Raw genomic sequence first — 51,090 nt, forward strand, 5'->3', positions numbered from 1 at the left:
CGCGCCAGCGCTGGAAAGGCGCGCTGTCCGCCGGCCCCGCATGGAGTGACAACATCAACCGCAGCTCGGCCAGCCGCACCTGCCTGTTCGGCGTAGGCGACGCCTGCCTCATCGAACGGAAACTGCCCGACGCCCAGCGCGCAGGGGGCCTCGACTACGACGCCAGCCTGGAACGGCGCTGGGTCCTCGACGGGCATCATGGGCTGTACGTGCGCGGTCTCGCCTTCGGTCAGGCATGGCGCGGGCACCGTGCCTACAACGAGCTCAATGCCAATGTGCAGGCAGGTTACAGCTGGCGCAGTGCGCGGCAGACCGTGCTGCTTGCCCCCAGCTATGACGTCCAGGGCCTGGGCAACCATGCGCTGCAGGGCGGCAGTGGCGTGCACGGCGAATGGCAGTACGCCCTGGATGCACGCAGCCTGCTCAAGCTGGAGGCCGACTGGAAGCGCCAGCGGTATCGCCAGCAGGGCCTGGCCAGCAATTATGACGGCGAGCTGGTATCGGTGTATGCCACCTGGTTCCGTGCGCTCAATCCGCGCTGGACGGTCTTCGCCGGGCTGGATGTCACCGGCAGCAGCGCTGCCGACCCGGCCAACGGCTACCGCCAGCGCGGCTTGCGGCTGGGCGCGGCGCGGCAGTGGAGCGGCACCACGGCCACGGTGTTCGTGTCGCTGCGCCGCCGCGACTACGACGCCTGGAGTCCATTGCTGGAGGCGCGCAGGCAGGACGACGAACAGAACCTGATCGCCATCGTGCGCAGCGAGCGGCTGGCGGTGGCCGGGCTGGTGCCCAGCCTGGGCCTGCGCTACGCCCGCATCGACAGCAACGTCGGCTGGCTGTACAGCCACGACCGCAGCCTACTCAGCCTGAAATGGGAGCGGGCGTTCTGAACGCGCCGCTGCAATGCCCGGGTGAACGGGCCGTGGCGGCGATCTTCATCGATCATCACGCGCCCTTGTAGCCCGTTTCGCGCATCCTGCAGGCGTTGCGGCAGAGGTGCGCCGCGTGTATCGAGGAGCGCGGGTCGTGCTGGAAGCGGGCAACAAGCCAGAGGGCCTGAAAGGGCTGCGGGTGCTGGTGGCGGAAGATGAATTCGCCATCGCGATGTTCCTGGTGGACTATCTGGAACTGAAGGGCGCGCAGGTGGTGGGACCGGCCGGTGACCTGCAGGCGCTGGGGCGTCTGGTCGATGAGAACCCCATCGATGTCGCCCTGCTGGACATCAACCTGGGGGGTGAACTGGTCTACCCCTTGGCTGACCGCTTGGCGGACGCCGGCACGCCGTTCATGTTGACCTCCGGCTACGATGACAATCTGCCCAGCCGCTTCGCTGGCGCGCCCCGCTGTACCAAGCCCTATCACATCGAGGCACTGGTGCAGCAGCTGGCACGGCTGGTGGCAGGCCCGCAGGCTGCTGCGGGCATCGCCTGATTGCGCGGCATGTCACGCCGCATCGAGGGTCTCCCGGCCATTGAGCGCCCGGCGGGCATGCCGCCGCCGCTGCAGGCGCATGCGCGCCATGACGGCATGGCCGCCCGTATTGCCCGCCACGACTGGTCAGGCACGCCACTGGGTGCGATCGAGCGATGGCCGCCGCACCTGCGCGCCACTGTCGACCTGATGCTGGCCCACGGCTTCCCGATGATCGTGCTGTGGGGCGAGCAGCTGGTGCAGCTCTACAACGATGGCTATGCCGAGATCCTCGCCGACAAGCATCCGGGCGGGCTTGGCCAGCCCACCCGCGAGTGCTGGCCTGAGGTCTGGCACATCAACGGCCCGATCTACCAGCGGGTGTGGCAGGGCGAGACCATCACCTACGAGGACAAGCTCTATCCGCTGGCGCGGCGGGGGCGGCTGGAGGATGTCTGGTTCACCATCACCTACAGCCCCATCCGCGGTGAGGAAGGGCGCATCAACGGTGTGCTTGTCACCATGTTCGAAACGACCGCCGCGCATGTCGCGCAGGCGGCCCGCGAGCGCGAGGAGCAGAAGCGCCGTGAGAGCGACCGGCGCCTGGCGCTGGCATTCAAGGTGCTGCCGGTGGGCGTCTGCATTGTCGATGCCGAAGGCCGACTGCAACTGTCCAATGACCGGATGCGGACCTATCTGCCCACCGGCAAGGTGCCGTCCACCGATCGTCCCAACCACTACCGCTGGCAGGGATGGCACCCCGACGGCTCGCGCATCGAGCCCCATGATTTCGCCATCGCCCGCGCCCTGCGGGGGGAGACGGTGGTCCCTGGCCTGGAGTTCCAGTTCATCCATGACGACGGGCGCGCCCGCTGGACACGCGTCGCCGCTGCGCCGCTGCGCGATGCAGACGGCGAGGTGACCGGGGTGTTCGCCATTGCGGTGGATATCGACGACCTCAAGCGCGCCACCGAGCGCCAGGCGGTGCTGCTGGCCGAACTGCAGCACCGGGTCCGCAACATCATGTCCACCATCCATGCCCTTGCCTGGCGGACGCGCAGCACGGTGGCCAGCGTGGACGAGTACGCCGAGCGGCTGTGCGGGCGGTTGATGTCGCTGGCGCGCACGCAGAGCCTGCTGACCCGCGGCGGCAATGCCGGGGTCTGCCTGCGCGGGATGATCGAAGAGGAAGTGTCGGCGCAGATGCCGGGCACGGGCCTGTGCGAACTGCACGGTGAGGACGTGCTGCTGCCACCGAAAGCGGCCGAGGTGCTGTCGTTGGCCATCCATGAGCTGGCGAGCAACGCGCTGCGCTACGGCGCGGCCGCGCGCGAGGCGGGGCGGATCGAGGTGTCCTGGCATCTGCAGGTGCAGGACGCCGAACCGTGGCTGGGCCTGCACTGGTGTGAGCGCCATGCCGACGTGGAGGGCTGGGAAATGCCACGCCAGCGCGGCCTGGGCCGGGCGCTGATCGAGCAGCGCGTGCCCTACGAGCTGGCTGGCAGCGGCGAGCTGCACTTTGGCCCACAGGGGCTGGATGCGTGGATCCGCTTCCCGCTGCGCGAACGCGACAGCCTGCTGCAGACCGACGCTCCGGACACCGCGCCCCTGCGGTAAAAGGGGATTTATCCCCAATTTGGCCAAATTGGGTATAGTGTCGCTCATCCACCCCGCCTGGAGCCGTGCCATGACCCTGCCGCTGGATCTGCCTGGCCTCGAGAAGGCCCCGGCCTCGTCGGTGAAGACCCGGGGCTGGCCGAGCCTGATGCGCACCGTGCGCGAAAAGCAGGCGCTGGTCATCACCAACCACAACCACCCGGAAGCGGTGATCGTGGACATCCGCACCTACCAGGAACTGCTGGCCAAGGCCGCCGGCGGTGATGCCGGTGAGCGCAGCGAGGAGCTGCAGCGCCTGCGCAGCGAGTTCGACCAGACCCTGGCCGGGCTGCAGCGCGGGGAAGGGCTGGGCAAGGTGCTGGGCCAGCCGATCCGGCGCGGCCGCAAGGTCACCCTTGGCCGTCCGCTCTGATCGATGGGACGCATCCTGGCGTTGGCCGGTGTCAATGGCGCCGGCAAGAGTTCGCTGCTGGGCACCTGGCTGGACGCCGAAGGGCTGAGCTGGTTCAACCCGGACTCGTTCACCCGCCGCCTGGTCGACGCCGGCTGGCCGCTGCCGGACGCCAATGCCGAGGCCTGGCAGGAAGGCACCCGCCGCCTGCGCCAGGCCATGGTCGATGGCACCGACTTCGCCTTCGAGACCACGCTCGGTGGCAACACCATTCCGCGTCTGCTGCGTGAGGCCTGCGAGCGGCACCAGGTGGCGATCTGGTTCTGTGGGCTGGCCGATGTCGGGCTGCACGTCGCCCGTGTGGCCGCGCGGGTGGCCGCCGGTGGCCACGATATTCCGGTGGAGAAGATCCACGCGCGTTTCGATTCGGCGCGCGCGAACCTGCTGGAGCTGCTGCCGCACCTGGCCGAGCTGCATGTCTACGACAACAGCGCGCCGGCCGATGCCGACGGCTGCGTGGTGCCGCTGCCGGTATTGGCCATGGCTGCAGGCCAGCTGCATTACCCGGTCGCAGTGGCCGACCTGTTGCACACGCCGGGCTGGGCCAAGCCCATCGTGATGCGCGCGATGGAATTGGACACCCCGGGTGATTGATGCCGCACGGGGTGCGGAGTCGAACCCATGCTCGGCTGATCCCCTGGAAGTCAGCCGAGCACGGGCTCGGCTCTACAACGCCGGCTTCGCCTGCTCGGGCTCGGCAACGTCCGGCAGCGGCGGCAAGGTCGGGTCCACCGTCACCGGCACATCGCTCTTCAACAGCGCGGCTGCTTCCTTGTCGCTGCCAACCGCTGGCGGTGAACCGCGCAGCGGCAGGCCGGCGGTTTCCTTCACGAACAGCATGGTTACCAGGCCGATCACCGCCGCGCCCATCAGGTAATAGGCCGGCACCAGCGGGTCGCCGGTACGCTCCACCAGCCACGCGGTCACCAGCGGCGTGGTGCCACCGAACAGCGACACCGACACATTGAAGGCGATCGACAGCGCGCTGTAGCGCACCGGGGTGTAGAACAGCGCCGGCAGCGTGGACGGCATCGAGCTGGTGAAGCACACCAGCGCCAGCCCCAGCAGCATCAGGCCGAGGAAGATCAGCCCGTCGTTGCCGCTACCGACCAGCAGCAGGCACGGAATGGCCAGCACCAGCAGCGCGATGCACGCACCGATGATCATCGGGCGCCGGCCCAGCCGGTCACTGAACAACCCGCCGACGATGTTCAGCGGCATCATCACCAGCATCACGATGATGATCAGCAGCAGGCCCTTGCTCTCGGCATAGCCCATCGTGACGCTGAGGTAGCTGGGCATGTAGGTCAGCAGCATGTAATCGGTCACGTTGAACACCAGCACCAGGCCCATGCACACCAGCAGCTGGCGGCCATGCACCTGGAACAGCGCGCCCAGCCCCGGCCGCTCGTGCTCACGCTTCTCGGCTTCCTCGGCGAAGGCGCGGAACGCCGGGGTTTCCTCCAGCTTCATGCGCATGTACAGGCCGAGCAGGCCCAGCGGGCCGGCCACCAGGAACGGAATGCGCCACCCCCAGTCCAGCATCTGCTCGCTGCTCAGCAGCATGTGCAGCGCGGTGACGGTGCCGGCGCCGGCGATGTAGCCGCCCAGCGTGCCGAACTCCAGCCAGCTGCCCATCAGGCCGCGGTTGCGGTCGGTGGAATACTCGGCGATGAAGGTGGCCGCGCCCCCGTATTCGCCGCCGGTGGAGAAGCCCTGCACCACGCGCGCCAGCAGCAACAGCACCGGTGCCCAGATGCCGATGCGCTCGTAGGCGGGAATCAGGCCGATGGCAAACGTGCCCAGCGCCATCAGGATCATGGTGAACGCCAGCACTTTCTGGCGGCCGTAGCGATCACCCAGGGGGCCGAACACCAGGCCGCCCAGTGGCCGCACCAGGAACGCCACGGTGAAGGTGGCGAACGCAGCGATCACCTGCGCGGTGGGGTTGCTGGAGGGGAAGAACACCTGGCCGATGGTGACGGCCAGATAGCCGTAGACACCGAAGTCGAACCACTCCATGGCATTGCCGAGTGCGGCCGCGCCGACGGCGCGCTTGAGCATGGGCTTGTCGACGACGGTGATCTCATCGACCTTCAGGTGGCGGCGGCGTTTGAACCAGCCGAAATGGGCGTGTGCATCGGGGGTGTCCTGCATGGGGGCTCCCTTGTAGGCAGAAGAGGGGAAATGAGCGGTGAGGTAGGTCCCGGAAATCGGAAACGGCGATGCAGGCGCAGGTGGCGCAGGGGCATCGGTGAGTGGCGTGGGGGCCGGGGAATGTGTGCAGGCACGGCGCCATGCGCACGGCAAAGCACCGCCGCAACGGCGGAAACGCAGCAACGGGATCACAGCGCTCGCACAATCAGCGGCCGGCGGTCACAGCAGCGTGGGGAGTGCAGGCCGAGGGCCTGCGGGCGTCATCCGCCAGGATCCAGCGCGAGGCGGTGGAACGGCAGGGCGGGAGCCATCGTGGCAAGCGAAGCGCCGGTCGGCAGTGCTTCCCACGTAACAGGTGCGCCCGTCACGTAGTGGGTCGTGTCGATCATCCGTTCATCATAGCGGCATCGGCGTGAGCATGCAGCGAAGCGGACTGATCTGCACGCTGTGTTCCATCGCGCCTGTTCATCCGCGCGGCATGCAATGACAAGTGTTGAACGAACTCTGGCCGCAGCGCTCACGCGACGCTGTCTACGGTAGCGCTGGACGCAATCGAGAAGGAGCATTGCATGACCCGTCGCATTCCCGAAGGCACGTTGATCATCGTCGCCGATGGCGGTTCGGCCCGCGTGTTCACCAACGTCGGCAGCGAACATCAGCTGGCGTTGAAGCAGGAAGGTGAGCTGCGCCTGCAGGACATCAGCGAGCAGGGCGTCTCCGGTCAGGGCCCGGCTGGCGCGGTGCCGAAGGACATGTCCATTTCGCAGCTCAACGAGGCGACGTTTGCCAAGCAGGTAGCGGAGCAGTTGAACGAAGATGCGCTCAACAACCGCTATGCACACCTGGTGCTGGTGGCAGACCCGACCACGCTGGGCCGTATCCGCCCGCTGCTGCACAAGGAGGTCCAGGCGCGCCTGCTGGGCGATATCGCCAAGGACCTGACCAACGCCCCGCTGGCGGATATCCAGAAAGCGCTGGCGGCGTAACCGGCATGCCGTTCATGCGTGACTACCCGGCGGCGGAGCCTGCAGGCGCGGACGTGGAAGCTCAGGCGGGCTGGCAGCTGCTGGAGTTCGGTGCACCCTGGTGTGGCCATTGCCAGGCCGCGCAGCCCGCACTCCAGGCGTTTGTGGACGCCCACGATCTGGTGCATTGGAAGATCGAGGATGGCAAGGGAAAGCCGCTGGGGCGTGCGTTCAAGGTAAAACTGTGGCCCACCGTGGTGCTGCTGCATGACGGCCAGGAAGTGGCGCGCGTGGTGAGGCCGGTCGACAGCGCCGACCTCGCCACCTTGCAGGGCGCATTGCCAGATTGAGGGCAGCAATCACTGCGTGCGGTGCGCACGGCGCCGAGCGGGCTCGGCTGCAGGGCGGGCTAGTGATAGGTCACCTTTTCCGCTTCCGCACGCAGCTTCTGCAACAACGACCGGCCATGCTGGCTCAGCATGACCATCGCATTGGCGATCTCTCTGGCGTTGTAGCCCATCGGTGCGGGCGGCTTCGGCTCGGGGCCGTACTGTTCACCGATGAGGATGGCCATGCCTTCTGCACTGTTGAGGGCGTGTTCGATGCGCTGGAAGAGCGACTCCATGGCCGGGCTGAGCGGACGCGTGTGTTTCATGCGGGAACTCCTTGGGTGCGAGGGCCACCGCAAGGGTGGCGGGCGATGCGTGCTTGGAACCCGGAGAGACTGAAGAAGAACTCCGATGGCCAGACGGCCACACGCAGCGCCCGCCCTAGTCATGACAGGCAGATCTTCAGTTTCATTCGGGGGTTCCAATCCCGGCAGCGGGATGTCCGCTGCGGCGCAATCCTGGGCAGATCGAGGCGCTGCGCACCAATTGATGGTTTGTCTCGCTTTGTCCCGTTCGGAAGGCGCGGTCTTTCAGAAGTGCATGTCTGGACATCCATTGCCGTATCGGCACCGATCGGGACGCGGGAGACCGGAAGGCTATGAGGTGATTCGTCGCGCGGCCATGCAATTACGTGCAAAGCATCGTGCCGGTTCCGGCGGCCGCACTGCAGCATGCGACAGGGCAGGGCCGGTGCTAGGATCCGACTACCACCTGAATCGATCCAAATGCCGATGCCCACGCTGGACCGTCGTCTCCTGATCGCTTTCGTCGCGACCGCCATGCTTGCCTCCGGGGCGGTGCTGGCGGCTCCGTCGAAATCCGCCGAACGCGCCTATGGCTCGGTCGACCCGTTCATCGGTACCGGCGGGGAAGGCCATACCTACCCGGGGGCGACGGTGCCGTTCGGCATGGTCCAGCTCAGCCCGGACACGCGCATCCAGCCGCGCGAAAAGGCCTATGGCTGGGCAGCGGGCTACCGTTACGACGACAGCAGCATCGTCGGTTTCTCGCACACGCATTTTTCCGGCACCGGGCATTCGGACCTGGGCGACATCCTGCTGATGCCGTTCACCGGCAACCCCGGGCTGGAGCGCGGCGATCCGGAGAAGCCGCGCAGCGGTTACGCCTCACGGTTCCGTCACGCTGACGAGAAGGCCGAGCCGGGCTACTACGCGGTCACCCTGGACGACTACAAGGTGCGTGCCGAGCTGACCACCAGTGCGCGCGTGGGCGTGCATCGCTATGCCTTCCCCAGAGGCACCGACGCCAAGGTGCTGCTGGACATGCGTACCAGCATGTACGACTACCCTGGCAAGGTGCTGTGGTCGCGGGTGCGGGTGCGCGCCGATGGCACGGTGACCGGCTTCCGCGAGACGCGCGGCTGGGCGCCGGGTCGCCAGCTGTATTTCGCGATGCGCTTTTCGCGCCCGCTGGCTGGCCATGAACTGCATAACACCGAGCAGGACATCGTCTACAAGGGCTTCCCGCCGCCGGGCGAGAAGGACCCGGCGCAGCGCGCACAGATCGAGGGCCGGCAGCTGGTCGGCACCTTCAACTTCGGCAAGCTGGACGCACCGCTGGTGGTGAAGGTAGCCATCTCGCCGGTCAGTGAGGCCGGTGCCATCGCCAACCTCGACGCTGAAGTGGCCGACTTCGACTTCGATCGGGTGCGTGCGCAGGCGAAGCAGGACTGGACGCAGGCACTGTCCGTGCTCGATATCGATGCCCCCGAGCATGCGCGGCGCAGTGCCTATACCGCGCTGTACCACACGATGCTGGGGCCGACGCTGTTCATGGACGCCGATGGCCAGTACCGCGGTTCGGACAACGCGGTGCACAAGGCCGACGGCTTCACGCACTATTCGACGTTCTCGCTGTGGGACACCTACCGCGCGCTGCACCCGTTGCTGACGCTGGTGCAGCCTGAGAAGCGCAACAGCGACTTCGTCAATTCGATGCTGGCCCACCATGAGCACAGTCCGTACGGCATGCTGCCGGTGTGGTCGTTCCATGGCCTGGAAGACTGGTGCATGATCGGCTACCACGCCGTGCCGGTGATCGCCGATGCCTACGTGAAGGGCATTCGTGGCTTCGACGCCGACAAGGCATTGAAGGCGATGGTCGAGACCGCCAACTACGGCCCGTATGACGGTATCGCGCAGTACCGTGAGCTGGGCTATGTGCCGATCGACGAGGAAGGCGAAGCGGCCAGCAAGACGCTGGAGTACGCCTTTGATGACTGGACCATCGCACGCATGGCGCAGGCGATGGGCAAGGCCGATATCGCGGCCACCTTCGACAAACGCGCGGGTAACTGGCGCAACGCGTTCGACAAGGACACCGGCTTCATGCGCGCGCGCAAGCGCGATGGCAGCTTCCGTACGCCGTTCCACCCCAGCGCCAGCGGCTACGGCACCGACTACACCGAGGGCAACGCCTGGCAGTACTCGTGGTACGTGCCGCAGGACGTTGCCGGCCTGGCGGCAGCCCACGGTGGCAGCGACAAGCTGCTCGCGCGCCTGGACGAGGTGTTCAACGCCAAGGTGGATCCATCGATCTTCGAGCACATGGAAGACATCACCGGCCTGATCGGCTGGTATGCGCACGGCAACGAGCCCAGCCACCACGTGGCCTACCTCTATTCGTACGCGGGCCAGCCATGGCGCACCCAGGCGCGGTTGAAGCAGATCATGGACACCCAGTATGCCGACCGCCCCGATGGCCTGGCCGGCAATGATGACGTTGGCCAGATGTCGGCCTGGTATGTGTTCACCGCGCTAGGCTTCTACCCGGTGGCGCCGGGCTCGGGCGAGTACATCCTGGGCCGTCCGTTCCTGCCGAAGACCGCGATGCGTCTTCCGAACGGCAAGACGTTCACCATCGTGGCCGAGGGCCTGGATGACAAACACACCTATGTGGGCAGCGTGAGCCTCAACGGCAAGCCGTTGCAGCGCACCTTCCTGCGCCATGACGAGATCCTGGCTGGCGGCGAACTGCGCTTCAGCATGCAGGCCGAGCCGAACAAGGACTGGCCGGGGCAGGACGCGCAGGCGCCGTATTCGATGAGCCGGTGATGCGCACGTGGTAGGTGCCGACCTTGGCCGGCACGCTTCACGGGTGACCTGGAACCTGCAGAGCCGAGCCCATGCTCGGCTGCTTTTGGCACGGTGCCTGAGCCGAGCATGGGCTCGGCTCTACAAGGGCAATTCGACAAAGGTCAATGGAAACGCAACCCGACGCGCGCGCCACCGAGCGGCGCCGTTTCGATCATCAATATCGCGCCATGCCGCTGCGCGATCTCGGCCACGATCGCCAGCCCCAGCCCGCAGCCATCTCCCTCGCTGCTGGCCCGGTAGAACCGTTCCGTGACGCGCGCGCGCTCGGCTTCGGCGATACCTGTACCGTCATCGTCCACCCACACCTGCACGCCCTCGGCATCCCGCTGTAGTCCCAGGGTGATCACACCGGGCACGGCGCCGTAGCGCAGCGCGTTGTCCAGCAGGTTGCCCAGCGCCTCGCGCAGCAACTGCGGATCACCCTGTACCTTCACGCCGTCGTCGGGTCCGTCGTAACCCAGGTCCACGCCCGCCACCAACGCACGGTCGGCGTAGCGCTCGACCACGCCCCGTGCCAACGCGGCCAGATCCAGCGGCTGCAGCGGCAGTGCGCTGCCCTGTGGATCTTCCGAGCGGCTGAGCATCAGCAGCTGGTTGACCAGGTGCTGCAGCCGTGCCAGCCCGGCCAGCGTGCCGGACAGCGCCAGCTGCTGGGCCTGCGGATCCTGTTGGCGGAGTGAGCTCTCCAGCTCCACCTGCATTGCCGCCAGCGGCGTGCGCAGCTGGTGCGCCGCATTGCTGACGAAGCGCCGTTGCGCGGCCTGCATCGCGTCCAGCCGTTGCAGCAGTGCGTTGTAGGCTTCGACCGCCGGCCACAGTTCGCGTGGGGCTTCCTGCGCGGGCTCCAGTGGCGCCAGCGGGTCAGGACGCGGGCTGGCCAGCCGCCGCGCCACCTGGTTGGCATGGCGTGCAGCCGCGCCGGTACCGGACCAGGCCAGCCACGCGGCCAGCGCCAGGATCGCGGCCTGGAACGGGATGCTGGCCAGCAGCAGCTTGCGCTCCAGCCGGTGCCGCTTGCGCAGCGTCTCGGCCACGCGCAGGCGGATATCGTGGCCCGGCCCAGCGCTGACCACGACCTCGACCATGCGCACCGGCTGCCCACGCAGGCGCGCGTCGTAGTAGACGGCATCGTCGCTGCCGGCAGCGATCGCGGGGCGGGGCAGCGCTTCGGGCAGGTCCCCATACAGGCGCCCGCCCGCAGCGTCGACCACTTCGCCATGCACTTCGTCAGCGGTATCCCAGGTGAACATGCGCGACACCGCGGGCGTGATCTCGATCGAGGCACGCCCGTCCTGCACCTTCACCAGCTCGGACAACGACATTGCCGAGTCCAGCAACCAGCGGTCATAGACCTGGCCGGCATAGAAGCGGGCCAACGCGAATGAACCGATCGCGCTGCACAGCAGCAGCACCAGCAGGGGCAGCCACAGGCGGCGCAGCAGCAGGCCACGCAGGCTGTGCACACGCTCAGTCACCACCGGCTTCCAGCCGATAGCCCAGGCCACGCAGCATGCGGATGCCGACGCCGGCGCGCGCCTGTTCCAGCTTGCGGCGCAGGCGGCTGACATGCACTTCGATCACTGACAGGTTGGCCTCGTGATCCCAGCTGTACAGCGCGTCGAACAGGCGCTGCTTGGTGACGGTGCGGCCAGGATGCTGCATCAGTGCCTCGACCAGCGACAGCTCGCGCGCGGTCAGTTCGATGCGCTGGCCTTCCACCTGCACTTCATTGCGGATGCTGTCGAAGCACAACCGGCCCAACCGCTTCTGCGCCGGTGCGTCGCTGCGGCGACGCGACAGCGCACGCAGGCGGGCTTCCAGCTCACCGAGTGCAAACGGCTTGGCGAGATAGTCGTCGCCACCGCGGTCAAGGCCGAGGATGCGGTCCTCCACGCCATCGCGCGCCGTTAGGATCAGCACCGGCAGTGTGACGCCGTCGTTGCGCAGGCGCGAGAGCAGGTCGAGGCCATCGACGTCGGGCAATGAAAGATCGAGCACCATCACGTCATACGGCGCGCTGGCCAGTGCAGCCGGCGCGTGCAGCCCGCGCGAAAGGTGGTCGCACAGATGGCCGGCACCCTGCAGGGCGCGGATCAGTCCATCGGCCAGGGCGGCGTCGTCTTCGATCAGCAGGATTCGCATTGCAAGCTTCGTGCAAGGTTGGGGCAAGTTTGGCGCAAGTGCGTCACCTTACCGTGACGTGCATGAATTTCTCCCGTCGTCTTGCGGCCCTGCTGGCCGCCCTTTCGTGCGCGCCTGCGGCTTCGGCGCTGTCCTTGCAGGATGCACAGCGTGCAATGGAAGCGCACAACCCGGACCTGCGCGCGGCGGCATTGGAACTGCGTGGGGTGCAGGGCGATGCGCTGACCGCTGCGTTGCGGCCAGCGGCCGAGCTGTCGATCGGCAGCAGCAAGATCAGCCCGAAGCACGGCATCGGCCCGGGGCGCTGGCAGGACAAGCGGGTGGACAGCACGCTGGGCCTGGGCTGGACCTGGGAGCGCGGCGGCAAGCGCGCATTGCGCATCCGCCAGGCGGACGCGCTGCTGGAAGTGGCCGGGCTGGACATGCTCGATACCCGGCGCCGGCAGCAGGTGGCACTGCATGAAGCCTATTTCGGCCTGAAGGGCGCGCAGGAGCGGGCGCAGATTGCCGAGGCCAACCGCCAGAGTTCGGCCGAACAGATGGCGGCGGCCGACAAGCAGGTGGCCACCGGGGCGATGGCGCCGGTGGATCGCGCGCGGATGGCGGTGGACCATCTGGCGGTGGCCGATGCGGCGCGCGAGGCGGCCCTGGATCTGCGTGACGCGCGGCATGCGCTGGGCCTGCTGCTCGGCAGCGATGACAGCCGCGACCTCAGTGCCGATGACCCCTGGCCGGATGCCAGCAGCGTGGCCAGGGTGCGCGCGTTCGATCCGCAGCAGCGTGCCGATCTGCGCGCGGCACGCTCGCGCCTGGCCGCCGCCGACGCTGGCGTGGCCCTGGCACGCAGCGAGCGCCACCGCGACATCCAGCTGGGTGTGGAGGCCGAGCGCGAGCCCACCGATATCAGCGGTGTCACCTGGGGCGTGTCGTTGACCATTCCGCTGGGCGGCCCGTCGCGCGCACGCGGCGCGATCCAGCGTGCCGAGGCCGACCGGGACAGCGCCGCGCTGGAACTGCAGCTGCTGCAGCGCGAAGCACACGCTGAACTGGACCAGCTGCAGGCCAGCGTGCAGTCCGCCGCGCAGCGCCGCAGCGATTACGAGGGGCTGCAGTCCGACGCTGCGCGCAAGGCGGTGGAGGGCATCGAACTGGCCTATCGCCGTGGCGCCGCCAGCCTGACCGATCTGCTCGACGCGCGCCGCAGCTGGCGCGAGTTCGAGGCCGCGCTGATTGATGCGCGTGCCGACCATGCCATTGCCTTGGCGCGCTGGGAAGCGGCCACATCCGTTGCTGAAGGAGAGTCCCGATGAAGTCCACCGTCGCCCATCGCCCGCGGGCGCGACATGCCATGCTGCCGGCCCTGCTGGCGCTGGCCCTGCTGGGCGGCTGCGGTCGCGAACCGGCGTCGTATACCAAGGATGCGCCGCAGGTCAGTGCCGGCCAGATCCTGTTTCCGGCCGGCAGCCGCCAGCTGGATGTGCTGCGCAGCGAGCTGGTGACCGCCGGTGCCAGCGCCAGCCTGCAGCTGCCGGGCCGGGTGGTCTGGGACGAGACCCGCTCCAGCGCGCTGCGCACCCCGCTGGCGGGGCAGGTGGCGCGCATCGAGGCACAACCGGGGCAGAAGGTGAAGGCCGGCCAGGTGATCGCCTGGATCACCTCGCCCGAGTTCGGCCAGGCGCAGGCGGAGGGCGTGCGTGGCCGTGCCGAGCTGCAGCTGGCACGCCGGGAACTGGACCGCACCCGCGAACTGCACGCGGCAGGGGTGGCGTCGGGCCGTGAACTGGACGAGGCCGAGGCCAGCTTCGCCGGCAGCCAGGCCGATCACGCGCGCGCGACCGCCTTCGCCAGGGCGTATGGCAACGGCCAGCACGTCGACCAACGGCTGCCGCTGCGCGCACCCATTGATGGCGTGCTGGTGGAGCGGCGGATGAGCCCGGGCATGGCAGTCAGCCCCGACAGCGAACAGCCGCTGGCGATGATTGGCGATCCTGACCGCCTGTGGTTGCTGCTGGATGTACCGGAGAGCCTGGCCGGACGCTTGAAGGCGGGCATGCAGGTGAGCGTGCCCGGCGCCGATGGGCAGCCGCAGCAGGCGACCCTGCAGCACGTGGATGACTTCGTCGACAGCGAACGCCGCGTGGTGCAGGCGCGCGCCGAACTGGACAACCGTGCGCGCGGTTTCAAGGCGGGCCAGTACGTGCGTGCGCAGGTGGCAGTGCCGGCCGGGGGCGGTGTCTCGCTGCCCGATGCTGCGGTACTGCTCATCGACGGCAAGCAGGTGGTGTTCGTGGAGGAGGCCAAGGGCCGCTTCGCGCGCCGCGCCGTGCGTGCCGAGGAACTGGGCGATGGCCGCCTGTGGGTGCGCGAGGGCCTGGCCCAGGGCGCCAGGGTGGTGGTCGAAGGGGGCCTGTTGCTGCAGCAGCTGGTCGACAGTGCGCCCGCAGCCGCCAGCACCGGGACGGGGCATGCCGCGCCATGATCGATCGCCTGATTGCCTATTGCCTGCGCCAGCCGCTGATGGTGATGCTGGCGCTGCTGCTGTTCATCGGCGCTGGCATTGCCGCGTTCCGCGTGCTGCCGGTGGAAGCCTTTCCGGATGTGTCCGACACCCAGGTGACGGTGGTATCGCTGCACCCGGGCCGGGCCGCGGAGGAGGTGGAGCGCGAGGTGACGATGCCGCTGGAAGTGGCACTGTCCGGCATCCCGCATTCGGTGCGGGTGTTCTCGCATACGCAATTCGGCCTGTCGATGATCATCCTGACCTTCGACGACAAGGCCGACGATTACTTCGCGCGCCAGCAGGTGCTGGAACGCCTGCAGGGCGTGGAGCTGCCCGAAGGGGTGACGCCGGAGCTGGAGGCGATGAGCTCGGCGGTGGGCGAGATCTACCGGTACGTGCTGAAAGGCCCGCACCTGACACCGACCCAGCTGCGCACCGTGCAGGAATGGACGATGGAGCGCAGCCTGCGCACCGTGCCGGGCGTAGCCGATGTGATCAGTTTCGGCGGCTTCGCGCGTACGTTCCAGGTCAAGCCGGACCTGGACAAGCTGCGTGACCGCGGCATCAGCCTGGGTGAGTTCGCCGACGCGCTGGAGAAGGGCAGCTCGAACGCAGGCGGCGGCTACGTGGAACGTGGCCAGCAGCAGTTCCTGATCCGCGGCGTCGGTCTGATGCGCTCGCCGGCCGACATCGGCAACGTGGTCGTGGCGCAGCGCAGTGGCACGCCGATCCTGGTGCGCGACCTGGCCGGCATCGCCGATACCGGCCTGCCCCGGCAGGGCCTGGTCGGCCAGGATGACAACGACGATGCGGTGTTCGGCATGGTGCTGATGCGCAAGGGCGAGAACCCGTCCGACGTGCTCGACGCCCTGCATGCGCGCATCGCCGAGATCGAAGCGAACCAGCTGCCGGCCGGGGTCAGCATCGAGCCGTTCTACGACCGCTCGTGGCTGGTCTCGACCACGCTGAAAACCGTCTTCAGCAACCTGCTGGAAGGCGCGGTGCTGGTGTTCCTGGTGCTGTGGCTGTTCCTGTACAACGCCCGTGCCGCGCTGATCGTGGCGGCGATGATGCCGCTTGCGCTGCTGTCGACCTTCCTTGGCCTGCATCTGTGGGGCGTGCCGGCCAACCTGCTGTCGTTGGGTGCGATGGACTTCGGCATCATCATCGATGGCGCGGTGATCGTGACCGAGCACATCGTCTCGCGATTGTCGAAGCTGCCACCTGCGGCCGACCGTAAGACACGGTTCTCGACCATTCTTTCGGCAGCGTCGGAAGTGGGGCGGCCGACGTTCTTCTCGATGCTGATCATCATCGCCGCGCACATCCCGATCTTCACCCTGCAGCGCCAGGAAGGCCGCATGTTCGCGCCGATGGCGTACTCGGTGACCTCGGCATTGATCGGCGCGCTGATCCTGGCGCTGACCGTGGTGCCGTTGTTCTGCTACTGGTGGCTGCGGCGCGACCGCATGCGCGACGGCAATCCGCTGATGGACCGCCTGACCGGCTGGTACCGGCCGGTCCTGGAGCGCGCACTGGCCCGCCCGCGTGCGGTAGTGCTGACCGCGATTGCGCTGCTGGTCGGCACGCTGGCATTGGGCACGCGGCTGGGTTCGGAGTTCCTGCCCGAGCTGGACGAAGGATCGATCTGGCTGACGGCCACGCTCGACCCGAGCACCAGCCTGGGCGAAGCGCAGCAGCAGTCGCGGCGCATCCGTGAGCTGGTCGGCAGCTTTCCGCAGGTATCGACGGTGGTGGCCAAGCTGGGACGCCCGGAAGACGGCTCCGATGCCAAGGGCGCCAACCAGATCGAGGCGCTGGTGGCGTTGAAGCCGGAGAAGGAATGGCCGAAAGGCGTGGGCAAGCGACAGCTGGTGAGCGACCTGCAGCGCACGCTGGAGCAGCGCATTCCGGGCCCCGAGTTCTCGATTTCGCAGCCCGTGCGCGACAACATCCTGGAGAGCATCTCGCAGATCAAGGGCCAGGTGGTGATCAAGGTCAGCGGCTCGGATCTGGACGTGTTGAACCAGCAGGCGCAGGCGATCCTCGGCCAGGTACGCGGCGTGGAGGGCGTGGAGAGCGCCTTCATCGACCGCGACGGGTCATTGCCGCAGCTGCAGATCGAGATCGACCGCGACCGCGCCGCGCGCTATGGCCTGAACGTACGCGACGTCGACGAAGTGATCGAGACCGCACTGGGCGGGCGCCAGGTCGGCGAGCTGTGGGAGGGTGACCGCAGATTCCCCATCACCCTGCGCCTGGACGATGCCGATCGTGACCTGCAGCGGCTGCGTACGGTGCCGGTTGGCATCGGCGATGGCCACACGGTGACGCTGTCCGACGTGGCCGACTTCCGCATGGCCAGCGGCGCGATCAACATCTCGCGCGAGAACGCCCAACGGGTGAAGGCGGTGAGCATCTTCATCGCCGGCCGCGACATGGGCAGCGTGGTGGCTGACATGCGCAAGCGCGTGGATGCCAGCGTACAGCTGCCGGAAGGCTATCGGCTGGAGTGGTCCGGCGAGTTCGAGAACCAGCAGCGTGCGATGAAGCGGCTGGGCTGGGTGATTCCGCTGTCGGTGCTGATCATCTTCGTGCTGCTGTTCGATGCCTTCAAGGACATCAGCAGCGCCGCGCTGATCCTGGCCAACGTGCCACTGGCGATGATCGGCGGCATCCTGGCCCTGTGGCTGACCGGCATTCCGCTGTCGGTGTCGGCGGCAATCGGCTTCATTGCATTGTTCGGGCAAGCGGTGCTGAACGGCGTGGTGATGCTCAGCCGCTTCGCCCAGTTGCGCGAGCAGGGCATGGACCTGCTGCAGTCGGTGGTGCAGGGTTCGCTGCAGCGCCTGCGCACGGTGCTGATGACCGCACTACTGGCGATGTTCGGCCTGCTGCCGATGGCCACCTCGCACGCGATCGGTGCCGAGACCCAGAAGCCGCTGGCGGTGGTGGTGATCGGTGGTCTGCTGTCGGCGATGCTGCTGACCCTGCTGGTGTTGCCGACGCTGTACTACTGGGTGCATCGCCACCGCGAGGCGCGCATCGCGTGACCTACCTGTAGAGCCGAGCCAACGCTCGGCTGCTTCTGGCCTTTGCGCGCAGAGCAGCCGAGCATGGGCTCGGCTCTACAAGGGCGTCGCGCCATGCGTGGATGCCACCTGTGCGATCTATACCATCCCGCCGTTGGCGCGCAGCACCTGGCCGTTGATCCATCCGCCATCGGCACCTCCCAGGAACCCCACCGCACCGGCGATGTCCTCCGGCGTACCCAGCCGCTCCAGGGGGTTCATCTTCGCCAGCCGCTCGATCAGCTCGGGCGATTTTCCATCCAGGAACAGATCGGTGGCGGTCGGTCCGGGCGCCACGGCGTTCACGGTGATGTTGCGCCCGCGCAGCTCCTTGCTGAGGATTGCGCCCATCGTCTCCACCGCCGCCTTGCTGGCCGCATACACGCTGTAGTTATCCAGCCGGATGCCGACCACGCTGGTGGACAGGGTGATCAGCCGGCCACCGTCGCGCACCCGTCGCGCGCTTTCGCGCAGCACGTTGAAGGCGCCCCTGAGGTTGATGCCGATCACCCGCTCGAACAGGGCGTCGTCGGTATCGGCCAGTGGTGCCAGCTGCAGCACCCCGGCGCTGTTGACCACCACGTCGATGCCGCCGAAACGGGCTTCGATGGCGTCGAAGAGCTGGCGCACCGCCTGCGGATCGGACACATCGGCCTGCAGCGCGATGGCCTGCGCGCCGGCGGCGTTCAGTTCGGCCGCCAAGGCTTCGGCGTCGTCGCGGCGGCCCGCATAGTTGATCGCGACCGCGTGGCCATTGGCGGCGAGCCGACGCGAGATGGCGGCACCGATGCCACGGGATCCGCCGGTGACCAGGGCGACAGAGCGGGCGGGGGAGAGGGTCATGGTGACTTCCACGGGGACACGCCGAAGTGGCGCAGCGCCATCTTCGCGAAATCGCGCTTTCGGATAATCCTGCATAATCCGCCAACATCATCCGGATAGCCGAACAATGGACCGCTTCACGGCCATGCGCGCCTTCGTCCGTATCGTCGAGCGCCGCAGCTTCACCCGGGCCTCCGAGGACCTGAGCCTGCCGCGGGCCACGGTGACCGACGCGATCAAGGCGCTGGAACAGCGGCTGGGCGTGCGCCTGCTGCACCGGACCACGCGGCTGGTGGTGCCGACGCTGGAAGGCGAGGCCTTCTATGGCCGTTGCCTGCGCCTGATCGCCGACATGGACGACGCCGAGGCCGCCTTCCGTGACGCGCCGCCGCGCGGCCCCTTGCGCATTGAGGTGCATGGCACGCTGGGCCGGCACCTGCTGTTTCCCCACCTGCCGGATTTCCTGCAGCGCTACCCGGAGATCGAACTGGAGGTCAGCGAAGGCGACCGCTATGTCGATCTGCTGCGCGAAGGTGTGGATGCGGCGCTGCGGGTGGGCACGCTGGCCGACAGCGATCTGGCGGCGCGCCGGTTGGCGATGCTGCGCGAGGTCACGGTGGCCGCGCCGGGCTACCTGCAGGCCAAGGGCGTGCCAGGCAGCATCGAGTCCCTGCTGGGCGGCCATGAAATGGTGGGCTATCGCTCCAGCGCCACCGGCCAGCTGATTCCGCTGGAGTTCCAGCAGGGCGGGCAGGTGCGCTACGTGCCGCTGCCGGTGCGGGTGCGTGTGTCCGGTGCGGATGCGTTCCTCGGCGCCGCGCTGGCGGGCCTGGGCATCATCCAGGCTCCGCGCTACCGGATGGACCCGTATATCGCGCGCGGGCAGCTGGTGGAGCTGTTGCCGGACGCGCCACCGACCCCAAGCCCGTTGAGCCTGGTCTACCCGCGCAACCGCACGCCGTCCCCACGCTTGCGGGTGTTCATCGACTGGGTGGCCGGGGTGTTCGAGCAGACCGGAGGTGCCGGCCAGCGGCCGGCACTACCGGAGCGGCACGCGAAGCTGTCCGACCGCACGCGGTAGTGCCGGCCGCTGGCCGACAGCTGCAATGCGCTTCATGCACCGGGGGTGCCGGCCGGCGGCCGGCACTACCGGGCTGCGGCGCTCGGCAGCACCAACTCGAACACGGTGCCGGTGTCATCGGACGCAACACTCACGCTGCCGCCATGCGCCTGTGCAATCGCGCGGGTGATCGCCAGGCCCAGCCCCGCACCTTCGTGTCGGCCACGCTCGCCGCGGTAGAACCGATCGAACAGGCGCGGCAGCGCTTCGGCGGAAATCGGCGTGCCGACGTTGTGCACGCTGACCCTGCACACGCCATCGGCCTCGGCCAGCCGTACCCGCACCTCGCTGCCGGCAGCGGCGTGCTTCAACGCGTTGGACAGCAGGTTGGCAATCGCCCGGTGCAGCATCAAGCGGTTGCCTTCCACGCTCGCCACACCTTCGCGGCGCAGGGTCAACTGCCGGTCCTCGGCCAGCAGCTCGTAGAACTCGAGCAGCGAATCCACCACCCCATCCAGCGCCACCGGCTCGCGCGAAGGCAGCGCGCCCGGTGCTTCGGCCTGCGCCAGGTACAGCAGGTCGCCCACGGTCTGTGCCAGCTGCTGCAGTTCCTCGGCACACGACGCCAGCGTCTCGCGGTAGGCCTCGTTGCTGCGCGGGTGCGCCAGCACCACCTGCACCTGGGTGAGCATATTGGTGATGGGCGTGCGCAGCTCGTGGGCGAGATCACCGGAGAATTCGGTCAGCCGCGCGAAGTCCTGCTGCAGGCGTGCCAGCATGCCGTTGAGGGTCTGCGCCAGCTGCTCCAGTTCGGTCGGTGCACTGCGCGCGCTCAGGCGGCGCTGCAGCCGGCCAGCGGTGATCTGCCTTGCCTCATCGGCCAGCGTGCGCAGCGGCCGCAGCGTGCGCCGCACCACGTAGCCGCCGAGCAGGCTGCTGGCCACCGCGGCGCCGATGATGGCGATTGCCAGCAGGTGGCGGAAGCGCTCCAGGAAGTCGGCGTGACGGTTGTCATCAATGGCCAGCAGGGTCACCAGCTGGCTGCCGTCGGCCAGCGTCTGGCGCAGGTGCAGGGCATGCATGCAGCGACCATCGGTGAGGATCCAGTCGTGCCGCCGTGGCGCGGCGTCGATGGGCTGGCTGCGTGCATGCTCGCGCAGCAGTGCCGGCGCAGTGGAGAACAGTACGGTTCCGCTCCCATCAACAATGTGGAAGGCGATATCCGGATGATGGCCGAGCGCCTCTGCCAACCGCGGTCCGCGCGCGGCGGCAGGCCCATTGTCAGCGAGGTCGCGGATCAACGCGATCTTGTTTTCCAGTTCGATGAAGTCCTGGGCAACAAGATCATGGCGGGCGCTGACATAGATCGCCACGCCCAATGCGGCCAGCACCAGCGTGGCCACGATGGCGAACAGCAGTGTCAGCCGTACCGCGATGGAACGACGCAGGCTCATCCGCTGTGCACGGCACCGCCGTCCGGCGCCTCCAGCACATAGCCCATGCCGCGCACGGTGACGATCAGCTTGGCATCGAAGTCATCGTCGATCTTCGCGCGCAGGCGGCGGATCGCCACGTCGATCACGTTGGTGTCGCTGTCGAAGTTCATGTCCCACACCTGCGAGGCGATCAGCGAGCGTGGCAGCACTTCGCCCTGGCGACGCGCCAGCAGCTCCAGCAGGGTGTATTCCTTCTGGCTGAGGGCGATGCGCTGGCCGCCGCGTTCGACCCGGCGGCGCAGGGTATCCACCACCAGGTCGGCGATGATGATGCGCTCGGCCTGCGGCTGTGCCTGGCCGCGACGCAGCAGGGTGCGTACCCGCGCCAGCAGCTCGGCGAAGGCGAACGGCTTGGCCAGGTAGTCATCGGCGCCCAGTTCCAGGCCCTGCACGCGGTCGGCGATGCTGCTGCGCGCGGTCAGGAACAGCACCGGTGTCTGCCACCCTCCGTCGCGCAACCGCGACAGCACGTTCCAGCCATCCAGGCCGGGCAGCATCACATCGAGAATGATCAGTTGGTACTCGCCGCTGCCGGCCAGGTGCAGCCCGTCGACGCCGTTGCAGGCGAGATCGACCACGTAGCCGGCCTCGATCAGGCCCTGGCGCAGGTAGTTGCCGGTCTTGGGTTCGTCTTCGACGATCAGCAGTTTCATGATGCGCCCATCATCGCAGCTTGCACGTGGGCTGGCTGCGCAGGCTCACGCCAACGGGTCCAGCGTACCAAGCACCGCCACGCAGGCCAGCACCAGCACGGCCAGCACCGACTCGCAGGCCAGGCTGTGGCGCAGGGAACGCAGCGGCCGCGGTTGCCAGCCGTCGCGGATGGAGGTGGCCAAGGCCGGTACCAATCGCCAGCGATGCAGCGCCGCCAACCCCAGCATGCCGACCACCAGGGCCAGCTTGAGCAGCAGCCAGCGCCCATGCTCGGTACCGGTCAGGGTCTGCACGGAACCGCCGAGATCGACATAGGTATAGGTGCCGGTCATTGCCAGCAGGGCGACGATGACCGTGCCCGGCAGGGCGAAGCTGTGCGCGGCCCGCCACAACTCGTAGGTGCGCTCGCGCAGGCGCAGGCCCTGTGGACGCAGCGCCAACTGCAGGATGGCGGCGATCGCGCCGACCCAGGCACCGGCGGCCAGCAGGTGCACGATGCCGGCCAGCAGCCGCAAGGTGCCGCCGAACCCATCGCCCGCAGCGGCGTGGCCGTTCCAGGACAGGCTGGCCAACGCCGTGGCAGACAAAGCGAGCAGGGCCACGCGGCGCAGGCCCGGCAGCGGCGTGGCGAATGCCAGCAGGGGCAGCATCGCCAGCACCGCCACGGTACGCAGCAGGCCGGCTTTACCCACCGGCGTACCGGTGAGGAACCAGTGCGCCGTTGCAGGGTCGATGTCGGCCGGCGCGATGCCGAGCACACCGGTCAAGCGGGTGATGGCATCGGTGACCACCACGGCCAACGCGATCAGGGCGAGCGCCAGCGAGACGCCGCGCGGCAGCCCCGGACGGACGAACAGCATCCGCCCGAACAGCAGCATCAGCACCAGGTACAGTGCCAGCCGCAGCGCATACGGCGAGAGCTCGGCCACGATGGCAGCCTTATTTCACGGTGAAACGGTACGTGCCAGTGATCGGGTGGCTGTCCTGGCCCACCGCGCGCCACTGCAGTGCGTAGCTGCCTGCCGGCAAGGGCTTGGCGAAGCGTGCGCGCAGGGTGTGGCCATCTTCGGAGAGCTCCTGCGCAGTGGTGGGCATGGCCATCTTCATGCGGCCATGGTCCATGCTCAGTTCGATGCGGGTGGCACGCGGCATCACCTTCTCGCTGAACTGCAGCTCGATCTGGCTGGCCGGCGCCACGGTCGCGTCGGCGGCCGGCGTCGAGCGCACCAGGCTGGGATGGGCCAGGGCCAGGGGCGCAACCGCGAGGCCGGAGACGAGGACAACAAGGGCGGTGGAGCGGAGCAGGGGACGGGCCATGCGTGGGACACCTGTGGAAGACATGGGCCACAGGGTGGAGGGCAGCGCCTTTCGCTGCCCTGACCCCTGCATTACCGATCTGTAATGTTCCGTCCGCCGGCCGCTGGCCGGCATCACAGCGCTGCCAGCGGCCCTTGCATGCGATGGAAACTGCCATCGGTGGCGGTGAACCAGGCCAGCGAATGCCCGCCCGCGAAGTCATCGACATGCACGACCGTAGCGCCATCGGCTTCCTGCCACGAAATGGCATAGACCCCGTCGCTGATCCGCTGCCACTCACAGGCGGCTTCGCCCTGCGCACCGGCATAGGCGCCAGAGACGATGGCGTACTGCACGTGGCGGCCATCGGCGCTGTAGACATTGTCGGCGGCCAGGCCGTCATAGCTGACGCGGAAGCGGCGGCCGGCGAACACGGGAAGGTCAGCGGCGGTGTTCATCGGATTGCCACCGGGTTGATGTTGACCTGGGTCGAACCGACGTACAGCGGCTGGCCGAGCACGAACAGGAATTCCCAGGCCTTGTCGCGCACCAGGGCACGGCTGTCGATCAGCTCCAGGTTGTAGATGCCACGCTTAGCCAGCATGTACTGGTTGATCGGGAACTCCTCGGCACCATTCGGGTTCGGGTAGACCTCCGAGGCCCAGGTGTCGCCACCGAAGGCGACGATGCCCTGGTCGGCCAGCCACTTCGCCGCCTCCATGCCGATACCCGGTTCCACTTCCAGGAACTGTTTGTCGTCCTTGCCGATCAGTTCCAGCCAGCCGGTGTTGAACAGCACCACGTCGCCCTTGCGCAGGCGCAGCCCCTGCTTCTTCAGCACGGCCTGGATGTCGGCCACGGTGAACTCGGTGCCGCCGGGCACGATCGCCTTGCCGTAGTACGTGGTCATGTCCAGCACGACGCCACGGGTGACCATCGGCGGCACCTTCTCGACGCCGAGCTTGCGCACCCCGTCCACGGTGACGAAGTCGGCGGCCTTGTTGCCGTTGTAGTAGACGTTGTCGATGCCGATATGGCCGATGCCGTTGAGCTGGGTGCCAACGCCGGTCCAGGCGTTCACCAGTTCATCGTTGAAGGTGAACTTGTTGGGGCCCAGCGACTTGCCAGCCTGCTGGCCGACCTGCACGTTGTACAGGCGGAAGCTGCGGTGGCGGAACGCGGGCAGGTTCTTGTCCACCGGCACCGCCAGCGGATAGGTCTTGCCGGTCCTGACCAGCGTGACCGCGTGCTTGACCACGTCGGCGGTGAGCAGGTTGGCCGCGCCAATCTCGTCGTTGGCGCCGTAGGCAGAGGGGTACCAGTCCTCGGCGGTGGCCTGGAAGGACAGCGGCAGGGTGGCCAGCGCTAGCGCGGCCAGGGTCTTCATCTTCATGGCAAAGCTCCGGTAACTGTCAGGCCGTCGCGGGGGCGGCAAGCGGGGCATGCGGCGCAGCGGCGCCGGCATGGGCCGGGAAGTGCGGCAGCACGTACTCGGCGATTTCGTGGAAGGTTTCGGCCAACGGCCGTTCGTTGCGGCGGAACTGCAGGCCGATGTGGTCGACACCGGCCGCCTGCATGGCGTGCAGTTCGGCCAGCAGGGCGTTGCGGCCGCCGCGCAGGCCGAAGCGCCAGCGCTGCAGAGGAGCATCGGCATCGGCCACCAGGTCCAGGTGGATGAAGCTGGCATAGGGCTTGTTGCCGGCCACGGCGCGCCAGGCCGCCACGCGTTGTACATGGTCCTGCGGCGTGCCCGGGTAGGCCAGGCAGCCATCCATGTGCTGGCCGATCCACGCCGGTTGCTGCTGGGCCAGGCCTGCCACGAACAGCGGCAGGGCCGGGCCATCCGCGGGCAGCACGTCCAGGCCCTGCGGCAGGTGCGCGGCGGCGCCTTCGCGCAGCAGTGCGATCTGCTCGCGGAAGCGGCTGCCACGGCTGTCGAAGTCGCGGCCGAACAGCGGGTACTCCACCGGGCGGTCGCCACTGGCCACGCCCAGCAGCAGGCGGTCACCGCTCAGCCGCTGCACGCTGCGTGCCGACTTCAGGGTCAGCAACGGCTCGCGGATCGGCAGCACCACCGCGCCGGTACCCAGCAGGATGTGCTCGGTGATGCCGGCCAGGTAGCCGAGGTAACTGAACACCTCGAACACCTGTGCGGCATCGCCGAAGGCCGGGTCGTACACCGGCACGTCGCGTACCCACAGCGCACGGAAGCCAAGGCGGTCGGCCAACCGTGCCAGCTCCGCATGGCGCTGCAGGTCCGGTTCGCCGGGCAGGCGTCGCGCGGCGCGTCGTGCCTGTTCGCCCAGCGGCGTCCAGTCATTGTCCAGCGGTGCTTCGATGCCGATGCTGAAACCACCGGCCTGCAGCCGCGTCAACGCACTGCCCATGGCGAGGCTCCTCAGTCCCAGGCCGGGGCCAGGCCGGGCGGATCGACTTCGCGGCCGTTGCGGTCAAGCGCGGCGATCGCGGCCATGTCATCGGCATCCAGGTGCAGGTCCTGGGCAAGCAGGTTGCTGGCCAGGTTCTCGCGCTTGGTCGAGGACGGGATGACCGAGTAACCCCGCTGCAGCGCCCACGCCAGCGCGACCTGGGCGACGGTGGCCTGGTGCTTGTCGGCGATGGCGGCCAGCACCGGGTCCTTCAGCACCTTGCCGTAGGCCAGGGTCATGTAGGAGGTGACGGTGATGCCTTGTTCCTGCAGGAAGGCAGTCAGTGCCGGGTTCTGCAGGTAGGGGCTCAGTTCGATCTGGTTGGTGGCGATCTCGCCGGCGCCGACCACCTCGATGGCCTGCCGGGTCAGTTCGATGTTGAAGTTGGACACACCGATCTGACGGGTCAGGCCCAGCGATTTGGCTTCGGCCAGCGCGGTCATGTACTCGCGCAGTTCAACGCCATTGCCCGGCGCCGGCCAGTGGATCAGCAGCAGGTCGACGTACCCGGTGCGCAGCTTGGCCAGGCTGTCGCGCAGGCTCGGGATCAGCTTGTCGGCGGCGTAGTTGTCCACCCAGATCTTGGTTGTCAGGAACAGCTCGTCGCGCGGGACGCCGGATTCGGCGATGGCCTGGCCGACCTCGGCTTCGTTGCCGTAGATCTGCGCGGTATCGATCGCACGGTAGCCGACGTCGAGGGCGTTGCGCACCGAATCGATGACGGTCTGGCCGGTCAGGCGGAAGGTGCCGACGCCAAAGGAAGGAACGCTCATGATGGACTCCAGGGACTTCGTTGAGAGCCGGTGGGCTCGGGACAGGGCGAAGTGTGGGCGCTTTACATTTGTTGATTAAGCCGTGTATACGGGAAACGCTTTTGCGCCGAGGTAAAAAATGAAAACCACCCTGGATGAGCTGAAGGCCTTCGTGGCCGTGGTCGACAGCGGTTCGATCACTGCCGCGGCCGAAGAGCTGGAGCTGACCATCTCCGCCACCAGCCGCACCCTGGCGCGGCTGGAGGACAAGCTGCAGACCACGCTGCTGCGGCGGACCACGCGGCGGCTGGAGCTGACCGAGGAGGGAGCCGCATTCCTGGAGTACGCGCGCACGATCCTGGCCACGGTGGACGAGGCCGAGGAACAGATGGCCGCGCGGCGGCTGCAGCCGGTCGGGCGCCTGCGCGTAGACGCCGCCACGCCGTTCATGCTGCACGTCATCGTGCCGTTGCTGGAGGGCTTCCGCGAGCGCTACCCGCAGGTGGAGCTGGAGCTGAATTCCAATGAAGGCATCACCGACCTGATCGAGAAGCGCACCGACGTAGCGTTCCGCATTGGCGTGCTGCGCGATTCCACCCTGCATGCGCGGCCGATCGGCCACAGCCGCATCCGCGTGGTGGCCAGCCCCGAGTACCTGCGCCGGCATGGCACGCCCACGCGGGTGGAGCAGCTGCGCGAGCACGACCTGCTTGGCTTCACCCAGCCCAGTTCGTTGAACGAATGGCCGCTGCAGGATGCCGATGGCGGCCCTTTCGTGATTGAGCCGGCGATTGCTTCGTCCAGTGGCGAGACACTGCGGCAGATGGCGGTGGCCGGGCTGGGCATCGCCTGCCTGTCCGACTTCCTGACCCGCCAGGACCGGCGTGACGGCCGCCTGGTGCAGTTGTTCGCCAAGCAGACGCAGGAGGTGCGCCAGCCGATCAACGCGGTGTACTACCGCAACACCGCGCTGGCCGCGCGCATCACCTGTTTCGTCGACCACGTGACGCAGACGCTCGGCCAGCGTCCGTTTGACGTGAATGGGGGGGTAGCGCCGGCCGCTGGCCGGCTACCGGGTCCCAGGGGCTGCCGGCCAGCGGCCGGCACTACCGGCGGTTGTGCAGCGCGCGCCGGTTGCCGATGTGCGCGCATGCCAGCAGCACGCCACCACCAGCTGTCGCCACGCCATGCCAGAGCAGTGATTCCTTCAGCGGCAGGTATAGCGAGGCCGGCAACAGCAGGAGGGCGCCGACGCAGGCCAGCCTTGCAGGTCGCCAGCGCCCATGCCGGTGAACCCCGGCCAAGGTGCTCGCCAAGGCCAGCGACGAGGCCAGCAGCGCAAACAGCCATTCCCAGCGCGACATCATCAGCAGAAACGTCATCGCGCCATGGCCGGGGTGCTGGAACGAGCGCAGCGCCATCATCGCTGCCGGCACGAAGGCCAACAGCAGGGGCAGGGCGATGCAATGGGCGGCGCAGGCCAGGGACAGCCAGGCCCCGGCTAGATCGAAGCGGGGGTGCCAGCGTGCCGAAGCTGGCGGCTGGGCCAGGGCCCTTGCAGGCGTCGTGGGGATGTGGTCCATAATGTTACATAGTAACAATTGGAGCCTCTCCCATGAAGCGTTCTGCTGCTCTTTTCCTGCTGCTGGCTGCCAGCGCTGCACAGGCCCATGATGTCCGCCAGCTCGGTGCGCACGTACACGGCCAGGCCACCGTTGATCTTGCGCTTGACCAGCAGACGCTGGAATTCGCCCTGCAGGCGCCCGGCATCGGCATCCTTGATTTCGAGCGGCCGTCGGCCAATGCAACCGAGCAGGCCGCGCTGGCGCGTGCGATTGCGCTGCTGCAAAGCGGCAGCTGGGTCACCTTGCCCACCGCCGCGGGCTGCCGCCTTATCGCGAACGATGCCAGGGCCGAGGGCTTCGATGCGATGGCTGCCGCGCCGCCGCCCGGTCAGCATCGCCACGCAGGGTTCAGCGCAACGCTGCGGTACCAGTGCACCAAGCCTGCCGGGTTGCGGGCCATCGTCGTGCGCCTGCCCGCAGTATTCCCGGGCCTGCACGAAGTGATCGTCAACAGCACCACCGCCCATGGCCAGAACCGCAGCGTGTTGACTGCGGACAATCTGCGCGTGGTGCTGGCACCGTGAGCATGCGACCGGTGATCGTGCTGGATGGCGTGCAGTTCGGCTATGGCCGGCGGCTGGTGCTGGACGTGCCGCGGCTATGGATCGAGCAGGGCAGCAGCGTGCTGCTGCGCGGAATCAGTGGCGGTGGCAAGAGCACGCTGCTGGGCCTGCTGGCGGGCGTGCTGCTGCCCGGCAACGGCCGCATCCAGGTCGCCGGCCACGCGCTGCAGGCGATGCGTGGTGCCGCGCGGGATCGCTTCCGCGCCGACCACCTGGGCGTGATCTTCCAGCAGTTCAACCTGCTGCCGTTTCTCAGCGTGCGCGACAACATCGCACTGGGCCTGCGCTTCTCGCGCCTGCGCAGTGCGCGCATCAGCGGGCCGTTGAATGCCGAGATCGCGCGACTGCTGCAGGCCCTGCAGCTGGACCCCGGGCTGATGCAGCGCCGCGCCGGCACGCTCAGCGTCGGCCAGCAACAACGCGTGGCGGCGGCACGCGCGCTGATCGGCCGCCCGGCGTTGCTGCTGGCTGATGAGCCGACCTCGGCGCTCGACCGCGACGCGGCGACCGCGTTCCTGAAGCTGATGTCGGCGCAATGCGAGGCGGCCGGCACCACGGTGCTGGTGGTCAGCCATGACGACAGCCTGCAGCCGTTGTTCGACCGCACGATTGCCCTGTCTCAGATCAACCAGGCAGGTGCCGGCCATGCTTGAGCTTGCCTGGGCCAGCCTGCGCAGCCGCGCGTTGAGCGTGGGCCTGACCGTGCTGGTCATCACCCTCAGCGTGGTGCTGTTGCTGGGTGTCGAGCGTGTGCGCACGCAGGCGCACGAAGGCTTCGCCAGCACGGTGTCGGGCACGGACCTGATTGTCGGTGCGCGTTCGGGGCCGGTGAACCTGCTGCTGTACGCGGTGTTCCATATCGGTGACCCCACCAACAACGTGTCCTGGCAGTCCTACCAGGCGCTGTCCGCAATACCGCAGGTGAAGTGGGCGGTGCCGCTGTCGCTGGGCGATTCCTGGCGCGGCTACCGGGTAGTGGGTACCACTGGCGGCTACTTTGAACACTATCGCTATGGTTCCGGTCATGCGCTTGCCTTTGCACAGGGGCGGCCCTTTGATGATCTGTATGACGCGGTGATCGGCGCGGAGGTGGCACGCGCGCAGAAGGTCGGCCTCGGCGACGAGATCGTGCTGGCGCACGGCACCGGCGCGGTCACGCTGGCCACGCATGCCGACAAGCCGTTCCGGGTCTCCGGCATCCTGCAGCGCAGCGGCACGCCGGTGGATTCGTCGCTGCTGGTCTCGCTGCCGGCGATCGAGGCCATCCACGTCGACTGGCGCTCGGGTGTGCAGCTGCGCAGCCAGAGCGTCAGTGCCGAGCAGGCGCGCCACCTCGATCTGACCCCGACCAGCATCACCGCTTTCATGCTCGGCCTTAACTCGCGCATCGCCACCTTTTCGGTGCAGCGCAGGATCAACGAGTATCCCGAAGAGGCGATGCTGGCGATCCTGCCCGGGGTGACGCTGCAGCAGCTGTGGCAGTCGCTGGGCACGGCCGAGCGCGCCCTGCAGCTGATCAGCGCGTTGGTGGTGTTGCTGGGCATGGTCTCGCTGGTGGCGTTGCTGGTCTCGACGCTGCAGCAGCGGCGGCGCGAGATGGCGATCCTGCGTGCGACCGGCGCGCGGCCGGGTTACATCGCCGGCCTGCTGGTAGTGGAAGCGGTGGCGACCAGTGCCGTGGCCTGCGTGCTGGCGTTGGCGCTGCTGGTGGCCGCCAGCATGGCCGGACGCGGCTGGGCCCTGGCCACCTTCGGCCTGTCCATCACCCATGTCTGGCCGGATGGCCGCGAGCTGGCCTGGGTGGCGGGTGTGTTGGCGATCAGCGCGGTGGCCGGGCTGGTGCCGGCGTTGCTGGCCTACCGGCGCACCTTGGCCGATGGCCTGTCGCCGGGAGGCTGAGCATGCGCTGGATGCTGTCATTGCCGATGGTACTGGCGCTGGCAGCCTGCGAGCGGCCGGTGGATACCGGTGTGCAGGCGTTGCCACCTCCGCCGGTTGTCGACCACGCTGGCGCTGCGGATGCGGCGGAGCAGGAACTGGACTGGTTGCAGATGATGCCCAAGGACGAGCTGGCCGCGCTGGAGCGCGGAGAGGGCCCGGAGGTGGAGCACAACGGCAACCGGCGCATGCCGCAATTCGGCACGTTCCGTACCGTGGATACGGTGCTGCAGCGTCCGGTGCGCCTGCCCGGCTACGTGGTGCCGCTGGCCACTGCGCAGGATGGGCGCCTGACCGAATTCCTGTTCGTGCCGTACTACGGCGCCTGCATCCACGTACCACCGCCGCCACCGAACCAGATCGTGCACGTGGTGCTGCCGCGCCCGATCGCCATGCCGGACATGTACTCGCCGTTCTTCCTGGCCGGCACCCTGCGTGACGAGCGGCTGGATGATGATCTGGCCGGTTCCGCCTACACCATGCGCGATGCCCAGCTGAGGCCCTATGAACCGTAGCGCTGTGTTGCTGCTTGGATGCGTCTGGTTGGCAGGCTGCACGTCACCGGGCGGTGATGCCGTGGTGGCCACGCCGCGCGACAAGCCGTTGCCCTCCGCCGCGCCCGAAACGCCTATCGACCGCTGGGACGCGCTGCGGCCGGACGAAGTGACCTACCAGCGCCCGCCCCCGCAGATCGGCTTGTCACGCAATGGCATGGACGGGGTGGGCGGCCTGATCGACGACACCGGCTCGGGCACGCCACCGGGGCAGGAAATCGACCATTCCAGCCCGGATCGCGCCAAGCAGTTCGGCTCTTCGCGCGTGGTCGACGCTGTCGACGGTCGCGCGGTGGATCTGGATGGCTACGTGGTACCGCTGGGCACCAATGATGCCGGCCTGGTCGATGAGCTGCTGTTCGTGCCGTTCTACGGTGCGTGCATCCACGTGCCGCCGCCGCCACCGAACCAGATCATCCATGTGACCCTGGCCACGCCGATCACGCTGGGCGATCTTTGGGACCCGTACCGGTTGGCCGGCCGCCTGCAGGTGAAGCGCTTCGATGCGGACATTGCCAGCGCGTCCTACGATGCCGCAGCGGCCACGCTGACGGCGATCCGCAACTGATGCGCCGGTGCTGGATCCTGGCTGCCGCGGCGCTGCTGGGCGCAATCGTGCTCCTGGCGTGGTGGCAGCGGCAGCGCGCAGCCATCGCGCCGCCGGCGGTCGCGTTCCCGGCGCCGGCGTCCGACGCCAGCCAGCGCATCGAACAGCGTTTGGGTGACGACCACGCGTTCCGCAACGACGTGCTGTTCCTGCTTGCGGCAACAGTGCGCGACCGCTGCCAGCCAGCGCAGGCGGGGCTGCTGGCGCGCATGGCCAATCGTGCATCGCTGCCGGTGCTGGCGGGAGTCAGCGCGGTGACCCAGCAGGATCCATCGCTGGACCGGCCGATCTACCAGTACATCCAGCATCGCGCCGATGCGACGCGGTGCGGGCAGCCGCTGCAGATGCCGTTGGGCGCTGGGCGCAGCATGGCGTTGGACATCGAACAGTACGCGCGCACCTTCCCGGACAGCTACTTCGACCCGCAGCGCAGTAGTGAACCCCGGGATTTTGGTGGACGGTCGTTGCAGCAGCGCGCTGGCAACGCCTGCAACAGCGTGGTGTATTCGGTGCTGCCGCTGGGTGGCACCGACTGGCGGTGCAGCAGCCTGCGCGCGAATGCCCGCGCGCGGGTGCGCGGCCTGTGCGAGGACGAGCTGCGGCGCCAGCACGGGGCAACGGGCGGGGAGCTGGACATGGCCGTGGGGCAGGGCATGCAGGCGGCGGTGGTAGCGGCGATTGCTGCGCTGCCGGAAGACTGCCGGTGATGATCCCGGACACCAGCCAAGACCGGGCATGAGGGGCACGGCAACATGAACATTGCCCGGACCGCAATCTGAGCCGCTGTCGCCGTCTTCATAAATATACAGGACATCCTGTATAGTTATCGCCGTAATCCACCCCCACCAGGTTCTCCCATGGCTTCGTCCCAGCCCTTGGCCGGTGCTCCGGCCCTGTCGCGTGCCCGTCGCTGGGCACTGTTGTTCACCGTCGCCGCCGGCCTGCTGCTGGTCACGCTCGACAACTCCGTGCTCTACACCGCCCTGCCCACGCTGACCGAAGAACTCTCGGCCAGTGCCGGCCAGGCGCTGTGGATCATCAACGCCTATCCGCTTGTGATGGCCGGCCTGCTGCTGGGTGCGGGCACGCTGGGCGACCGCATCGGCCACCGCCGCATGTTCCTGATCGGCCTGGTGGTGTTCGGCGTGGCATCGTTGGCAGCGGCGTTCGCCGACACCGCAGGGCTGCTGATTGCCGCGCGCGCCTTCCTGGCGGTCGGCGCGGCCGCGATGATGCCGGCCACGCTGGCGCTGATCGGCCTGAGCTTCCACGAAGCGCGCGAACGCAACATCGCCATCGCGATCTGGGGTTCGGTGGCGATCGTCGGTGCGGCGCTTGGCCCGATCATCGGTGGCTGGCTGCTGCAGCATTTCTGGTGGGGTTCGGTGTTCCTGATCAACGTGCCGGTGGTCGTGGTCGCGTTCGTGGCCACGCTGCTGCTGGCACCGGAAGGCCAGCGCGACCCCTCGCGACCGTGGGACCTGGTTTCGTCGCTGCTGGCTCTGGCTGCACTGTCCGGCCTGGTGCTGGCGATCAAGTCGCTGATCGCTACGCCGCCGTCGTATGCGCTGGGTGCAGGCGCGCTGCTGCTGGCCGCCATCAGTGGTGCGGCGTTCGCGCGCCGCCAGCAGCAGCTGCCGTACCCGCTGCTGGACTTTGCAATCTTCCGCAATCCGGCGTTCCTGGCCGGCACGTTGTCGGCGGTGTTCACCCTGTTTGCGATGGCCGGCCTGCAGCTGGTCACCACCCAGCGCTTCCAGCTGGTGGCGGGCTTTTCGCCGCTGCAGGCGGGCCTGCTGGTGTCGGTGGCCGCGCTGGGCAGCCTGCCCAGTGCGCTGCTGGGCGGCAGCATCCTGCACCGGGTGGGCCTGCGCCCGCTGATCTGTGGCGGCCTGGCCACAGGTGCGCTGGGTGTCGGCGTGGTGGCATTCGGCTTCCCGCACGGCCTCGGCTGGGTGGTCGCCGGCATGGCGATCACCGGCTTCGGCATGGGTTCGGCCATCTCGGTGGCGTCCACCGCCATCCTCAACAACGTACCGGCGCACCGTGCGGGCATGGCCTCGTCGGTGGAAGAGGTGTCCTACGAGTTCGGTGGCCTGCTGGCGGTGGCGATGCTGGGCAGCTTGAGCGCGGCGGTGTATGGCGCATTCCTGCCGGTCTCGGCCGACATGCCCGCGCTTGCACGGGAAGGCTTCACCCAGGCGCTGCACGTGGCACGTGAAAGCGGGCAGGGCGAGTGGTTCGCACTGGCCACGGCCGCGTATGACCGCGGCTACCAGATCGTGCTGCTGGTGATCACGGTGGTGCTGGCGCTGGGCGCTTCGATCATCGCGCGCCTGCTGCGCGGGCGCGTCGGCAGCCGCGTGGGTGCGGCCGATCGCGTAAAATGACGCGATGAGAACCAGCAAGCGCGACCGCATCCTCGACGCCGCCGTCAACGTGATCAATCGTGATGGCGTGCGCGCAGTGACCTTCGAGTCGGTGGCGGCCGAGGCCAAGCTGACCCGCGGCGGCCTGCTGTACCACTTCCCCTCGCGCGAGGCGCTGCTGCGCGGCATCGACGAGCACCTGGTGCAGGCCTGGGAGACGTCGATGGAAACGCTGCTGGGCAAGCGTGCAGACGAAGCCTCGGCGCTGGAGCGTTACCAGACCTTCGTGCGCGTCTCGGCGCAGAGCGCTACCCGTGCCGAGCTGATGTTCATGCTCGAATCGGCCGACCCGGACGCCGATGAGCGCCCGTGGGGGCCGGCGGTACGGCGTTGGGCGCCGTTGCCACCGTCGGCCGGGCAGAGCGACCCGGCCGCGCTCGACAATTTCGTGGCACGGCTGGCCGCCGACGGCCTGTGGATCTACGAGGCGATGTACGAAGGGCAGCTGGATGAAAGCGTGCGCGCCCAGGTGGCCGAACGGATCGCCGGGCTGCTGGCGAAGCCCGATGGAACGTCCAGCTGAGCGGGCAGCCGGCGCGCCGACATCGCCCGTGGCAGAGCCGACCGCTGGTCGGCTGCCGTTCGGTCAGGCAACGGAAATGCCGCTTCGATCGTCCGTGGTAGAGCCGACCGCTGGTCGGCTGCTCTTCGGTCAGATCACGAAAATGCCGCATCGGTAGAGTCGATCGTTAGTCGACTGCCCTTCGGTCGGACAACGAAAATCCCGCGCGTCGCGCGATAGTCGACCAGCGGTCGACTCTACCCCCTCGCCTTTACCCAGCCTGCGCGGCGCCCGCGGCCAGCCACGCCCTCGGCGAAGCCCCCAGCCGCTTGCGGAACGCCTTCGACAACGATGCGGTATCGGCAAACCCCACCTCGATCGCCACCTGCTTGACCGCCACGCCGGCCCGCAGCTGCGCGCAGGCCAGGCTCAGCCGCCAGTCCAGCAGGTAGCTGGCTGGCGTTGCCTGCATCACGTCCTTGAACACGGCCGCGAACGCGCTGCGCGACATGCCGGCGGTCGCGGCCATGCGCGGCAGCGTCCATTCGTCCTGCGGTGCCTGGTGCATCGCCACCAGCGTGCGTGCCAGCCGCGCATCGGACAGCCCCCGCATCAACCCGTGGCTGACGCCGGCTGCATCCGGGTGGTCGACCACCCAGCGCAGGATCTGGATCAGCGCCACCTCGAACAGGCGGTTGGTCAGCAGCCGTGACCCGCAGCGCTGGCGATCGGCTTCGGCGAACAGCAGCTGCAGGGTGTCATCCAGTTCGGTGATCGCGGCCAGCGGCACCACCATCACCGGTGGCAGCGACTGCACGATCGGATTGCGCGCGCCACCATCGAAATCCAGCGTGGCACAGGTGAAATCCGGGCCGTCCAGCGGAGCGTTGAAGAACACATGGTGCAGCGGCTGCGGATACAGCAGGAGGCTGGGTGTATCGATCTTCAACCGGGGCAGCGCGCTATCGCCCCCGGGATGACGGACCTCCATTTCACCCTGGCGCAGGATGTGCAGGAAGGCACGACCGGGCTGCGGCTCGAAGACGTGGCGCCCGCACAGCGGACCACTGTGGAACAGCGCGGCCTGCACCCGGAAGCGTTCCAGCAGAGAGGAGAGGCGGTCGGGTGCGGAAGTGTCGGCGGACACGTTCATGGATGAATGGACAACATGTGTGGTTTATTGCGTCTGATTCGTCCATGGATTCTACCTAGGATGAGCGGGTCGTCCAATCCCGGGCGCTTTCCCAAGGAGATCCACCATGTCCCGTGTCCCCCTGATCGATGCCGCCAACACCACCGCCGACCGCCAGGCCCTGCTGGGCCAGGTCCACGCCGCCTTCGGCGCCACCCCGGCCATGTTCCGTGCCGTAGCCAACTCGCCGGCTGCCCTGCAGAGCATGTGGGGTTCGTTCGGCGCGCTGGGCGGCGGTCGCCTGTCGCCGCTGCTGGGCGAGCAGATCGCCGTGGCCATCGCCAACCGCAACGCCTGCGAGTACTGCCTGGCCGCGCACACGGCATTGGGCCGCAAGGCCGGCGCCAGCGGTGAGCAGATGGCTGCCGCGCAGATCGGCCAGTCCAGCGACCCGGCCACTGCGGCGGCGCTCGACTTCGCGTTGAAGGTGGTCGAGCAGCGTGCGCAGATCGCCGACGGCGACGTGCAGGCGCTGCGCGCGGCCGGCTTCGATGATGAGCAGGTCGTCGAGATCCTCGCGCATGTGGCGCTCAACCTGTTCACCAACTACGTCAACGTGGCGTTCGACGTGCCGGTGGACTTCCCGAAGGTCGCGCTGCGCTGAGGTGTACCGGGCCGGGGGAACGCAGTGCTCCCGGCCATCCTCAGCGGGCGTGGCCGTCGTGCGCCTGCAGCCGCTCCGGATGGGTATACACATTGAACCCGCTTTCCCGCGCGAACCCGACCAGGCACAGGCCGGCGCTGCGGGCCAGATCGATCGCCAGCGCGGTCGGCGCGGACACTGCCGCCAGCACGCTGGCGCCGGCGCGCACTGCCTTGCTCACCATCTCGTAGCTGGCCCGGCTGGAAATCACCAGCAGGCCGCCTTCGATGGCGTGTTCGTTGTGGTGCAGGGCGCCGATCAGCTTGTCCAGTGCATTGTGGCGGCCGACGTCCTCGCGTACCCAGCCGATGCGCCCACTGGCGTCGGCCCAGGCCGCGGCATGGATCGAGCCGCTTGCCGCATTCATCGGCTGGTGCTGCGCCAGGCTGGCCAACGCCCGCTGCAGGGCGGTGGCGGAATAGCTGCGGCGTTCGCGGATCTGCGGCAGTGGGCGCAGCACTTCTTCCAGCTGGCGCGTGCCGCACAGGCCACAGCCACCACGGCCGGGCAGCAGGCGCCCCTTGTCGGGGTCGAGGTTTGCGCCGGGCGCAGCCTCGTCCACGGTCATCTGCAGCTCGATGCCTTCCAGCTGTGGGTGGATATCGATCGACAGCAGCTGCGAGGGCGCGCTGATCAGGCCTTCGCTGAGCGAAAATCCGAGTGCGAAGTCCTCCAGATCACAGGGTGTGGCCATCATCACGGCAAAGGCGGCATCGTTGTAGCGCAGCGCCACCGGCACTTCCTCGGCCACCACGTCGACCTGCTGCTGTTGCGTGCCGCCGCGCCAGCGCTGCAACGGGCGTTGGGCGGTGCCGGCAGGCGGGGTGTGCGGCGGGATCGAATCAGGCATGCAGCGCGTCCGGACAAGGGAGAAACGCGGGCGGGCCACCGCCGGCGGTTTCGAGGATAGCGCAGTGGTTGCGCGCAGACGCGGCTGTAACCGTTGCCATGGCAGGTTGTGCTGAAATCAGCCGGTGCCCTCTGGCGAAGCGCCGTGGGCCGTGCTTGACTGTGCGGCTGGTCGTGCCACTGAATGCACCGCCGGGCCGCGTTGTGCCGTTCGTTGTTGCGTTCCTTCCGCCAGGTTCCCGAACATGTCCGAGCAGAAACCGCCGCGTTACAAGCCCTACAACCAGCCCGCCGGAGGCTGGGGTGCCGCCGGCGCCACGGCCAAGGTGCTGCTGCAGCAGAGTGTGATCGGCAAGGGATCGAAGGCATTGCTGGCGATGAACCAGCCCGGTGGCTTCAAGTGCCCCAGCTGCGCGTTCCCCGATGCCGACGAACGCAAGAAGCTGGAGTTCTGCGAGAACGGCGCGAAGGCACTGGCCTGGGAAGCCACCCAGTTCCGCGCCGGCCGCGAACTGTTCGCCCGGTACACCGTGACCGAACTGATGGCGCAGACCGACTACTGGCTGGAGATGCAGGGCCGGCTGACCGAGCCGATGCGCTACGACGCAGCCACCGACCACTACGTGCCGTGCAGCTGGGACGATGCCTTCGCGCTGATCGGCCGCCACCTGCAGGCGCTGGACAGCCCGCACCAGGCCGAGTTCTACACCTCCGGCCGCACGCCCAATGAAGCCGCGTTCCTGTATTCGATCTTCGTGCGCGAGTTCGGCACCAATAATTTCCCGGACTGCTCGAACATGTGCCACGAGCCGACCAGCCGTGGCCTGCCGCCGGCCATCGGGGTGGGCAAGGGCACCATCGTGCTGCAGGATTTCGAGCATGCCGAGGCGATCTTCGTGATCGGCCAGAACACCGGTACCAATTCACCGCGGATGATGAGCAACCTGGTCGAGGCGCGTAAACGCGGCATCCCGATCGTGGCGGTCAATCCGATGCCCGAGCGTGCGCTGATCCGCTTCGCCGAGCCGCAGGACGTGGTGCAGATGGCCACGTTCGGTTCGACCGAGATCACCAGCGAGTTCGTGCATATCCGCATCGGCGGCGACCTGGCCCTGATCAAGGGCATGATGAAGGTGATGTTCGAGCGTGAGGCACAGGGCGAGCGCGTGCTCGACCATGATTTCCTGTCGGAACACACGGTGGGCCTGGAGGCGCTGCGCGAAGACGTGATGGCGCAGGACTGGGACCAGATCGTGCAGGTGTCCGGCATTTCGCAGGCGCAGATCCGCCGCTGTGCGGAGATCTACATCCGTTCCAAGGCCACCGTGATCTGCTACGGCATGGGGCTGACCCAGCACCAGTACGGCTCGCGCCTGCTGCAGCAGGTCGCCAACCTGCTGTTGCTGCGTGGCAACTTCGGCAAGCCCGGCGCCGGCATCGGACCGATCCGTGGGCATTCCAATGTGCAGGGCGACCGCACCGTCGGCATCGACGAGAAGCCCAAGCCGGCCTATCTGGACCGCGTGCAGCAGGTGTTCGGCTTCGACCCGCCGCGCGAGCATGGCCACCATGTGGTCGAATCCATCGAGGCGATGCTGGACGGCAGCGCCAAGGTGTTCATCGGCCTGGGTGGCAACTTCATCCATGCCGTGCCCGATACCCCGCGTGCGTATGAGGCAATGCGTGGCCTGGAGCTCACCGTGGGCATTGCCACCAAGCTCAACCGCGGGCACCTGGTCCATGGCCGCGATGCACTGATCCTGCCGGTGGTGGCGCGCTCGGAGCGCATCGTTACGCCGGCCGGCGAGCAGTTCGTCACCATCGAAGACGCGATGTCGAATGTCACCGCGTCGCGCGGGGTACTGGAGCCGGTCAGTGCCGAGGTGTTGCCCGAGGTCGAGATCGTCTGCCGGATGGCACTGGCCACGCTGCCCGACAGCAGGGTTGACTGGGCCGGCTGCATGCACGACTACGCGCCCATCCGCGAGCTGATTGCCGCGGTGTATCCGGAGATCTACACCGGCTTCAACGAGCGCATCCAGCAGCCACACGGTTTCCATCTGGACATTCCGCCGCGCCGCCGGGTGTGGCCCACGCCCAATGGCAAGGCCAACATCCTGGTGATGCCCGGCCTGGACGTGGACGATCCGGTGCACGATCCGGACATGCTGCGGTTGGCCACGGTACGCTCGCATGATCAGTACAACACCACCATCTACAGCTACAACGATCGCTATCGCGGCGTGTACAACGATCGCATGGTGCTGTTCATGAATATCGAGGACCGGCTGGCGCGCGGGCTGGAGAAGGAAGCGCTGGTCAGCCTGGAGACGATCAGCGGCGATGGCGTGCAGCGCCGCATCGAGGGCCTGACGGTGCTGGACTACCCGATGCCGCGCGGCGCGCTGGCCGGTTACTACCCGGAACTGAACCCGTTGCTGCCGCTGGACTACTACGACCGGATCAGCGGCACACCCGCAGCGAAGTCGATCCCGGTGCGGATGCGGGCGATGGCGGCGGCGATTGCGTGACGCGCATCGGCTATCATCGGCGGGTGAACCTGCCTGGCCTGCTGCTGCGATGGATGCTGCTCGTTGCCCTGGTGCTGAATGCACCGGCGCTGGCGCTTGGCTCGTCTTCGTACGGCGGGTCGGCCAACCAGGATCACTGCGCTGCACCGCACGCGGCTGCGCTGGCGGCAGCCGGCTGCTGCGATGATGCGGCCCGGGCGGCCTGCCAGAGCGGTGAGTGCGAATGCCCGCCAGCCTGCCTTGGCATGCTGGCCACGTTGAGTGGAACGCCCGCCTCGCCGTGGCGTGAGGCGCCTGTAGCTGCCCGTTCCCAGCAACGCGCATCGCCGCCGATGCCGGACCCGTTGCGTCCCCCGATCGTGTGATGTCCTGCAGGCGCTCAAGCGCCTGCCATGACTGTTCGGCTCTTTCTCGCCTCTGCCTGCGCCTTCGATGCGCGGGCGGCGGGCCGCGTTGCCCGCCTCAGCAAAGGAATCACTCAATGAACCGTTCTCTCTCCCTCGGCCTGCTGCTGGGCACCGTGCTGGCCACCACCGCCTGTGCACGTGCCGCCGAAGAGTCCGCCGCCGCACCGGTCGCCAGCAAGGCTCCGGTGGCACCGATCCAGGCCAGCCCGGCCAAGGTCGATCCGGCCCTGCCGGTGGCCATCGTGCACAAGACCGCCAGCTGTGGCTGTTGCGGTATCTGGGTCGACCATCTGAAGGCCGCGGGCTTCCAGGTGGACGTGCGCGATACCGATGACATGAATCCGATCAAGGTCCGCCTGGGCGTGCCGGTCGGCAAGGCCTCCTGCCATACCGCCGAGATCGGCGGTTATGTGGTCGAAGGCCACATCCCGGCCGAGGACATCAAGCGCCTGCTGGCCGAACGCCCGGCCGCACGCGGGCTGGTGCTGCCCGGCATGCCGGCCGGTTCGCCGGGCATGGAAATGCCGGATGGTTACGTGCAGTCGTACACCGTCGAGCTGGTGCGGACCGACGGCAGCACCGAGCCGTTTGCCCAGCACGGGCAGGGTGGCTGATGGAAGGCGGGTGCCGGTCGTCCTGACCGGCACCCTTCGACGCGTCTTGTGTAGGGCTGAGCCTATGCTCGGCTGTGTTTGGCCGGCAAGCCGAGCATGGGCTCGGCTCTACAGGATCAGCGTGCCGTGGCTGTTTCCTTGGCCAGCTGTGCGTCGAACTTCTTCTCGGCCGCATCCGCGTAGGCCTTGCAGGTCAGGGCGTTGGCTCCGGCCTCTGCACCCGCGGCATAGTTCCAGTTGCTGGCGCCCGGATGCGGCGTCAGCAGCAGGTCGCAGGGCAGGCCGCGCACCGTAGCGAAGCTGCGCCGGTAGTCCTCGACCAGGCGTGGATAACGGGCGTTGCCCTGCAGCTGGTAGCCCGGCGCACTCAGGCTGTCGGCGTAGGCGATGCGCACCGGCTGGCCATCGCGGGTATCGGTCCAGGTCCAGGCGGTGCTGCCTGGGGTGTGCCCCGGCATGAAGTGCGCGGTGAACGCGATGCCGCCTACGGTGACCCCTTCGCCATCCATGATGATGCGGTCGGCGCTGGCCGGCGGAAAGGTGATGCTGTCGCCAAAGTGCAGGTCGTTGCTGCCACCGCGCGCCAGCAGCACGGCCGATTCGGCGTTGGCCGCTACGCTGGCGCCGGTACGGCGCTTCAGCTCCGCCACCGGGCCGGCATGGTCGGCATGCGCATGGCTGAGCAGGATCAGCCGTAGATCCTGTGCTGCCACCCCGCGTGCCTTCATGTTGTCCAGCAGGTGACCGGCCATCTGCGGCATGCCGCCGTCGAGCAGTACCGCACCGTCGGCGGTCTGCACCAGCAGCGCGGTCAGGTCCTCGGTGCCGATCTGCCAGGTGTGGTCGGCAATCTGCAGCGGTGCCATCGGCTGCAGCCACGAGGCGTCCACGGTGTAGGCCTGCAGCTGCGGCAGCGGTGCGTCGGCGGCAGTCACATCAAAGGCAAGTGTGGCAGTCAGGGCAAGGGTCGTCAGGCAAAGGCGCATGGCGGAGAGGTGTCTGGGCAGGGTCGGATGAAACTACCACGCGGGCCGCGCGGACCGTTTCGCGAATAATTCATGGCTGCGATAAGGTGCGCCGCAGCCTGCCCAGGGATTGTTCGCTGGCCATGGATTGTGAATCCACCTCCACGGGCTGGAGCGCAGAATCGGCCGGGGCTAGCCTGCTACCAGGCTCAAGGAGGTGGACCATGCACGTGCTCATGGTGATGCTGGGTGGCGTACTGCTGCTGGGGGTATTCGTGCTGTTTGGCCATCTCTGGAGCACGGGCACCTCGCAGCTGCCCACGGCACTGATCGCCTTCATCGCCACCTGGCTGCTGGTGGCCGTGGCCAACATGTGGGTAGGGGTCAGCAAGGCCGGCTACGCGGTACGCGAGGAGCTGCCGATCCTGTTGCTGGTATTCGCCGTGCCGGCGCTGCTGGCCGGTTTCCTGTACTGGCGCCTGGCGCGCTGAAGGAGTTCCATGAGTACCCGACTGCGCCTGCCCGCGCTGCGCCACCGCGATGGCCATCATGCCCGCGTGACCTACGAAGAACTGTTCTTCGACCTGGTCTACGTGTTCGCGGTCACCCAGCTCAGCCACCATCTGCTGCACCACCTGGATCTGGCCGGCGTGCTGCAGACCCTGGTGCTGTGGTTCGCGGTCTGGCTCGGCTGGCAGTACGCGTGCTGGGTCAGCAACTGGTTCGACCCGGAGGCGCCGCGCATCCGGGGCCTGATGTTCGCCACCATGCTGCTGGCGTTGTTGATGTCCTCGTCCATTCCCGAGGCGTTCGCCGATCGTGCGTGGATCTTCGCCGGGGCGTACGCCACGATGCAGGTCGGACGCACCGCGTTCGTGCTGCTGGAAGTCGGCCGCAACCATACGTTGGCGCCGAACTTCCGCCGCATGCTGGCCTGGGTCAGCGTGTCGGCCTGCTTCTGGCTGGCCGGCGCGGCGGCCGAGGGCCACCTGCGGCTGGCACTGTGGGCGATGGCGGCGGCCTGCGAATACATCTCGCCGATGTTCGGCTTCGCGTTCCCGGGCATGGGCCGGTCGCACACCCGCGACTGGACCATCGAGGGCGGTCACCTGGCCGAACGCTGCCAGCTGTTCGTCATCGTCGCACTGGGCGAGACGTTGCTGGCCACCGGGGGCGTGCTAAGCGATGTCGAGCACTGGAGCCTGCAGGTGATCTCGGCGGTGCTGGCCACCTTCGCTGGCACGATTGCCATGTGGTGGCTGTACTTCGGCATCTCCAGCCGCGATGCCACAGAGGCCATCACCCACGCCGAAGACCCGGGCCGGATGGGCGCCAATTTCCATTACGTGCATGCCCTGCTGATCGCCGGCATCATCGCCACCGCGGTGGGCAACGATCTGGTCATGGACCATCCGGCGGCGGCCGTCACCACGGTGTACGCCACGGTGATGGTGGCGGGCCCGCTGATCTATCTGCTGGGCAGTGCCCTGTACAAGCACGTGGTCTATGGGCGCGCGCCGCGCTCGCACCTGCTGGGCGCCGCCGCACTACTGATGCTGGGCCTGGTGTTGCCCTGGATGCACCTGCTGGCCGCCGGATGGCTGACCAGCCTGGTGCTGCTGGGCGTGGGGTTGCTGGATGCGCGGCTGAAGCGGCGCACCCGGCCGTTGCCAGGCTAGAACCCGCCGCCGGTCTTGAAGTCACCGCCGCCGCTGATACCACCGCCGCTGTGGAAGCTGCTGCCGCTGGAACTGGAGCTGGAGCTGGAGCTCGAACTGGAGCTCGAACCCGAGCCGGAACTGCTGGAACCGCCCGAAAGCAGGTCGAACAGGCCGCCAGAGGAGCGGGTGGTGCTTCGGCTGCTGGTGGTGCTGAAGAAGGATGCGGCGACGGTGGCCGGCGCGACGGCCCGGTAGCTCGGCGCCTCGTAGGCCTGGCGCTCGATGTCTGCTGCCGCCTGGTAGCTCCTCCGCGCCGCCTGCAGGCTGTCCAGGCGCTTTTTCAGCACGGCCATTTCGCGGGTGTGCTCGCCTACCATCCCATCGATCTCGCCCAGGCGCAGGCGACTGCGATGGATGCGCTCGAGCACGGCATCGTCCTCGCCGGAGGCGGTGGCGGCCACGCGCCGGTACAGGTCGTCCATGCTCTTGGCCGACAGCGTGCGCGCCAGCGCGGTGAGCAGGGCGCTGCCTTCGGCATCGGTCCAACTGCGGAAGCCGTCGATCTGTGCCTGCTTGGCATCCACGGTCTGACGATGCAGCTGCTCGGCCAGCAGCGCCTGCGCTACTGCGCCCTGTGCCGTCTGCAGCTGCTGGCGCAGCGGGTCGCCACCGGCGCGGGCGAGGGCGGCATCGCGGGCCTGCTGTACCGGTTGGCGGGCCGCCTCCACGTCGTCGCGGGCGCGTCGGGCATGTTCCTGCAGATAGGGCGGAAGCTCGACCAGCGTGGCGTACTCGCGACGGGCACGGTCAAAGCCGCACAGTTCGGCCAGCCAGCCGTCGACGGTGCGCACCAGTGGCCAGCCGCGGTAGGCCGTGCTGCCGTAGCTGCGCCGGTGCAGGTACATGAAGATCGGGTCGGCCTGATAGGCGCCGGCCTTGGCGTCATGCTCCGATTGGGCAGAGGAAGCCATGCGCTCGACCGTGTCGGCGCGTGCCACGGCCAGCTGCAGGTCGTCCTGCAGCACCCTGTAGGTGGGTTCCGCTTCCAGCGTGGTGTCCACCTGGTCCTGCAGGGCCTGCCAGCGTTCGCCGGCGGCGTCGCGTGCGGCAACGGCCTCCTGCGACCGCTGCTGCAAGGACTGCTCGATGTCCAGCAGCGCCTGCAGTTCGTCGTCCAGTACCGCCGCTTTGCGGTCACGGCGCTGCAGATCGGCGCTGGACTGCTGCAGCAGGTCCCGGGCCAGCATCGGCGGCGCATCGGTGGCGGCCTCGGCCTGCAGGCGCGCCAGGGCGTTGAAGTCGTCGCGGACCCGCCCGTGCAGCGCTTCCTGTTCCTTGATCAGCTCCCGGCACTGGTCGCCACGCGCGGCCAGTTGTGCCTGCACCTGGCCGATATCGGTTTCGACATCGGCAATCGCGTCGTTCAGGTCTCTCATGTCAGTTCCTTACCCATGACCATTGGGTGATGTAGCCACCGGTGGCGGGCATGCGGAACCGCGGCGACAGGCTGCCGCGCGGCTTGCTGCCGATCTGGTCGTCTTCGATGATGCCGTTGTCCTGCTTGTCGGCGGCAACCCGGTTGTAGGTGGCCTCGGGCACGCGTACGGCAAACACCGAGACCCGTTCCTCCTTGCCGGTTTCCTCGTTGCGGATCGGCAGTTCGGCAGCATTGCCGGCCTCGTCCAGCGCTTCGGTCACCAGATAGTAGTTGCGGCCACCATTGGCCTTCTCGTTGTAGCGCCAGACGCCGGTGCGTTCATCGTCACGGTTGACGATGCGGTAGACCAGGGTCTGCGACAGCAGCCCCACCAGCTGGCTGACCTTGTCCAGGGCCGGCCCGGCTTCGGCCAGCGTCTCGACCCGGATCAGGCGGGCGGCCTGCTCCAGCGCACGTTCGAAGCGCTTGCGGTCTTCGCCGGCGACACCGGTGGCGAGGCCGTCGGCCTTGAGCTGGGCCAACCGCTCGTTGAGCGCGGCCAGCGTGTCGGCGCTGCCGATCAGCTCCTTCAGGGTCGCTACCGCCTGGCCGGCCGCGGCGATGTCGCCCGCGCGCAGTGCCACGTCGCCGCCGGTGTAGGCGCGTGCGCGCGCCTGCTCTGCATCCGGCGCGAGGCGTGCCGCCTTTGCGGCGGCGTTGGTGGTATCCAGCAGCTCGCTGGCCTCGATCGCCTGGCCGAGAATGTTCACCCGCTCGGTCAGCGGCGGCAGGGTTTCCCTGGCATTCGCCAGCAGCTGCGCGGCGGCCTGCCGATGCTGCTCAACCTGCGCGGCCGCCTGCTCGCCGGTGGCACTGCCACCACTGCTGAGCCGGGTGAGCTTGTCCTTGCGCACAAGGGTCGGCTGTGCGGCCAGTGCGGCGGGAACCCCGGCGAAGCGCCGCTGTGCTTCGGCCAGCGCGGCCTGTGCGCCTTCGGCCAGTGGCTGCAGGCGCCCACCGCTGGCCGTGGCACGTGGCAGCAGCCCCTGCAGGGCCTGTTCCTGTGCTGCCAGCAGGGCGCGCGCTGCAGCAGCCTCCTGTTGCTGCGCGGCCACCTTGTCGTTCAGCACCTGCACGTTCTTCTGCACGTTGCTCTCGTGCACGAACGCTCCGAAGCTGCGCGCCATGACCAGCAGCATGCCGAGCACCAGCAGCAGGAAGGCCGCCAGCAGCGCCCACTTCAACAGGCGGGCCCGATCGATCCAGCGCCGCGCCAGCCACGCCTTCCAGCCACGCGGCGCGGTGTAGAGGTAGCGCTGCTCGCGCTGGGCCTGGATGCCGGCCTCGAGGATCTCGTCGGAGACCTCGATACCCTGCGAGCGGTACAGCTCAAGCAGGCGCTGCTTCAGCGTCGCCTTGTCGTGGCCGCTGTCGGCCAGCGCCTTCATTTCGGCATTGCGGTAGCGCAGCTGGTCGACCACATCCATGGTCAGCAGCGCAGCCTGCAGCTCGGCAGGGGCCATCGTCGCACTCACCTCAGCGCGGCTCCGGGCTCGGCGGCGCCTGCAGCAGGGCGGCGAAGCGCTGCTTGCCCTGTTCGACATACTCGGCGATCTCGGCCGAGTCGCGGGTCGCCTGGCCGCGCAGCTGCTCGATCTCCTGCAGCGAGGTCTCCTGGAAGCGCACCACCGCATCGACCAGCTTGCGCACCGAATCGACGCCGATGGTGGCGCCGTAGCCGGCCTTCAGGCCCTCGTGCAGCACGTCATCGCCGATGTTGGCCACCGCTTCCAGGCCCTTGGAGGTGCCCTCGGTCATCGCATTGAGCGCCTGCGTGGACTCGTGCAGGCCCATCTGCGTGGTGAAGGCCAGGTTCAAGGCGGTGAAGCTAGTTTCATTGGTGGAGAAGAACACCACCGAGCGCTCGTTGACGCGGCGCTTGATCTCGTGCGACTGGTGCACGCGCAGCATGATCGCCTCGGAGGTGGCGTAATTCACCTGCAGGTTCTCGGCCAGGTCCTTGGCCAGCTGGTAGCGCGACTCCTCGGCCTGGTTGTTGCGCAGGGCCTCATCGCGGGCCATGACCAGGCGGCCGGTGTCGGCGGCATCGGCGGCCGGATCGGCCGACTCCACGCGCTGCTGCGCCTGCTTCAGCGCCTCGCGGGCATCGGCCAGCGCCTGCTCCTGCAGCTTCAACAGCTCATGGGCCTGGATCTCGGCATCCTTGATCGACAGGCGGAAGTCGCCGTACATCTCCAGCACGCGCGACTCGCGCTGCAGCTGCTCGGCCGAATCGCGGCTGACTTCCAGGAATGTGCGGCGGATCTTCTCGAACCGGCTCGGGATGTCGCCGCGGGTGACCTTCATCCACAGGTTCTGCAGGCGCTCGCCCATGTCGATCCTGCCGTCGCGCACCTGTTCGACCATGGTGCTGGCATCGTCACGAATGCTGTCGAAGGCGCGGATGATCTCGGTATAGCGGTCGGACACCTTGGCCGAGCTGATTTCGTCACGCATCACGGCATTGAAATGCCCGGACTGCTGCAGCACGCGGGCAATGGCCACCACGCGGCCCTGGTCAAGGGTGGACAGCTGCGAGACCAGCGCGATGGCCGGTGCGTTGTTGTCCTGGGGAGCGGCCAGGCCCAGGCTGCGCAGCGTGGCCATGGCGCGGTCGAGGTACTTGATCGGCGCGGTAGCGGCCGGCGTGGCAAGGAGGGCGTTCTCGGACATTTCGACGGCTCCGGTCAGGGCAGGCAATGAGGAACCTGCCGCGCGGAACGGGCAGGTTGCTGCGAAACGAAGGGGAAGGGGAGCGGCAGCCGTGCGGCGCACGACAGGCGGGCCCGGTCAAGGGCCGACGGCCCGGTATGGGCGAGGGTGGTGTCCTGTTCAAGCATGGCGCATTCCCTGCAGATCGCCCCCCTGGCGATTCCGTCCCATTGTAGCGGCGGTGATGGGCAGGTGAAGCCCCACCGATGGCAGGGTGGAGTAGCGTTGGCGCACGCTCATCGGTTGCGGCAAGCGAGGGCTTCGTGCAGAACGTACCGCAATGGTTGCTCTGGGCGGGACTGTCCGCCGTGTTCGCAGCGCTGACTGCGCTGTTCGCCAAGGTCGGCGTCAAGGGCGTCGACCCGGACCTGGCCATGGCCATCCGTACCCTGGTGGTGGCGGCGGTGATCCTGCCGCTGGTGATGGTCACCGGCAAATGGTCCAATCCATTGCTGCTGCCGGGGCGCACCCAGCTGTTCCTGGTGCTGTCGGCGCTGGCCACCGGTGCGTCGTGGCTGTTCTACTTCCGCGCACTACAGAGCGGTGAGCTGGCCAAGGTGGCCGTGGTGGACAAGTTCAGCGTGGTGCTGGTGATCGTGCTGGCCTATCTTCTGCTGGGCGAGCGGCCCAGCCTGCGGGAGTGGAGCGGCATCGGCCTGGTGCTGGCCGGGGTGATCGTGCTGGCCACGAAGAAGTAGCAGCGTTGAACCGACCAGAGGGGAGAGCAGGATGAAGGGCGAAGCACACGGTACGTTTGAAGTGGATCTGCGGCCGATCGGTGGCAATGACGGCCCGATTGCGGTGATGTCGATCAACAAGACCTTCGCCGGCGACCTGCACGGCAGCAGCGTCGGCCAGATGCTGGCCTTCCGCACGCCGGTGCAGGGCTCGGCCGGCTACGTGGCGATGGAGCGGGTAACGGCCACGCTGGCCGGGCGCCAGGGTGGGTTCACCCTGCAGCACAACGGGTTGATGACCCGTGGCACGCCGCAGCTGAGCGTGGTGGTGGTGCCCGATTCGGGCAGTGAAGGACTGCTCGGCCTGAGCGGCACGCTGGAGATCACCATCAGCGAGGGCCGCCATGACTACCGGCTGGTCTACAGCCTGCCGGAAGAACCCTAGCGGAGTTCCGCTGCCATCGCCGCTAGCCTGGCGACGGTGTTGAGATTGCGCGCCGTGCCCTGTGCCGAGCCGGGAATGCGCAGGCGCGAGTCGGCCATGCCGGCGCCGTAGTGGATGAAGATCTCGCGCGTGCCGAGTGCAAGCTGTTCGTCGCGCCGGCCGGTCACGCCATCAAGCGGGTCGGCAGGCAGGCTGCCGTCGAGGAACAGGGCGACCACACGGTTGCCGGCGGCATCCGGAAACGGATTGCGTGCCACCACGCCTGCGATCTCGCTGGCCGAACGCACCAGTACGCCCACCGGCTTGCCGGCATATTCCTGGAGCCGCTGGCCGAGGGCCTGGCGCACGCCCGTTTCGTCGAGCGAGCTGCGCAACACCACATTGCCGCTGGCGATGTACGTGCGGACATCGGCGAAGCCTGCGTCCTCGCACATCGCCACCAGTTCGCGCATCGGCAGCCTGCCGGTGCCGCCGACGTTGACTGCGCGCAGCAAGGCGACGTGGACGTTCATGGCGTCCCCGCCTGCAGGCGGTCGTACATGCGCACCAGATCGACCAGGGTGCGCGCGCCCATCTTGCGCATCACCTGTGCGCGGCGCACCTTCACCGTGATCTCGCTGACGCCGAGGTCGCCGGCGATCTGCTTGTTGAGGCGGCCACGCACCACGCCATCGACCACCTCGCGCTCACCCGCGTTGAGCGTGTTCCAGCGCTGCTGCAGGGCATCGAGCGCCTCGCCCTCGCGGCGGCGCTGGCGGTCGATCTCGATGCCCTTGTGGATCGCATCCAGCAGTTCCTGGTCGCGAAAGGGCTTGGTCAGGAATTCGATGGCACCCTCCTTGATCGCGTTGACACCCATCGCGATGTCGCCGTGGCCGGTGATGAACACCACGGGGAGCTGCAGGCCATGGCTGCCCATCGTGTGATGGAATTCAAGACCGCTCTGGCCGGGCATGCGCACGTCCAGCACCAGGCACGCCGGCGCGTCTCCCAGGTCGTGCTCGAGGAAGGCCTGGGTGGAGGCGAAGGCCCGCACCTGCAGGCCCATCGAGGCCAGCAGGTCTTCCAGCGCCGCGCGCACCGACGGATCGTCGTCGACCACATAGACAATGGGCGCCGGATCGGCGATGGGTGCAGTGGGCTTACGCATGGTGGACATCCGTGGCGACGGGCAGGTCGAAGACGAAGCAGGCACCGCCGCCTGCCGGTCGTTCGGCGCGGATCTGGCCGTCGTTGGCCTCGATCATCGAGCGGCTCAGGCTGAGGCCCAGCCCCAACCCGTGTGACTTGGTGGTCCAGAACGCGTCGAACACGCGCTCGGGATGCTCGGCGGGCAGGCCGACGCCACGATCGCGTACGCTGAGGCTGACCCGTTGGCCATCACGACGGGTCAGCAGCGACAGGCGCCGGTCGGCGGCGGGCACCGCTTCCATTGCATCCACCGCATTGAGGATCAGGTTGCCGATCACGTGCTGCACCTGCACGCGATCGGCCTGCACCGGCGGCAGGTCGGCGTCCAGCAGCAGGGCCACGGCCACGCCATGCCGGTCCAGCTCGCTGCGCGACAACGCCAGCATTTCCTCCACCGCCTGGTTCAGGTCGAAGGCGAGTCGTTCCGGTGCCGCGCCCTGGGTCAGGCCGCGGATGCGGGCGATCACGTCACCGGCGCGGTGCGCGTCCGCCAGGATGCGGGCTACGGTCTGGCGGGCCTTGTCCACGTTCGGTGGGTCCTGCGCCAGCCAGCGCTGGCAGGCTTCGGCGCTGCTGGCGATGGCCGCCAGCGGCTGGTTCACTTCATGGGCGATGGAGGTGGTGAGTTCGCCCACGGTGGAGGCGCGCGCTACCCGCAGCAGGCGACCCTGCGCTTCCTGCACGGCGGCCTTGGCCGCTTCCATGTTCAGGGCGAGGTAGGTGGTGATGCCGATCACCAGCATGCCGATCACCGAATTGACCAGGCCGATGCGGTAGGTGCCGAAGCGGGTCAGGAAGAAACTCAGCCCGGTCAGCGCGATGCAGGCGATGGCCAGGGAGATCAGCCCGCGCGCACCCAGCACGCGCGATGCCGCGAGGATGACCGCTGCGTAGAAGCAGGCAGCAGCAACCGCGTAATCGGTGACGGTGTCGATCAGGAAGATCGCGGCCATCACGACGATCAGGGCCAGCAGCACCAGCGGGCGGCGGGGCGACAGCGATGGCATCGGGACGGCTCCCTGGCGTGGGCGGAAAGGATAGCAAAGCCGCTTTTGGATGGATGCCGACCCTGGTCGGCAGGCTCTTGTGCTGTGGGTGCCGACCGTTGGTCGGCACAAGCCAGAACGATGTCTGGTAGTGCCCGCCCCGGGCCGGCCACATCCCCGGGTTTCCCGCTCACA

General features: G+C 68.0%; 50 protein-coding genes and 1 pseudogene (1 of these 51 running past the window's edge). 28 read left to right on the forward strand and 23 right to left on the reverse strand.

The window, feature by feature from the left end:
• From VG561_RS11125 to VG561_RS11145, 5 genes are all read left to right on the forward strand, one after another.
• Positions 1-890, forward strand: partial view of a porin family protein gene (locus VG561_RS11125; RefSeq protein WP_262093846.1) — the 3' portion only. It extends 565 nt beyond the left edge of the window; the window shows 890 of its 1,455 coding nt (coding positions 566-1,455); its start codon lies beyond the left edge, outside the window; its stop codon occupies positions 888-890.
• Positions 891-1,026: 136 nt separating this feature from the next.
• Positions 1,027-1,431, forward strand: a complete 405-nt coding sequence (locus VG561_RS11130; protein WP_014647345.1) for a response regulator — start codon at positions 1,027-1,029, stop codon at positions 1,429-1,431.
• A 9-nt stretch (positions 1,432-1,440) separates the two neighbouring features.
• On the forward strand, positions 1,441-3,027 hold the full coding sequence (locus VG561_RS11135; RefSeq protein ID WP_164077810.1) for a PAS domain-containing protein: 1,587 nt from the start codon (positions 1,441-1,443) through the stop codon (positions 3,025-3,027).
• Positions 3,028-3,097: 70 nt separating this feature from the next.
• Positions 3,098-3,439, forward strand: coding sequence for a type II toxin-antitoxin system prevent-host-death family antitoxin (locus VG561_RS11140; RefSeq protein WP_014647343.1), 342 nt, complete (start codon positions 3,098-3,100; stop codon positions 3,437-3,439).
• Between the two features lie 3 nt (positions 3,440-3,442).
• The gene (locus tag VG561_RS11145; RefSeq protein WP_262093847.1) at positions 3,443-4,072 is read left to right on the forward strand and encodes a hypothetical protein; all 630 of its coding nucleotides are present in this window, start codon (positions 3,443-3,445) and stop codon (positions 4,070-4,072) included.
• Positions 4,073-4,144: 72 nt separating this feature from the next.
• Here the strand turns inward: VG561_RS11145 and proP are convergent, their stop codons facing one another.
• Positions 4,145-5,635 (reverse strand): glycine betaine/L-proline transporter ProP, encoded by a 1,491-nt coding sequence (gene proP / locus VG561_RS11150; protein ID WP_046430926.1) that lies wholly within the window; start codon positions 5,633-5,635, stop codon positions 4,145-4,147.
• A gap of 569 nt (positions 5,636-6,204) precedes the next feature.
• On the opposite strand from proP, the gene VG561_RS11155 reads away from it, so the two are divergent.
• Together VG561_RS11155 and VG561_RS11160 are read left to right on the forward strand one after the other, a co-directional pair.
• A complete protein-coding gene (locus tag VG561_RS11155) occupies positions 6,205-6,621 on the forward strand; it encodes a host attachment family protein (protein WP_014037377.1) in 417 nt (138 codons plus the stop codon).
• Positions 6,622-6,626: 5 nt separating this feature from the next.
• Positions 6,627-6,950: a thioredoxin family protein gene (locus VG561_RS11160; protein ID WP_049407275.1), complete on the forward strand. Its 324-nt coding sequence runs from the start codon at positions 6,627-6,629 to the stop codon at positions 6,948-6,950.
• A 59-nt stretch (positions 6,951-7,009) separates the two neighbouring features.
• Here VG561_RS11160 and VG561_RS11165 read toward each other — a convergent pair whose 3' ends face one another.
• Positions 7,010-7,255, reverse strand: coding sequence for a hypothetical protein (locus VG561_RS11165; protein ID WP_014647337.1), 246 nt, complete (start codon positions 7,253-7,255; stop codon positions 7,010-7,012).
• A gap of 459 nt (positions 7,256-7,714) precedes the next feature.
• Here VG561_RS11165 and VG561_RS11170 point away from each other — a divergent pair, with 459 nt between their 5' ends.
• Complete coding sequence (locus VG561_RS11170) at positions 7,715-10,063, forward strand: GH92 family glycosyl hydrolase (protein WP_262093850.1); 2,349 nt, start codon at positions 7,715-7,717, stop codon at positions 10,061-10,063.
• Positions 10,064-10,206: 143 nt separating this feature from the next.
• On the opposite strand, the gene VG561_RS11175 is transcribed toward VG561_RS11170, so the two are convergent.
• Both VG561_RS11175 and VG561_RS11180 read right to left on the reverse strand, forming a co-directional pair.
• Positions 10,207-11,580, reverse strand: a complete 1,374-nt coding sequence (locus VG561_RS11175) for a sensor histidine kinase (protein WP_262093851.1) — start codon at positions 11,578-11,580, stop codon at positions 10,207-10,209.
• Positions 11,573-12,247 (reverse strand): response regulator, encoded by a 675-nt coding sequence (locus tag VG561_RS11180; protein ID WP_032962610.1) that lies wholly within the window; start codon positions 12,245-12,247, stop codon positions 11,573-11,575. Before VG561_RS11180 ends, VG561_RS11175 begins: the two co-directional genes overlap by 8 nt.
• Before the next feature lie 62 nt (positions 12,248-12,309).
• On the opposite strand from VG561_RS11180, the gene VG561_RS11185 reads away from it, so the two are divergent.
• From VG561_RS11185 to VG561_RS11195, 3 genes are read left to right on the forward strand one after another with little or no spacing between them, the layout of a single operon-like run.
• Positions 12,310-13,557 carry a TolC family protein gene (locus tag VG561_RS11185; protein WP_053495411.1) on the forward strand — a complete coding sequence of 416 codons (1,248 nt, stop codon included), beginning with the start codon at positions 12,310-12,312 and terminating at the stop codon, positions 13,555-13,557.
• Positions 13,554-14,726 (forward strand): efflux RND transporter periplasmic adaptor subunit, encoded by a 1,173-nt coding sequence (locus VG561_RS11190; RefSeq protein WP_423179586.1) that lies wholly within the window; start codon positions 13,554-13,556, stop codon positions 14,724-14,726. Before VG561_RS11185 ends, VG561_RS11190 begins: the two co-directional genes overlap by 4 nt.
• Entirely contained in the window at positions 14,723-17,800 is a 3,078-nt protein-coding gene (locus VG561_RS11195) for an efflux RND transporter permease subunit (RefSeq protein WP_423179587.1), read from the forward strand. Before VG561_RS11190 ends, VG561_RS11195 begins: the two co-directional genes overlap by 4 nt.
• A 117-nt stretch (positions 17,801-17,917) precedes the next feature.
• On the opposite strand, the gene VG561_RS11200 is transcribed toward VG561_RS11195, so the two are convergent.
• On the reverse strand, positions 17,918-18,661 hold the full coding sequence (locus VG561_RS11200; protein WP_423179588.1) for an SDR family oxidoreductase: 744 nt from the start codon (positions 18,659-18,661) through the stop codon (positions 17,918-17,920).
• A gap of 106 nt (positions 18,662-18,767) precedes the next feature.
• Here VG561_RS11200 and VG561_RS11205 point away from each other — a divergent pair, with 106 nt between their 5' ends.
• Entirely contained in the window at positions 18,768-19,721 is a 954-nt protein-coding gene (locus tag VG561_RS11205; protein ID WP_423179589.1) for a LysR family transcriptional regulator, read from the forward strand.
• Positions 19,722-19,786: 65 nt separating this feature from the next.
• Here the strand turns inward: VG561_RS11205 and VG561_RS11210 are convergent, their stop codons facing one another.
• The 8 genes from VG561_RS11210 to dkgB form a co-directional block, all read right to left on the reverse strand.
• On the reverse strand, positions 19,787-21,154 hold the full coding sequence (locus VG561_RS11210) for a heavy metal sensor histidine kinase (RefSeq protein WP_423179590.1): 1,368 nt from the start codon (positions 21,152-21,154) through the stop codon (positions 19,787-19,789).
• Positions 21,151-21,849, reverse strand: a complete 699-nt coding sequence (locus VG561_RS11215) for a heavy metal response regulator transcription factor (RefSeq protein WP_423179591.1) — start codon at positions 21,847-21,849, stop codon at positions 21,151-21,153. The genes VG561_RS11210 and VG561_RS11215 overlap by 4 nt, the downstream gene beginning before the upstream one ends.
• Before the next feature lie 45 nt (positions 21,850-21,894).
• Positions 21,895-22,779, reverse strand: a complete 885-nt coding sequence (gene copD, locus VG561_RS11220) for a copper homeostasis membrane protein CopD (protein ID WP_423179592.1) — start codon at positions 22,777-22,779, stop codon at positions 21,895-21,897.
• 10 nt (positions 22,780-22,789) lie between these two features.
• Positions 22,790-23,167 carry a copper homeostasis periplasmic binding protein CopC gene (gene copC, locus VG561_RS11225; RefSeq protein ID WP_032962626.1) on the reverse strand — a complete coding sequence of 126 codons (378 nt, stop codon included), beginning with the start codon at positions 23,165-23,167 and terminating at the stop codon, positions 22,790-22,792.
• A 113-nt stretch (positions 23,168-23,280) separates the two neighbouring features.
• Positions 23,281-23,604: a MoaF-related domain-containing protein gene (locus VG561_RS11230; RefSeq protein WP_169411111.1), complete on the reverse strand. Its 324-nt coding sequence runs from the start codon at positions 23,602-23,604 to the stop codon at positions 23,281-23,283.
• Positions 23,601-24,539, reverse strand: a complete 939-nt coding sequence (locus VG561_RS11235; RefSeq protein ID WP_142234817.1) for a cyclase family protein — start codon at positions 24,537-24,539, stop codon at positions 23,601-23,603. Before VG561_RS11235 ends, VG561_RS11230 begins: the two co-directional genes overlap by 4 nt.
• Positions 24,540-24,558: 19 nt before the next feature.
• A complete protein-coding gene (locus VG561_RS11240) occupies positions 24,559-25,533 on the reverse strand; it encodes a TIGR03571 family LLM class oxidoreductase (protein ID WP_423179593.1) in 975 nt (324 codons plus the stop codon).
• Positions 25,534-25,544: 11 nt separating this feature from the next.
• The gene (gene dkgB, locus VG561_RS11245; RefSeq protein ID WP_164077987.1) at positions 25,545-26,348 is read right to left on the reverse strand and encodes a 2,5-didehydrogluconate reductase DkgB; all 804 of its coding nucleotides are present in this window, start codon (positions 26,346-26,348) and stop codon (positions 25,545-25,547) included.
• Positions 26,349-26,466: 118 nt separating this feature from the next.
• On the opposite strand from dkgB, the pseudogene VG561_RS11250 reads away from it, so the two are divergent.
• Positions 26,467-27,363, forward strand: a pseudogene (locus tag VG561_RS11250) (LysR substrate-binding domain-containing protein); the annotation flags it as partial.
• Between the two features lie 70 nt (positions 27,364-27,433).
• Here the strand turns inward: VG561_RS11250 and VG561_RS11255 are convergent.
• The gene (locus VG561_RS11255) at positions 27,434-27,910 is read right to left on the reverse strand and encodes a MerC domain-containing protein (RefSeq protein ID WP_046430880.1); all 477 of its coding nucleotides are present in this window, start codon (positions 27,908-27,910) and stop codon (positions 27,434-27,436) included.
• Positions 27,911-27,942: 32 nt separating this feature from the next.
• Here VG561_RS11255 and VG561_RS11260 point away from each other — a divergent pair, with 32 nt between their 5' ends.
• The 8 genes from VG561_RS11260 to VG561_RS11295 all read left to right on the forward strand — a co-directional run bounded on the left by VG561_RS11260 (position 27,943) and on the right by VG561_RS11295 (position 34,566).
• Positions 27,943-28,476 (forward strand): ZrgA family zinc uptake protein, encoded by a 534-nt coding sequence (locus VG561_RS11260; RefSeq protein ID WP_046430878.1) that lies wholly within the window; start codon positions 27,943-27,945, stop codon positions 28,474-28,476.
• Complete coding sequence (locus VG561_RS11265) at positions 28,473-29,168, forward strand: ABC transporter ATP-binding protein (RefSeq protein WP_423179594.1); 696 nt, start codon at positions 28,473-28,475, stop codon at positions 29,166-29,168. Before VG561_RS11260 ends, VG561_RS11265 begins: the two co-directional genes overlap by 4 nt.
• Entirely contained in the window at positions 29,161-30,414 is a 1,254-nt protein-coding gene (locus tag VG561_RS11270; protein WP_262093865.1) for an ABC transporter permease, read from the forward strand. Before VG561_RS11265 ends, VG561_RS11270 begins: the two co-directional genes overlap by 8 nt.
• Before the next feature lie 2 nt (positions 30,415-30,416).
• On the forward strand, positions 30,417-30,968 hold the full coding sequence (locus VG561_RS11275) for a DUF3299 domain-containing protein (RefSeq protein WP_164077886.1): 552 nt from the start codon (positions 30,417-30,419) through the stop codon (positions 30,966-30,968).
• Entirely contained in the window at positions 30,958-31,575 is a 618-nt protein-coding gene (locus VG561_RS11280; protein WP_262093866.1) for a DUF3299 domain-containing protein, read from the forward strand. Before VG561_RS11275 ends, VG561_RS11280 begins: the two co-directional genes overlap by 11 nt.
• On the forward strand, positions 31,575-32,321 hold the full coding sequence (locus VG561_RS11285) for a hypothetical protein (protein ID WP_262093867.1): 747 nt from the start codon (positions 31,575-31,577) through the stop codon (positions 32,319-32,321). The genes VG561_RS11280 and VG561_RS11285 overlap by 1 nt, the downstream gene beginning before the upstream one ends.
• Before the next feature lie 150 nt (positions 32,322-32,471).
• On the forward strand, positions 32,472-34,004 hold the full coding sequence (locus tag VG561_RS11290; RefSeq protein ID WP_197574995.1) for an MFS transporter: 1,533 nt from the start codon (positions 32,472-32,474) through the stop codon (positions 34,002-34,004).
• Between the two features lie 4 nt (positions 34,005-34,008).
• Entirely contained in the window at positions 34,009-34,566 is a 558-nt protein-coding gene (locus tag VG561_RS11295; protein ID WP_049420776.1) for a TetR/AcrR family transcriptional regulator, read from the forward strand.
• A gap of 250 nt (positions 34,567-34,816) precedes the next feature.
• Here the strand turns inward: VG561_RS11295 and VG561_RS11300 are convergent, their stop codons facing one another.
• On the reverse strand, positions 34,817-35,698 hold the full coding sequence (locus VG561_RS11300) for an AraC family transcriptional regulator (RefSeq protein WP_423179595.1): 882 nt from the start codon (positions 35,696-35,698) through the stop codon (positions 34,817-34,819).
• Positions 35,699-35,804: 106 nt separating this feature from the next.
• Here VG561_RS11300 and VG561_RS11305 point away from each other — a divergent pair, with 106 nt between their 5' ends.
• The gene (locus VG561_RS11305; protein ID WP_046430864.1) at positions 35,805-36,341 is read left to right on the forward strand and encodes a carboxymuconolactone decarboxylase family protein; all 537 of its coding nucleotides are present in this window, start codon (positions 35,805-35,807) and stop codon (positions 36,339-36,341) included.
• Positions 36,342-36,381: 40 nt separating this feature from the next.
• On the opposite strand, the gene fdhD is transcribed toward VG561_RS11305, so the two are convergent.
• Entirely contained in the window at positions 36,382-37,230 is an 849-nt protein-coding gene (fdhD, locus tag VG561_RS11310) for a formate dehydrogenase accessory sulfurtransferase FdhD (RefSeq protein ID WP_032962653.1), read from the reverse strand.
• 244 nt (positions 37,231-37,474) lie between these two features.
• Between fdhD and VG561_RS11315 the strand changes: the two genes are divergently transcribed.
• Together VG561_RS11315 and VG561_RS11320 are read left to right on the forward strand one after the other, a co-directional pair.
• Entirely contained in the window at positions 37,475-39,760 is a 2,286-nt protein-coding gene (locus VG561_RS11315) for an FdhF/YdeP family oxidoreductase (RefSeq protein ID WP_014647307.1), read from the forward strand.
• Between the two features lie 481 nt (positions 39,761-40,241).
• Complete coding sequence (locus tag VG561_RS11320; protein ID WP_014647305.1) at positions 40,242-40,781, forward strand: DUF411 domain-containing protein; 540 nt, start codon at positions 40,242-40,244, stop codon at positions 40,779-40,781.
• A gap of 116 nt (positions 40,782-40,897) precedes the next feature.
• Here the strand turns inward: VG561_RS11320 and blaL1 are convergent, their stop codons facing one another.
• Positions 40,898-41,767: a L1 family subclass B3 metallo-beta-lactamase gene (gene blaL1 / locus VG561_RS11325; RefSeq protein ID WP_134808923.1), complete on the reverse strand. Its 870-nt coding sequence runs from the start codon at positions 41,765-41,767 to the stop codon at positions 40,898-40,900.
• A 203-nt stretch (positions 41,768-41,970) separates the two neighbouring features.
• Here blaL1 and VG561_RS11330 point away from each other — a divergent pair, with 203 nt between their 5' ends.
• Both VG561_RS11330 and VG561_RS11335 read left to right on the forward strand, forming a co-directional pair.
• A complete protein-coding gene (locus tag VG561_RS11330) occupies positions 41,971-42,237 on the forward strand; it encodes a hypothetical protein (RefSeq protein WP_014647303.1) in 267 nt (88 codons plus the stop codon).
• A gap of 9 nt (positions 42,238-42,246) precedes the next feature.
• Positions 42,247-43,425 (forward strand): low temperature requirement protein A, encoded by a 1,179-nt coding sequence (locus tag VG561_RS11335; RefSeq protein ID WP_046430856.1) that lies wholly within the window; start codon positions 42,247-42,249, stop codon positions 43,423-43,425.
• Here VG561_RS11335 and VG561_RS11340 read toward each other — a convergent pair.
• Genes VG561_RS11340 through VG561_RS11350 form a run of 3 tightly spaced genes read right to left on the reverse strand, consistent with a single transcriptional unit; the run spans position 43,422 to position 47,557 of the window.
• A complete protein-coding gene (locus tag VG561_RS11340) occupies positions 43,422-44,843 on the reverse strand; it encodes a hypothetical protein (RefSeq protein ID WP_262093870.1) in 1,422 nt (473 codons plus the stop codon). The two genes, VG561_RS11335 and VG561_RS11340, sit on opposite strands and share 4 nt — an antisense overlap.
• Position 44,844: 1 nt before the next feature.
• On the reverse strand, positions 44,845-46,347 hold the full coding sequence (locus VG561_RS11345) for a DUF6384 family protein (RefSeq protein ID WP_423179596.1): 1,503 nt from the start codon (positions 46,345-46,347) through the stop codon (positions 44,845-44,847).
• Positions 46,348-46,360: 13 nt separating this feature from the next.
• On the reverse strand, positions 46,361-47,557 hold the full coding sequence (locus VG561_RS11350; protein ID WP_423179597.1) for a cell surface protein: 1,197 nt from the start codon (positions 47,555-47,557) through the stop codon (positions 46,361-46,363).
• A gap of 302 nt (positions 47,558-47,859) precedes the next feature.
• Here VG561_RS11350 and VG561_RS11355 point away from each other — a divergent pair, with 302 nt between their 5' ends.
• Positions 47,860-48,294, forward strand: coding sequence for an EamA family transporter (locus VG561_RS11355; RefSeq protein ID WP_075076981.1), 435 nt, complete (start codon positions 47,860-47,862; stop codon positions 48,292-48,294).
• Between the two features lie 31 nt (positions 48,295-48,325).
• On the forward strand, positions 48,326-48,718 hold the full coding sequence (locus VG561_RS11360; RefSeq protein ID WP_262093874.1) for a DUF3224 domain-containing protein: 393 nt from the start codon (positions 48,326-48,328) through the stop codon (positions 48,716-48,718).
• Here VG561_RS11360 and VG561_RS11365 read toward each other — a convergent pair.
• From VG561_RS11365 to VG561_RS11375, 3 genes are read right to left on the reverse strand one after another with little or no spacing between them, the layout of a single operon-like run.
• Entirely contained in the window at positions 48,715-49,230 is a 516-nt protein-coding gene (locus VG561_RS11365) for a DUF1697 domain-containing protein (RefSeq protein WP_197604667.1), read from the reverse strand. The genes VG561_RS11360 and VG561_RS11365 overlap by 4 nt on opposite strands.
• A complete protein-coding gene (locus VG561_RS11370) occupies positions 49,227-49,868 on the reverse strand; it encodes a response regulator transcription factor (RefSeq protein ID WP_423179598.1) in 642 nt (213 codons plus the stop codon). Before VG561_RS11370 ends, VG561_RS11365 begins: the two co-directional genes overlap by 4 nt.
• Positions 49,861-50,916: a sensor histidine kinase gene (locus tag VG561_RS11375; protein ID WP_423179599.1), complete on the reverse strand. Its 1,056-nt coding sequence runs from the start codon at positions 50,914-50,916 to the stop codon at positions 49,861-49,863. The genes VG561_RS11370 and VG561_RS11375 overlap by 8 nt, the downstream gene beginning before the upstream one ends.
• Positions 50,917-51,090 lie beyond the last annotated feature (174 nt).

It is taken from the genome of Stenotrophomonas sp. CASM110, from assembly GCF_049384345.1.
In the GTDB taxonomy this organism is placed as follows: domain Bacteria; phylum Pseudomonadota; class Gammaproteobacteria; order Xanthomonadales; family Xanthomonadaceae; genus Stenotrophomonas; species Stenotrophomonas muris.

Bases quoted from the DNA above. Each gene is read 5' to 3' on its own strand.
- VG561_RS11195 (WP_423179587.1), top strand. From the start codon at position 14,723: ATGATCGATCGCCTGATTGCCTATTGCCTGCGCCAGCCGCTGATGGTG.
- VG561_RS11260 (WP_046430878.1), top strand. From the start codon at position 27,943: ATGAAGCGTTCTGCTGCTCTTTTCCTGCTGCTGGCTGCCAGCGCTGCA.
- VG561_RS11210 (WP_423179590.1), bottom strand. From the start codon at position 21,154: ATGAGCCTGCGTCGTTCCATCGCGGTACGGCTGACACTGCTGTTCGCC.
- VG561_RS11330 (WP_014647303.1), top strand. From the start codon at position 41,971: ATGCACGTGCTCATGGTGATGCTGGGTGGCGTACTGCTGCTGGGGGTA.
- VG561_RS11315 (WP_014647307.1), top strand. From the start codon at position 37,475: ATGTCCGAGCAGAAACCGCCGCGTTACAAGCCCTACAACCAGCCCGCC.
- VG561_RS11165 (WP_014647337.1), bottom strand. From the start codon at position 7,255: ATGAAACACACGCGTCCGCTCAGCCCGGCCATGGAGTCGCTCTTCCAG.
- VG561_RS11205 (WP_423179589.1), top strand. From the start codon at position 18,768: ATGGACCGCTTCACGGCCATGCGCGCCTTCGTCCGTATCGTCGAGCGC.
- VG561_RS11280 (WP_262093866.1), top strand. From the start codon at position 30,958: ATGAACCGTAGCGCTGTGTTGCTGCTTGGATGCGTCTGGTTGGCAGGC.
- VG561_RS11295 (WP_049420776.1), top strand. From the start codon at position 34,009: ATGAGAACCAGCAAGCGCGACCGCATCCTCGACGCCGCCGTCAACGTG.
- VG561_RS11375 (WP_423179599.1), bottom strand. From the start codon at position 50,916: ATGCCATCGCTGTCGCCCCGCCGCCCGCTGGTGCTGCTGGCCCTGATC.
- VG561_RS11190 (WP_423179586.1), top strand. From the start codon at position 13,554: ATGAAGTCCACCGTCGCCCATCGCCCGCGGGCGCGACATGCCATGCTG.
- VG561_RS11235 (WP_142234817.1), bottom strand. From the start codon at position 24,539: ATGAAGATGAAGACCCTGGCCGCGCTAGCGCTGGCCACCCTGCCGCTG.
- fdhD (WP_032962653.1), bottom strand. From the start codon at position 37,230: ATGCCTGATTCGATCCCGCCGCACACCCCGCCTGCCGGCACCGCCCAA.
- VG561_RS11180 (WP_032962610.1), bottom strand. From the start codon at position 12,247: ATGCGAATCCTGCTGATCGAAGACGACGCCGCCCTGGCCGATGGACTG.
- VG561_RS11215 (WP_423179591.1), bottom strand. From the start codon at position 21,849: ATGAAACTGCTGATCGTCGAAGACGAACCCAAGACCGGCAACTACCTG.
- copC (WP_032962626.1), bottom strand. From the start codon at position 23,167: ATGGCCCGTCCCCTGCTCCGCTCCACCGCCCTTGTTGTCCTCGTCTCC.
- VG561_RS11370 (WP_423179598.1), bottom strand. From the start codon at position 49,868: ATGCGTAAGCCCACTGCACCCATCGCCGATCCGGCGCCCATTGTCTAT.
- VG561_RS11255 (WP_046430880.1), bottom strand. From the start codon at position 27,910: ATGGACCACATCCCCACGACGCCTGCAAGGGCCCTGGCCCAGCCGCCA.
- VG561_RS11270 (WP_262093865.1), top strand. From the start codon at position 29,161: ATGCTTGAGCTTGCCTGGGCCAGCCTGCGCAGCCGCGCGTTGAGCGTG.
- VG561_RS11240 (WP_423179593.1), bottom strand. From the start codon at position 25,533: ATGGGCAGTGCGTTGACGCGGCTGCAGGCCGGTGGTTTCAGCATCGGC.
- dkgB (WP_164077987.1), bottom strand. From the start codon at position 26,348: ATGAGCGTTCCTTCCTTTGGCGTCGGCACCTTCCGCCTGACCGGCCAG.
- VG561_RS11185 (WP_053495411.1), top strand. From the start codon at position 12,310: ATGAATTTCTCCCGTCGTCTTGCGGCCCTGCTGGCCGCCCTTTCGTGC.
- VG561_RS11360 (WP_262093874.1), top strand. From the start codon at position 48,326: ATGAAGGGCGAAGCACACGGTACGTTTGAAGTGGATCTGCGGCCGATC.
- VG561_RS11200 (WP_423179588.1), bottom strand. From the start codon at position 18,661: ATGACCCTCTCCCCCGCCCGCTCTGTCGCCCTGGTCACCGGCGGATCC.
- VG561_RS11135 (WP_164077810.1), top strand. From the start codon at position 1,441: ATGTCACGCCGCATCGAGGGTCTCCCGGCCATTGAGCGCCCGGCGGGC.
- VG561_RS11365 (WP_197604667.1), bottom strand. From the start codon at position 49,230: ATGAACGTCCACGTCGCCTTGCTGCGCGCAGTCAACGTCGGCGGCACC.
- VG561_RS11140 (WP_014647343.1), top strand. From the start codon at position 3,098: ATGACCCTGCCGCTGGATCTGCCTGGCCTCGAGAAGGCCCCGGCCTCG.
- VG561_RS11305 (WP_046430864.1), top strand. From the start codon at position 35,805: ATGTCCCGTGTCCCCCTGATCGATGCCGCCAACACCACCGCCGACCGC.
- VG561_RS11285 (WP_262093867.1), top strand. From the start codon at position 31,575: ATGCGCCGGTGCTGGATCCTGGCTGCCGCGGCGCTGCTGGGCGCAATC.
- VG561_RS11155 (WP_014037377.1), top strand. From the start codon at position 6,205: ATGACCCGTCGCATTCCCGAAGGCACGTTGATCATCGTCGCCGATGGC.
- VG561_RS11340 (WP_262093870.1), bottom strand. From the start codon at position 44,843: ATGAGAGACCTGAACGACGCGATTGCCGATGTCGAAACCGATATCGGC.
- VG561_RS11160 (WP_049407275.1), top strand. From the start codon at position 6,627: ATGCCGTTCATGCGTGACTACCCGGCGGCGGAGCCTGCAGGCGCGGAC.
- VG561_RS11275 (WP_164077886.1), top strand. From the start codon at position 30,417: ATGCGCTGGATGCTGTCATTGCCGATGGTACTGGCGCTGGCAGCCTGC.
- VG561_RS11290 (WP_197574995.1), top strand. From the start codon at position 32,472: ATGGCTTCGTCCCAGCCCTTGGCCGGTGCTCCGGCCCTGTCGCGTGCC.
- VG561_RS11230 (WP_169411111.1), bottom strand. From the start codon at position 23,604: ATGAACACCGCCGCTGACCTTCCCGTGTTCGCCGGCCGCCGCTTCCGC.
- VG561_RS11170 (WP_262093850.1), top strand. From the start codon at position 7,715: ATGCCGATGCCCACGCTGGACCGTCGTCTCCTGATCGCTTTCGTCGCG.
- VG561_RS11145 (WP_262093847.1), top strand. From the start codon at position 3,443: ATGGGACGCATCCTGGCGTTGGCCGGTGTCAATGGCGCCGGCAAGAGT.
- VG561_RS11350 (WP_423179597.1), bottom strand. From the start codon at position 47,557: ATGTCCGAGAACGCCCTCCTTGCCACGCCGGCCGCTACCGCGCCGATC.
- VG561_RS11300 (WP_423179595.1), bottom strand. From the start codon at position 35,698: ATGAACGTGTCCGCCGACACTTCCGCACCCGACCGCCTCTCCTCTCTG.
- blaL1 (WP_134808923.1), bottom strand. From the start codon at position 41,767: ATGCGCCTTTGCCTGACGACCCTTGCCCTGACTGCCACACTTGCCTTT.
- VG561_RS11335 (WP_046430856.1), top strand. From the start codon at position 42,247: ATGAGTACCCGACTGCGCCTGCCCGCGCTGCGCCACCGCGATGGCCAT.
- VG561_RS11320 (WP_014647305.1), top strand. From the start codon at position 40,242: ATGAACCGTTCTCTCTCCCTCGGCCTGCTGCTGGGCACCGTGCTGGCC.
- proP (WP_046430926.1), bottom strand. From the start codon at position 5,635: ATGCAGGACACCCCCGATGCACACGCCCATTTCGGCTGGTTCAAACGC.
- VG561_RS11345 (WP_423179596.1), bottom strand. From the start codon at position 46,347: ATGGCCCCTGCCGAGCTGCAGGCTGCGCTGCTGACCATGGATGTGGTC.